This window comes from Thermopolyspora flexuosa (genome assembly GCF_006716785.1).
Lineage (GTDB): Bacteria > Actinomycetota > Actinomycetes > Streptosporangiales > Streptosporangiaceae > Thermopolyspora > Thermopolyspora flexuosa.
The window spans coordinates 458,327-504,922 of record NZ_VFPQ01000002.1 but is presented as its reverse complement, the minus strand read 5'-3'; the positions used below and the strand labels follow the sequence as shown (position 1 = coordinate 504,922).

Genomic DNA, 46,596 nt, shown 5'->3' with positions numbered 1-46,596 from the left:
TCTGCAGCACGTCGAGCAGCCGGGGCACGACGCCGGAGAACAGCTTGCGCAGCCGGGTGGTGAGCAGGCGGCGCAGCGGCGGTACGGCGAGCACGACGAGGATGAGCACCGCCACCGACAGCAGGGTGAACACCAGGCCCCGGGACGGGGTGAGCGTCGGCGCGGCCTGGCTGCCGGTGATGTAGCCGAACAGCAGCAGCAGCGAGATGTGCGAGACGAGGCCGATGAGCTGGGAGGCGCCCACGCTCGCCACCGCCGGACCCGGCGGTATGCCGCGTTTCTGCAGGTAGCGGGTGTTGATGGCGACCGCGCCGACCGCCGCCGGGGCGACGAGCTTGACGAACGACCCGGCGAACTGGACCATCACCGTCCGCCCGAACGGCAGCTTCTCCGGCACGAAGCCCATGAGCACCACCGCCGCGGCCACGTAGCTGAGCACGGCCGCCGCGACCGCGACCGCGGCCCAGCCCCACTGCGCGCTGCCCAGCAGGTCGCCCACGTTCACCTGGCTGAGCTGGGAGAGCAGGACGTACGCGGCGAACGCCCCGGCGATCGTGGTGACCAGGGTGCGCGGGCGGAACCGCTCGAGCCGTACCTCCTCCTCCACGGGGTGCTGCGGCCTGAGCGCGAGGATCTGCTCGCGCAGGCTCGGCAGCAGCTCCTTGGTGCGTGCGACCGCGGCCCGGGTGCCCCGGACCAGCGCGATGCGCTGCAGCAGCGGCAGCGCGCTCGCGATCGCGTCCGGCCCGAGCACGGCCACGCCGGAGGCGACCGAGCGTTCCGGCCCGACCCGCAAGCCCAGGTAGGCGAGGAGCTGGGCGATGTCGAGCCGGAGCAGCAGGTCACCGGCGGCGATCTCCCCGCTGCGGGTGTCGAGCAGCAGGATGCGGCCGTCGTTGGCGAGGTGGATGCTCTCCCCGGTCAGGTGCCGGTGCGCCAGCCGGTGGTCGTGGAAGATCCGCACCTGCTCCCAGATGCGGCGCAGCACGTCGTCGTCGAGCTCCTCGTCCGGCACCTCCTCCAGCGGACGGCTCTCGATGTGCTCGTAGGCGAGCAGCGCCGCGTCGGTGCCGATCTCCGCGGTGCCGAGCAGCCGGGGGATGTTCGCCCCGGCGGCGTGCGCCGCGTACGCCATGAGCGCCTCACGCTCCAGCTCGGCCCGCAGCGACCGGATCGCGCGGTGGCGGCTCTCGGTGTGCAGGCGGAGCCGCCGCCAGATGCGGTAGACCAGCCCGGCGACCTGCCGGTCCCGGTCGAGCACGGTGACGTCGAGGCGGCGGCCGTCGCGCAGGCCCACCACGTACCGGCGGCTGCCGAGCGTGTCGTCCTCGATCCGGCGGGCGCCCGCGGGCGCGAAGCCGAGCCGCCGCAGCGCGGCGACCACGGCGCTGCCCGGCGGCCGGGTGTTCGGGCTGCCGATGCCGTACAGGGTGGCGAAGCCGACCGCCGTGCCCACCAGCACGGAGACGATCACCCCGAGCACGGTGGCGGCGACGCCGGTGAACAGCGCGAACACGTCGATCGCCACGGCCGTCCACATCAGGGTCCGCCAGGTGGGCCTGCGGTTGATGCGCACCGCCGTGGCGTACGCGATCACCGAGGTGAGCAGCGTGTTGAGCGGCTCGACGTTGCTGCGGTTGCCGGTGAACAGCTGGTGGAGGTCGTCGGGCCCGTACGTGACGAGCCACTCGCCGAGCCCGAAGGAGACCACCATGCCGGCGATCGCGGCGATCAGCCCCTCGGCGACCCGCAGGCCGTCCCGGTGGAACACCCGCTCGACCGCGAACCCGGCCGGTACGGCGAGCACGGCGGCGCCGCCGATGAACCCGGCGAGCCCGGCGAGGAAGCCGGGCGCCCGCGCCGTGCCCTCGGTGACGTCGGACTCCAGGCCCTTGAGGGTCTCCTGGGCGATGAGCGCGAGCAGGATGACGACGGCGAGCGCGATCAGCGCGGCGAAGAAGCGCAGCGCGTCCGACGGGCGCCGCAGCCGCTGCGGGAGCAACGGCTCCACGACGAGCACGACGTCGGAGGCGGGCCGCGACTCATCCACGGGGGACCCGTTGTCCTCCGTGTGCTGCTCAGCGTCGCGTCCCTTGATGTCCGTCACCGCCAGCGGTCGTGCCCTTCCGGTGGATTTCGCCGTGCCTGGTAGTCGATCAGACGGCCCACCGTTCTCACAAGATTCACACCGATCCTCGTCCGCCGCGCCACCCCCGCCGCGCGGCGTTCCGGTCGGCCCGCCGGCCACCTCGCGGGTGCGTACGGCCCGGCCGTCACGGCCGTCCAGGTCCGCCGGGCCGGCGTCCGGCGTGGTCTCCGGCACGCGCACCGGCCGTGCGGCCACCTGCTCGCCCCCGCGGGCCGGCGCGCCGCCCGTCGTCTGCGGGTCGCCCGTCGCGATCGCCCCCCGTGATCACCAGTTCGTCACCGACTCCGTCGTCGGCCCACCCCCGAGCCGCCGCTCTCCCGGCGTCCCTCCTCCCGTTCCGCCCGGCCGGCACGGACAATCGGAGACATGCGCATCTCAGTGGCCTCCGACAGTCTCGACGGCGTGGCGTCCCAGGTCATCACCGAACTGGAGCGGCGGGGCCATACGGTCACACTCTACGGAGCATTGGCGGAGAACGACCCGCCCGATTGGGCCTGGTGCTGTTCGGCCGCGGCGCGGGACGTCGCCGAGGGCAAGGCGGACCAGGCGGTCGTGTGCTGCTGGACCGGCACCGGCGCGTCGATCGCCGCGAACAAGGTGCCGGGGGTGCGGGCCGCGCTGTGCGTGGACGCGCAGACCGCGGAGGGCGCGCGCAAGTGGAACGACGCGAACGTGCTCGCGCTGAGCCTGCGGCTGACCAGCCCGCAGCTGCTCGTGGAGATCCTCGACGCCTGGTTCGCGACCGCGCCGAGCAGCGACCCGACCGACCAGAGGAACATCGCGCACATCGCCGAGCTGGAGCGGTGACGCGGCCGTCCCGGGCGACGGCCCCGGGGCGGCCGGGTTACGGACATCCGGGGCGCACGAAATTTCATGTCCTTTCCCGTCCCGATCGGTGTCGGTGGCGACGGTTAGCCTGAGGGCCATGACGTCGGAACTCACGGTCCTCGGTGCGTGCCCGCTCGACTGCCCGGACACCTGCTCGTGGGTGGTCACGGTCCGGGACGGCGAGGCGGTCGGGCTGCGCGGCAACCCCGGGCATCCGTACACGCGCGGCGCGCTGTGCGTGAAGGTCAACCGGTACCTGGAGCAGACCCGGGCCGCCGACCGCATCCTCCACCCGATGCGCCGCGTCGGCCCCAAGGGGTCGGGGCGGTTCGAGCGCATCACCTGGGACGAGGCGCTCGCCGAGATCGCGACCCGGCTGCGCCGGATCATCGACGAGTACGGTGGCGAGGCGATCTGGCCGTACCAGGGCACGGGGTCGCTCGGCTACCTGCAGGGCGAGGAGGGCGGCGCCGGGCAGCGGCTGTGGAACGTGCTCGGGGCCTCCCGGCACGACCTCAACATCTGCTCCAAGGCGGGCGGGGTCGGGCTGCGGATGGTGAACGGCACCCCGGCGGGCATGGACCCGGAGTCGCTTGCGCTGTCCCGGCTGATCCTGCTGTGGGGCACGAACCCGCTGACCAGCGGCCACCACGTGTGGAAGTACGTCCAGCAGGCCCGGGCGAACGGCGCGTACGTGGTCGCGATCGACCCGGTGCGGACCCGGACCGCCGACCAGGCCGACGAGCATCTGCCGATCCGGCCGGGCACCGACGCCGCGCTCGCGTTCGGGCTGATCAACGTGGTGGTGTCCGAGGGCGCGGAGGACCGCGAGTTCCTTGCGGCGCACACGCTCGGCTGGGAGGAGTTCCGCGAGGAGGTCGCGAAGTTCCCGCCGGAGCGGGTCGCGGAGATCACCGGCCTGCCGGAGGCGTCGATCCGCGCGCTCGGGCTGCGGCTCGCGCACACCCGGCCCACCGGCATCCGCGCCACGATGGGGGTGCAGCGCCACTCCGGCGGCGGCGCGGCGATGCGCGCGATCGCCTGCATCCCGGGCGTGACCGGCGACTGGCGGTACCCCGGCGGGGGCGTCGCCTACTCGACGAGCGGCCACTTCCCGCTGCGCCTCGACACCCGCGAGGACCTGCTCCCCCACCCGGTGCGCACGCTGCCGATGACCCGCCTCGCCGAGGCGCTGGAGATCCCCGACCCGGTGGACGGCCTCGGCGAGACCCCGGTCAAGTGCCTGTGGGTGTACGCGGCGAACCCGCTGGCGAGCACCTCCGACCAGAACCGGGTGCGCCGCGGTCTCGCCCGCGAGGACCTGTTCACGGTGGTGATGGAGCAGTTCCCCACCGACACCGTGGACTACGCCGACATCGTGCTCCCGGCCACGATGCAGCCCGAGCACATGGACCTGCACGCCGGGTACGGCCACCTCTACCTGCTGTGGAACGAGCCCGCCGTACCCCCGGCCGGTGAGTGCGCGTCCACCACCGAGACGTTCCGCCGGGTGGCGCGGGCGATGGGCCGCACCGAGCCCTCGCTCTACGACTCCGACCTCGAGCTCGCCGAGCAGCTGCTCTCCGTCGACCACCCCGCGCTCGCCGGGATCACGCTCGACCGGCTGCGCAAGGAGGGCTGGGTACGGCTCAGCGTCCCCGACCCGTTCCTGCCGTTCGCCGAGGGCTTCCCCACGCCGTCCGGCAGGCTCGAGTTCGCCTCGTCCCGGGCCGAGGCCCTCGGGCTGGGCCGCCTGCCCCGGTACGTGCCGCCGCACTCGGCCGCCGAGGACGAGCGGTACCCGCTGACGCTGGTCACCCCGGCGCCGCACGAGTTCCTCAACAGCACGTTCGGCAACAACCCGGAGCTGCGGCGGCGGGCCAAGGACCCGCGCGTGCTGGTGAACCCGGCCGACGCGGCGGCGCGCGGCCTGCGCGACGGCGTGCGGGCGCGGGTGTTCAACCGGCACGGCGAGTTCCTCGCCGTCGTGGAGGTCAGCGACCGGGTACGGCCCGGCGTGGTCGCCTCGTTCAAGGGCCACTGGCCGAAGCTCTCGCCCGGCGGGGCGAACGTCAACGCGGTGGTCGAGGAGCGCGACGCGGACATGGGCCGCGGCCCGGTCTACCACGACAACCGGGTCGAGATCACCGCGGCCGAGGCGGAGACGGAGGAGGTCGCCTGAGGGGCCGCGGGCTCAGCCGCGGACCAGCAGGGCGATCGCGAGGCAGGCGAAGGCGGCCAGGCAGAGCAGGGTGCGCCAGGCGTGCCGGCGCACCCAGCGGGCCTCGAACGCGGCCCGCGCCGCGGCCGCCCGCGCCGGGTCGGTGCGGATCGCCGGGTCGGCGACGGCGGCGTCGAGCGCGTCGTTGAGCGGCACGTTCCCGCCGAAGGTGATCACGAGCGTGGCGCCGTACAGCAGGAACGCGGCGGCGATCCACGGCAGCGCCGGGCCGCCCGCGTGCGGCACGGCGGCGAGCCCGGTGAGCACCGCCGCGCCGGCGAACGCGGCCGCGAACCACCCGTTGCGGATCGCCCGGTTGATCTGGTGCATGGCGTCGGCGAACGCGAGATCGCCGATCCGGGCGAGGCCCGGCATCACCGCGATGGCGAACGCGGCGTAGAGCCCGGCCATGACCCCGGTGGCGATCAGCGCGCCGACGAGCGCGGCGGCCCCGAGCACGGCGGTCATGCCCACGCCCCGCTCTCCGTGGCCCGCCGGGCGTACGCGGCGCAGCCGGTGGCGGGCCTGCCGGGCGCCGCGGGCCGGGTGCGCGGGTCGTGCCGGTCGAACGGCGGCGTCCCGGCCCGGGAGCCCAGCCGTACCGCACGGCCGCGGGCGTGGAGCCGTCCGGCCACGCGGCGCCCGGTCTCGCCGGTGCCGCCCGTCACGAGCGTCAGCGTGTCGCCTGTCATGGCTCCAGTGAACGGCCGGGCGGTACGGCACGGCCATGCGTGGGACGCGCGGCCGCATATGCGTTCGTCGCACCGTTCCCGCCGTGCGTACGGTGCGTTCGTTCGCTGCGTACGCCCGTTCCGTTCGTCCGTGTTCGCACGGAGCCGCAGGAGATCACGCACGTAGACTCGGGGCATGGACGCGCTCGTTGCGCTGCTCGAGGGGCCGAGGGCGCGCGGGGCGTTCCTGGTGCGCGCGCTGGTCGATCCGCCCTGGTCGCTGCGGGTGATGGACGGGGCGCCGCTCACCCTGGTCGCGGTCGGGCGCGGGTCCGCCTGGCTGATGCGGGAGGGGGCGCCGCCGGAGCGGCTCGGCGCCGAGGACGTGGTGATCGTGCGCGGCCCCGACCCGTACGTGCTCGCCGACGACCCGGCGACCCCGCCCCAGGCGGTGATCCACCCCGGCGGCTGCGCGCGCTCACCGGCCGGCGAGGACCTGTGCGACGCGATGGACCTGGGGGTGCGCACCTGGGGGTGGTCGCGGTCGGCGGAGACGATGCTGCTCGTCGGCACCTACCGGATGCGCGACGAGGTCACCCGGCGGCTGCTGGAGGCGTTGCCGCCCGCGCTGGTGCTGCGCCGGGACGCCTGGGACCGGCGGCCGCTCGCGCTGCTGCACGACGAGATCGCCCGGGACGGCCCGGGCCAGGAGGTGCTGCTCGACCGGCTGCTCGACCTGCTGCTCGTCGCGACGCTGCGGGCGTGGTTCGCGCGGCGGGCCGACGCGGCCCCGGCGTGGTTCCGGGCGCACGCCGACCCGGTGGTGGGCACGGCGCTGCGGCTGCTGCACGAGAACCCGGCCCACCCCTGGACGGTGGCCGCGCTCGCCGCCCGGCTCGGGGTGTCGCGGGCCGCGTTCGCCCGCCGGTTCACCCGGCTCGTCGGCGAGCCGCCGATGACGTACCTCACCAACCGCCGCCTCGACCTCGCCGCCGAGCTGCTGCGCGACCCCGAGACCACGCTGGAGACGGTCGCCCGCAAGGTCGGGTACGGCACCGCGTTCGCGCTCAGCGCCGCGTTCAAGCGGGTGCGCGGGGTGAGCCCGCGGGAGCACCGCCAGGGGGCGCGTCCGGGCAGCCCCACCCCGCGACCCTGAGACGAACGCCGGGGAAGAACCAGGGTCGGTCCCCGATCCGCCGCGGCCCGGCCGGGATGCACTGTGGGGGCATGAACGAACTGACGCGACGCGACGAGATGGCCCTGTCGGGGGCGGCACTGCGGGGGGCGCCGTGGAAGGCGGCGGGCATCACCGGCGCGCTGGTCGCCGGGGTGGACGTGCTCTTCGATCTGATCGGCGGGGACGTCGACCTGAGCTGGTCGGTGGGGATGGGGATCGGTCTGTTCACGCTGATCGCGGCGATCGGGGCGGTGGCCCGGCCGGACCGGGGCGACCGGGTGACCCAGAAGGCGCGCGCCTGGTCGCTGCGGCACCCGTGGCGGTTCTCGCTCTACCCGGCGGCGGGCACGGCGATCCTGCTCTACCCGGTGCAGCTCGTGCTCGACGGCGAGGGCGTGTTCGGCGCGGCCTGGGACGCGGTCTGGGGCGGCGCGCTCGTGTACCTGATCACCGGCCTGCTCACCCTGGTCGTCCGCGGACGCACACCGTCCCCGCGCTGACCCGGCCGATGGTCAACGCGGAGACGGCACCCCACAGGCCATCCTCATCGGCCCGGCCGTGGCGGACCACGGTGAGGGCGTTTCACCCGGCGCGTCACCTGCCGCGCCGGACGCACGTCCGGCACCGCAGGCACGGGTGACGGCGATGCCGGCCCGCCGCGCCGGTCACGACGCCGGTTCGGCGGCCGCGCGCTCGGCGGGGCTGCGGCAGACGCAGAACTCGTTGCCCTCGGGGTCGAGCAGGACCATCCAGCCCGAGCCGTCCGGCCTGCGGTGATCCTCGTACGGCTTGGCGCCGAGCGCGATCAGCCGGTCGACCTCCTCGTCCCGGGTACGGCCGTCGGTGGGGACGACGTCGAGGTGGACCCGGTTCTTGGCCGTCTTGCCCTCGGGCACCCTGAGGAACAGCAGCGGCGGCTGGTGCGGCCGGTCGGGCGGCGGGTCGAGCTGGACCGCGTCGTCGCCGGGCTCGGAGTCGACCAGGGGCCATCCGGTGGCCCGGCTCCACCACTCGGCGAGGCCGTACGGGTCGGCGCAGTCGAAGGTCACGGTCAGAACCTGAATCATGAGCGCCAGTGAACTCCAACACCATCAAACTGGTCAAGGTGGTTACGGAAAACCGGACAGAAGCCCGCCGAGGACGTGCGATCGGGAACGTCAGGCGGGCACGTCCCACCAGAGGGTGACCCAGCGGGTGGGCTCGAGCGGCCACACCCCGAGCTCCTCGGCGACCCTGGCCACCTCGTCCGCCCGGGCCGGATCGAGGCAGAGCCGGCGACACGCCGACGCGGCCATCTCCTCGATCGACGCGTACAGCCGGTCGGGCGCGCGGTGGTGCTCCACCGCCACGCCGTACCCCAGCGCGCGGGCGAGCGCGACCGCGTCCGCGTAGGTGGGGGTGGCCGGCCGGCGCAGGCCGTGGAAGTGCTCCCAGAGCGGGTTGAGCCAGCTCGTGGGGTGCCGCTCGGGCATCTCCACGACCACCCGGCGGCGGGCGTGCGCGGTGAGCGCGGTGAAGAACTCCGCCAGGTCCGGCACGTTGAAGACCACGTGCGCGCACACCGCGACGTCGGCGACCGGCGTACGCCCGGCCACGTCCGGCCAGCGCCCCTCGATCACCCGCACCGGCACCCCGAGCCCTTCGGCCCGGCGGGTGAGCTCGGCCAGCATCGCGGCGGACTCGTCGACCGCGATCAGTTCCCGGGGCCGCAGCGGCAGGCTCGCCGCGCCCGTGCCCGCGCCCACGTCGAGCAGTGAACCGGGAAAACGCGTGGCGGCGGCCGCGTCCGTGGTGCCATCCTGCAGCGCCTCGCGGACGCGCCGCGCGGTGGGCCCGACCGGCCGGGCGATCGCCTGGTCGGTACGGCGGGCGAACCGGGCGACGTTGTGCCCCCACGGGCTCTCCGGCGCCGCGGCGATGATCTCGTCGGGGATCGCCCAGGCGGCGAGCTCCCTCCGCCAGCGTTCGGCCACCTCGGCCGGATCCGCATCCCGATGCCCGGCGCCGCGTGTTGCGTCCATGCCCCGGATACTAGGCTCCCCGCGCCCGCCATCCCGGCCTGCCGCGACGATCACCCGCATGTGAGCTTTGTCATCATTCATCCCGTTATCGGCGACTTGAGCGCGGAGTCAAAAGAATCTAGTTTTCCCCCGGTTACCAGCGGGTAGCATCGTCGGTACAGTTACTGACCAGTACGTAACTTAGCCGTCCCCTGCAGGCGTCCGAGGAGTCCGTCATGGGCCACTACAAGAGCAATCTCCGTGACATCGAGTTCAACCTCTTCGAGCTCTTCAAGCGGGGCGAGATCCTCGGCACCGGCCCGTTCGCCGACATCGACGAGGAGACCGCCCGGAACATCCTCGAAGAGGTGGAACGCCTCGCCACCGGCCCGCTCGCCGAGTCCTTCGTGGACGGGGACCGCAACCCGCCGGTCTTCGACCCCGAGACCCACAGCGTGACCATGCCGGAGAGCTTCAAGCGCTCCTACGAGGCGTGGATGGACGCCGAATGGTGGCGGATCGAGCTTCCCCCGGAGCTCGGCGGCACGCTCGGCCCGCGCAGCCTGGTCTGGGCGATGTCCGAGCTCGTGCTCGGTTCCAACCCGGCGATCTGGATGTACGGCGCCGGCCCCGGGTTCGCCCGCATCCTCTACGAGATCGGCACCCCGGAGCAGAAGCGGTTCGCCCAGCTCGCGGTCGAGCGGCGGTGGGGCGCCACGATGGTGCTCACCGAGCCCGACGCCGGGTCCGACGTGGGGGCCGGCCGTACCCGGGCGATCCCGCAGCCGGACGGCACCTGGCACATCGAGGGCGTGAAGCGCTTCATCACCAGCGCCGAGCACGACATGGCCGAGAACATCTACCACCTCGTGCTCGCCCGCCCCGAGGGCGCGGGCCCCGGCACGAAGGGCCTGTCGATGTTCCTCGTGCCGAAGTACCTGGTGGACCTGGAGACCGGTGAGCTCGGCGAGCGCAACGGCGTCTACGTCACCAACGTCGAGAAGAAGATGGGCCTGAAGGTCTCCACGACCTGCGAGCTCACCTTCGGCGCCAAGCACCCGGCGATCGGCTACCTCGTCGGCGGCGTGCACGACGGCATCCGGCAGATGTTCCTCATCATCGAGATGGCGCGGATGATGGTCGGCACCAAGGCGATCGCCACGCTGTCCACCGGCTACCTCAACGCGCTCGAGTTCGCCCGCAACCGCGTGCAGGGCGCGGACATGACCCGCATGACGGACAAGACCGCGCCGCGGGTCACCATCACCCACCACCCGGACGTGCGGCGCGAGCTCATGCTGCAGAAGGCGTACGCCGAGGGCATGCGGGCCCTGGTGTTCTACACGGCCTCCTTCCAGGACGCCGCCCAGATCGCCCGGCTCCGCGGCGAGCGGGACGAGAACGCCGAGGCGCTCAACGACCTGCTGCTGCCGCTGGTGAAGGGCGTCGGCTCGGAGCGCTCGTACGAGATGCTCGCCCGCTCGCTGCAGACCCTCGGCGGCTCCGGCTTCCTGCAGGACTACCCGATCGAGCAGTACATCCGGGACGCGAAGATCGACTCGCTCTACGAGGGCACGACCGCGATCCAGGGCCTCGACCTGTTCTTCCGCAAGATCATCCGTAACCAGGGCGCGGCCCTCGGCACGCTGCTCGGCGAGATCAACGCGTTCGCCGCGTCGGAGGCGGGCAACGGACGGCTGAAGGAGGAGCGGGAGCTGCTCGCCGAGGCCGCCGCCGAGGTGAAGGCGATGGCCGACACCATGGCCGGCTGGGCGCTCGCCTCGCTGGAGCAGCCCAAGGAGATCTACAAGGTCGGGCTCAACACCACCCGGTTCCTGCTCGCGCTCGGCGACCTGGTGATCGGCTGGCTGCTGCTCCGCCAGGCCGAGCTGGCCCTGGAGAAGCTCGCCGCCTCCGACCAGGACCGGGACTTCTACACCGGCAAGGTCGCGGCCGCGTCGTTCTTCGCCAAGACCGTGCTGCCGCGCATCGCCGCCGAGCGCCGGGTCGTCGAGACCACCGGCAACGACCTCATGGAGATGCCCGAGGAGGCGTTCTGACCCGATTCGCATAGGCCGCCCGGCGCCCCCTCGGGGGCGGTGCCGGAGCACGGCGGGGAGAGATGGTGAAAAGGGGCCGCGGAGCCGCCCCGACCCGGCGTACCGCCGGGTGGGGCGCACTCTCGCGGCCCCGCCGTTCACCGACGCAACGGCCCGTGTCCCTTTACCGGCGCGATCGGTGGCCCCGGCGGGGCCGACCGCTTGCCGGGCGGCGGCGGGCTACCGCCCGGCGTCGCGCCCATCATGATCCGGGCCGCTTGGCGATCACTTGCGAACCGGTATCGGCCGAGCTCAGCTCCAGGCAAGGAGGCGCAGCGGGTCCTCCAGCATGGCGCCGACCTCGCGCAGTACGGCCGAGCCGAGCTCGCCGTCGATGATCCGGTGGTCGAACGACAGGGCGAGCGTGCACACCTTGCGCGGCACGATCGCGCCGTCGACCACCCACGGCATGTCGCGGATCCGGCCGAACGCGAGGATCGCGGCCTCCCCCGGGTTGATGATCGGCGTCCCCGCGTCCACGCCGAACACCCCGACGTTGGTGATGGTGATCGTGCCGCCGGTCATCTCGGCCGGTTGGCTGCGGCCCTCCCGCGCCCGGGCGGTGAGCTCGTTGAGCGCCTTGGCGAGGCCGGGCAGGGACAGCTCCTGCGCGTCCTTGATGTTCGGCACCACGAGCCCGCGCTCGGTCGCCACGGCGATGCCGAGGTTGACGTAGTGCTTCACCACCACCTCGTCGCCGGCCCACGACGAGTTGATCAGCGGGTGCCGCCGCGCCGCCGTGATCAGCGCCCGGGCGACGAGCAGCAGCGGGGAGACCTTCACCTCGGCGAAGTCCGGCATCGCCCGCAGCCGGGCCACCGCGTCCACCGTGGCCGTCACGTCCACCTGGAGGAACTCGGTGACGTGCGGCACCGAGAACGCCGAGGCGACCATCGCCGAGGCCATCGCCTTCATCACGCCCTTGACCGGGATGCGCTCCTCGCGGCCGGCCGGCGCCGCCTGCGGCGCGGCGGGCGTGACCGGTACGGCGGGCACGGTCGCGGCGGGCACGGTCGCGGCGGCCGCGCGGCGCACGTCCTCCCGGGTGATGGTGCCGTTCGGCCCGGTCCCGGTCACCGTGGCGAGGTCGACGCCGAGGTCCTTGGCGAGCTTGCGCACCGGCGGCTTGGCGAGCGTGATGGCCCGCGCGCCGCCCGCCGCCGGCCCGCCACCGGCCACCGGAGGTACGGCCGGCGACGGCGCGGCCGGCGCCGCGGGGGCGGCGCCCGCCGAGGCGCCGGGGAGCGACGGCGCGGCCGGTGCCGTACCGGCCGGTCCGCGGCCCGGCCCCGGCCGCCGCGGGCGGCGGCGCGTCGCGCCCGCCTTCACCCCGTAGCCCACGAGCACGGGACGGCGGCCGCCCGCCTCGCCCTCGGCCGCACCGGCCACGGCCTCGGCGGCGGGACGCGGCTCCTCGGCCGCCGCCGCGGGTTGCGCCTCCCCGGCGGGCGCCGGGGCGCCGTCCGGCTCGGTCTCCACCTGGATGATCGGCCTGCCCACCTCGACGGTGTCGCCCTCGGCGGCGAGCAGCCCGGCCACCACGCCCTCGAACGGGCAGGGCAGCTCCACCACCGCCTTCGCCGTCTCGATCTCGACGATCGTCTGGTTCACCCGGACCTGGTCGCCGGGCGCCACGTGCCACCGTACGATCTCGGCCTCGGTGAGGCCCTCGCCCACGTCGGGCAGCTTGAACTCGCGAAGCACCGGTCCCTCTCCCGTCAGTAGGCGAACGTGCGGTCGACGGCGTCGAGCACCCGGTCGAGGTCCGGCAGGTAGTGGTCCTCGAGCCGGGACGGCGGGTAGGGCGTGGAGAAGCCGCCCACCCGCAGCACCGGGGCCTCCAGGTGGTAGAAGCACTGCTCGGTGATCCGCGCGGCGAGCTCGGCGCCGTACCCGCTGAACACGGGGGCCTCGTGCACCACCACGCACCGCCCGGTGCGCCGTACCGACTCGACGACCAGCTCGGTGTCGAGCGGGGAGAGCGACCGCAGGTCGATCACCTCCAGGGAGCGGCCGTCCTCCTCGGCGGCGACCGCGGCCTCCAGGCAGGTGCGCACCATCGGGCCGTAGGCGAGCAGCGTGACGTCGGTGCCGGGCCGTACCACCCGGCCCTTGTCGAGCGGCAGGTCGGGGTCGGCGTCGAGGTCGACCGGCGCCTTGTCCCAGTAGCGGCGCTTCGGCTCGAAGAAGATCACCGGGTCCTCGCAGCGGATCGCCTGGCGGATCATGTGGTAGCCGTCGGCGGGGTTGCTGCAGGCGACCACGCGCAGGCCGCCGGTGTGGGTGAAGTGCACCTCGGGCGACTCGCTGTGGTGCTCGACCGCGCCGATGCCGCCGCCGAACGGGATGCGCACCACGACCGGCAGCCGCAGCGCGCCGAGCGAGCGCATCCGCATCTTGGCGAGCTGGGTGATGATCTGGTCGGCCGCCGGGAACACGAACCCGTCGAACTGGATCTCGCAGACCGGCCGGTAGCCGCGCAGCGCGAGCCCGATCGCGGTGCCGATGATGCCGGACTCGGCGAGCGGGGTGTCGATGACCCGGTCCTCGCCGAAGTCCTTCTGCAGCCCGTCGGTGACCCGGAACACGCCGCCGAGCTTGCCGACGTCCTCGCCCATGACGAGGACCTTCGGGTCCTCCTCCATGGCCCGGCGCAGCCCTTCGTTGATCGCGCGGACCAGGGTGAGCGTGGCCGCTCCCCCGCTCCGGCCGCCCGCGGTACGGCTCGCGCCCGTGGTCATCGTGGTCATCACGCCACCCCCTCGAAGGACGCGAGGTAGGCGGCGAACTGCTCGCGCTCCTCCTGCAGCAGCGCGTGCGGCTCGGCGTAGACGTTCTCGAAGATGGCGAGCGGATCCGGGTCGGGCAGCTCCAGGCAGCGCCGCCGCAGGTCCTTGCCGAGCTCGTCGGCCTCGAGGTCGATCGCCTCGAAGAACTCCTGGTCGGCGAGCTCGTTCTTGAACAGGTACGCCTTGACCCGCTCGATCGGGTCCTTGAGCTTCCACGCCTCCAGCTCGCTCTCCACCCGGTAGCGGGTGGGGTCGTCGGAGGTGGTGTGCGCGCCCATCCGGTAGGTGTACGCCTCGATCAGCGTGGGGCCCTGGCCCTCGCGGGCGTTGCGCAGCGCCTCCCGGGTGACCGCCAGGCAGGCGAACACGTCGTTGCCGTCGACCCGGATGCCGGGGAAGCCGAACCCGGAGGCCCGGCGGTAGAGCGGGATGCGCGACTGCTTCTCCAGCGGCTCGGAAATCGCCCACTGGTTGTTCTGGCAGAAGAAAACGACCGGGGCGTTGTTCACCGCCGCCCAGATGAACGATTCGTTGACGTCGCCTTGCGAAGTCGCGCCGTCCCCGAAATACACGATCGCCGCGGCCTCGGCGCCGTCCCGCTGAATGCCCATCGCATATCCAACGGCGTGCAAAGTCTGGCTGCCGATGACGATCGTGTAGAGGTGGAAGTTGTGCTCGGCCGGATCCCAGCCGCCGTGGCTCACGCCGCGGAACAGGCCGAGCAGCTTGATCGGGTCGACGTTGCGGCACCAGGCCACCCCGTGCTCCCGGTAGGTGGGGAACACCATGTCCTGGTCGGACAGGGCGCGGCCGGACCCGATCTGGGCGGCCTCCTGCCCGAGCAACGACGCCCAGATGCCGAGCTCACCCTGCCGCTGCAGGGCGACGGCCTCCAGGTCGATCCGGCGGACCAGCACCAGGTCGCGGTAGAGCGAGCGCACCTGCTCGGGGGTGAGGTCGATGTCGTAGTCGGGATGCTCGACGCGCTCGCCCTCGGGGGTGAGGAGCTGGACGAGTTCGGGGGGTGCGGCGGCGCCGTACGTCTCGGCGCCGACGGGGGCGTTCGTGTTCACTGCCACTCCCGTTCTCCGGGGCCCGGCCGATGGGGTCGCCATCCGCGGGGGCCGTCCACGTGAGGGGACCGGTCCGATTGGTGGGGAACAGTCCCGTTTATCGCCATATGACACTCCGCAGCACGCCGCGCGCAAGACCCGAAACATCGCCGGTTGCGCCGCGACACCGATCCCCCCTGCACACCCGTGTCCATGCGGTCGTCCACACCCTCCCATTTCCCACCCGGCACACCGCCACACCCGGGGTGCCCACGCCCTGGTCACGGCGGCGGCCGGGACCCGCGCCGCCGGGACCGGCCCGCAACCCCACGGGTCGGATCCGAGCGGCGTCGGGGCAGGCCTTAGGCTGGGCACCCGGGCCCAGGCACAGGTCTCACCACACCGGTCCGGGACGAAACGGGCCGGCGGCATCGGACCAGGAGGGGAACGTGGCGCGCGTCATCGTCGATGTCATGCTCAAACCCGAGATTCTCGACCCGCAGGGCCAGGCCATCGCCCGCGCCCTGCCCCGGCTCGGCTTCTCCGGGGTGACCTCGGTACGGCAGGGCAAGCGGTTCGAGCTGGAACTCGACGGCCCGGCGGACGAGGCCGCGCTCGCGGAGGTCCGCAAAATGGCCGAGACACTCCTGGCGAATACCGTCATCGAGGACTTCACGGTACGGGTCGAGTGATACTTCGCACCGGGGTCGCCATCCGCCGATTCACCACAACAGATCGGCCGGCCCCGGTTCGCCCACGCTTTTGAACGACGTTAATTCGGCGAACGGTTGACGGCGGCGAGGGCGTCTTGTCGGGGATTACCCGGACGAGCCAACCGGGCGCAATAACAACTGTCGAATTCGACGATTAGGCGGCTGCCTTCGGGGAACCAAGCCCAAGGTGATGTCGCCGTGCCGGGAGGAGTCCGGTGGAAATTGAGTTCTCGCTGGCACTGCCACGGGATGCGTTCGGCATCCCGATGGTCCGCCGGGTGCTGGGAAACGCCCTGCGGACCATCGGCGTGGCCGAGGACTGCGTGTCCGACATCCTCCTCGCCGCCTCCGAGGCGTGTGCCAACGCGGTACGGCACGGCGGTCCGGCCAAGCGCTACCAGGTGACGGCCGCGATCCGCGACGGCCGGTGCGAGCTGCGCGTGGTCGACCGCGGCCCCGGCCTGCCCGCGATCCCCGAGCGGTTCCCGCCGGGCGACACCGAGCACGGCCGCGGCATCCTGATCATGCAGTCGGTGGTGGACGAGATCTCCTTCGACATCACGCCCGGCCAGGGCACCACGGTACGGCTGCGCAAGCGGCTCGCCTGGGACGAAGAGGCCGCCCGGTGGCGGGAGGCTGGGGAGCGGGCCGCCCAGCCGGGCGACCAGGCGCGCCCGGACCGCGACGACCTGCTCGCCGCCGTGTGACCGGGGCGGCCCCGATCCCGTTACGCGGAACCGGCCTACCGGACCATCGACGTCAACCGGATAGCCTGAGGCGTACCTCCTGTGACCTGCGTGAGGGGAAACAGCGCGATGAGTGGTGCCCGGGTGGGCGTGGTCACGTTTCCAGGGACTCTTGACGATCAGGACGCCGCGCGGGCGGTGCGGCACGCCGGTGCGACGGCGGTGCCGCTGTGGCATGCGGACCGCGATCTGAAGGGGGTGGACGCGGTCTTCCTCCCCGGCGGCTTCTCCTACGGCGACTACCTGCGCTGCGGCGCGATCTCCCGGTTCTCGCCGGTGATGGAGGAGCTGATCCCGGCGGCCAGGAAGGGGCTGCCGGTGCTCGGCACCTGTAACGGCTTCCAGATCCTGTGCGAGGCCCACCTGCTGCCGGGCGCGCTCACCCGCAACGCCGGCCTCCGCTACGTCTGCCGCGACCAGCGGCTGCGGGTGGAGAACACGTCCACCGCGTGGACGGGCGCGTACGAGCCCGGGCAGGAGATCGTGCTGCCGATCAAGCACGGCGAGGGCCGGTACGTCGCGGACCCCGAGACGATCGCCGAGCTCGAGGCGAACAACCGGGTCGTCTTCCGCTACCTGGGCAACCCGAACGGCTCGCTGAACGACATCGCGGGCATCACCAACGAGACCGGCTCGATCGTCGGGCTCATGCCGCACCCGGAGCACGCGATCGAGGAGCTCACCGGCGCCCCGAGCCTCGACGGACGCGGCATCTTCACCTCCATCCTCAAGCACCTGGTGAACGCATGAACGCGCGGACGGGCACCGACATGGACTCCACACAGCCGACCACGGACGGGCAGGTGAGCACGCAGGTGAGCGCCGACAGCAGGGCCGGCGGGTTCGTCGACACGGTCGAGCGGGCGGCGCGCACGCCGGACGAGCCGCAGCCGTACGCCGAGCTCGGCATGAAGGACGACGAGTACCAGCGGGTCCGGGAGATCCTCGGCCGCCGGCCGACCTCGTCCGAGCTGGCGATCTACAGCGTGATGTGGAGCGAGCACTGCTCCTACAAGTCCTCCAAGGTCCACCTGCGCCAGTTCGCCGCCAAGGCCCCCAAGTCGGACGCGCTGCTCGTCGGCATGGGCGAGAACGCGGGCGTGGTCGACATCGGCGACGGCTGGGCCGCCACCTTCAAGATCGAGTCGCACAACCACCCGTCGTACGTCGAGCCGCACCAGGGCGCGGCCACCGGCGTCGGCGGCATCGTGCGGGACATCCTCTCCATGGGCGCCCGCCCGGTCGCGGTGATGGACTCGCTGCGGTTCGGCCCGATCGACGCGCCGGACACCGGCCGGGTGCTGCCCGGCGTGGTCGAGGGCATCTCCTCGTACGGCAACTGCCTCGGCCTGCCGAACATCGGCGGCGAGGTCGCCTTCGACCCCTGCTACGCCGGGAACCCGCTGGTCAACGCGCTCTGCGTGGGCCTGCTGCGCAAGGACCGGATCAAGCTCGCCACCGCGCCCGGCCCGGGCAACAAGGTCGTGCTGTTCGGCGCGCGCACCGGCCCGGACGGCATCGGCGGCGCCTCGGTGCTCGCCTCGGCCACGTTCGAGGAGGAGTCCCAGGCGAAGCGGCCGTCGGTGCAGGTCGGCGACCCGTTCATGGAGAAGCTGCTGGTCGAGTGCTGCCTGGAGCTGTTCGAGGCCGACCTGGTGGTCGGCATCCAGGACCTCGGCGCGGCCGGCATCTCCTGCGCCACCACCGAGCTCGCCGCCAAGGGCACCGGCGGCATGCGCATCGACCTCGATCTCGTCCCGCTGCGCGACCCGTCGCTGCGGCCGGAGGAGATCCTCATGAGCGAGTCGCAGGAACGCATGATGGCGATCGTCACCCCGGAGGACGTGCCCGCGTTCCTCGAGGTCTGCGCGAAGTGGGACGTGCCCGCCACGGTGATCGGCGAGGTCACCGACACCGGGCGGCTGGTGATGACCTGGCGCGGCGAGACGATCGTCGACATCCCGCCGGGCACCGCCGCGAACGACGGCCCGGTCTACGAGCGGCCGTACCACGAGCCCGCCGGGCAGGCCGCGCTCAACGCCGACAGCCCGCGCCGCCTGCCCCGGCCGGCCGACCTGCGGGCCACGCTGCTGGAGCTGCTCGCCTCCCCGAACATCGCCTCCAAGGAGTGGGTGACCTCGCAGTACGACCGGTACGTGCGGGGCAACACCGTGCTGGCGATGCCCGCCGACGCCGGGGTGCTGCGGGTCGGCGACGTGGTGCCGGGCGTCGCCCCCGAGGCCGCCGAGACGAACCGGGGCATCGCGCTCGCCACCGACGGCAACGGCCGCTACGCCAGGCTCGACCCGTACGCCGGGGCGCAGCTCGCGCTCGCCGAGGCGTACCGGAACGTCGCGGTGACCGGGGCGCGGCCGCTCGCGGTGACGAACTGCCTCAACTTCGGCTCGCCGGAGGACCCGGAGGTGATGTGGCAGTTCGCCGAGGCGACGCGCGGCCTCGCGGACGCCTGCCGCACCCTCGGGGTGCCGGTGACCGGCGGCAACGTGTCGTTCTACAACCAGACCGGGTCGGTGGCGATCCACCCCACGCCGATCGTCGGCGTGCTCGGCGTGATCGACGACGTGGCCAGGCGGATCACGCCGGGCTTCCCCGAGGCCGGGCTGCGCGTGGTGCTGCTCGGCGAGACCTTCGAGGAGTTCGGCGGCTCGGAGTGGGCCTGGGTGGCGCACGGCCACCTGGGCGGGCTGCCGCCGCGGGCCCGGCTCGACGCCGAGCGCGCGCTCGCCGAGGTGCTGGTGACCGGCGCGGCGCGCGGGCTGATCGCGGGGGCGCACGACCTGTCCCACGGCGGGCTCGCCGTGGCGCTCGCCGAGTCGTGCCTGCTGCACGGCGTCGGCTGCACCGTGGCCACGCCGGGGGACGACGCGTTCACCGACCTGTTCAGCGAGACCACCGCGCGGGCGGTGGTGGCGGTGCGGCCCGAGCACTTCGACGCGCTCGTCAAGCTGTGCGCCACGAACGACGTGCCGTTCCAGACCCTCGGCACCACGGGCGGGTCGTCGCTCACCGTCGAGGGCGTGCTGGAGATCCCGCTGCCGGAGCTGCGGACGGCGTACGAGGGCACGCTGCCCGCCGTCTTCGGGGACTGATCAAGAGACGGCGAAGGCCGGTACGGCAGTGCCGTACCGGCCTTTTCCCTTTCCATGCGCTTACGTCACCCGGGACGGCCGGGCGATGGGATTCCCAGGGGATCCCATCGCCTCTCGCGTCGTTCCGGGAGGTGTGTCCGCTCAGACGCAGATCACGTACACGGTGCCGCTGGCGTTCTTGCCGGACACCTGCCAGCCGCTCGGCTTGCTGCCGCTGACGACGGGCGCGGAGGCGTAGATCTGGGCGCTCGCGGAGCCGCTGGTGATGGTGTAGCCGCCGCCGGTGGCGGACTTGCCCGCGTCACAGCTGACGCTCCTGCTTCCGGTCGAGCCGCCGAAGGAGAAGGACATGCTCTTCACGGTCGGCTCCACGGAGCCCGGGTCACCCTTCTCGCCCTTCGGGCCCTGGGGACCGGCAGGACCCTGGGGACCCTGCGGACCCGGGTCGCCCTTCTCGCCCTTCGGGCCCTGGGGACCAGCAGGACCCTGAGGACCGCGCGGACCCTGGGGGCCCTGGGGGCCTCGGTCGCCCTTCTCACCCTTCGGACCCTGGGGGCCCTGAGGACCGCGAGGACCCTGCGGACCCTGGGGGCCCTTGTCACCCTTCTCGCCCTTCGGGCCCTGAGGACCCTGGGGGCCGGTGTCGCCCTTGTCGCCCTTCTCACCCTTGGGACCCTGCGGACCGCGCGGCCCCTGAGGGCCACGCGGACCCTGCGGGCCCTGGGGACCCTGGTCGCCCTTCTCACCCTTCGGTCCGGTGGCACCGATCGGGCCCGTGGTGCCGGGCGGACCGGCCGGACCGGCGGGCCCCTGCTGGTTCCACCAGATCTTGGTCTCGGTCGTCTTGCACTTGCCGGTGGCGTTCACGATGCGCGCCAGCCGGGTGTTCTTGTCGACACACGCGTAGATGCGCTTGGGCGCGGCGCTCGTCTCACCGGCGGCGTAGGCGAGACCGCCCGCAGCCACCGAGCCGACCAGCACCCCAGCGCTCATGACGGCGAGCAGTCGTCCGCCGGGAAGTTTGAGAGCCACTGCGATTCCTCCGGGACTTGCCGGTTGGTTCCGGCATCTGGCCGCGCAATCCTATTGGAACGGTTCACCTATGCCACATATGTAACAGGCGTCGGTTTCATCACATTTGGCACACCAGCCTGTCGCAACTCATGGGTAACATCGGCCCCGAAACCACCGCGCGATGCGGCCCGCGGAGGGTGCCCCGTACCCGCCGACGTGGTCTTTTGCCTGGTGCGACCCCGTCGGCCGGAGAGATGGTCGCGATCGCTGAAGTGCCCGCCCGGAACTGCGCGGCGGCGCGGGCCGCCTCCCCGGTGCTCCGCGGCCGCGCGGCCGGACGGGCGGCCCCGCACGCCGACGCCGGGGAGGCCGAGCCGTACCCGCTGCCGGTGCCATGCCCGGGGACGACGCGTTCGGCGAGTGAGCCGGGCGCGCCCGCCGGCACGGGCGGGCACGATGACATGAAGGGTTTTCGTGATGTGGTGGCCCACCGGGGTCGCACCATCGTCGTTTGCCGCGGCGTGCGGAACACCCGGGACCTGACGCGGTCCCGGGCGTTCCGGTCTCCCTTCGACGCCGAGAAAGGAAGGGACGGACGGCCACCACGAAATGGCCGTGGATTCTTATACCAATGCCGCGGGTTTACCGGCCACCTTTCGCGGGATTTCGGGAATCGCGTGTTCCAAGAAAGCCGCACTTTACGCATCAAACGTTCATTTAGCATTTATGCCGCAATTGCCACTTCGAGATGTCGGTGGCGATACGCCCGGCCGGATGATCGGCGACCGTAAACCGGTACGGCCGGGCCGACCCGGGGCACGGCCCCCGGCGGCGGCAGGGGCCGAGCCGCGGCCACACCGCGATCGGGTCCCCGCGGCGGCGCCGCCGTACCGGACGGCCGCGTTCCGCTCAACGGGACAACCCGGACAGAATTCACAAAACCGGGTGCGTCACACTGAAGGGCGTGGTCGCGATCCCCCAGGAACTCCCCGGCACCCCGGAACACGACGCCCGAATGCGCTACGCCTGGCGGGTGGTCTCGGTCACCAGCATCGGGATCACGCTGATCGGGCTCAGCGTCAGCACCCTCAACGTGGCCCTGCCGGTGATGGTGCGGCACTTCCAGGCCGGGCCGCTCGCCTCCTCCTGGGTACTGCTGTCCTATCTGCTCGTCAGCACCTCGACGCTGGTCTTCTTCGGGCGGATCGGCGACCTCGTCGGGCGGCGGGAGATCTACCTGCTCGGGTTCGGCCTGTTCACCGTGGCGTCGCTGCTCGCCGGGTTCGCGCCGAACGTCGGGCTGGTGATCGCGCTGCGCGCGCTCCAGGGGATCGGCGGCGGGATGCTGCTGGCGAACGGCACCGTGCTCATCGCCGACGCCTTCCCGCCCGGGCGGCTCGGCCGGGGCATGGGCGTCTACCTCGCCACGTTCTCGATCGCGCAGTTCGTCGGCCCCACGGTCGGCGGCGTGATCGCCGACATCGCGGGCTGGCGGTGGATCTTCTGGGTGAACGTGCCGTTCGGCCTCGCCGGGCTGGTCTGGGGCGCGCTGACGCTGCGCCGTACCCCGCGCGGGCCGCGGGCCTCCCTCGACCTCGCCGGGAACGTGCTCATCTTCGTCGTCATCGCGGCCGCGCTCGTCTCGCTCTCCGAGATGGGCGGCGGCGACCTCTCCCCCGGCGTGCTGCTCGTCGGCGCGCTCGCCGTCGTGCTACTTCCGGTGCTGGTCGCGGTGGAGCGGCGGGCCGCCAACCCGGCGCTCGACCTGCGGCTGTTCGGGGAGCGCAGGCTCGCGATGGCGAACACGGCCTCGTTCTGGAACGCTCTCGCCCGCGCCGCGCTGATCGTGGTCAGCGCGCTCTACTTCCAGGCGGCGCTGGGCATGGACACCCTCACCGCGGGGCTCGCCGTGCTGCCCGCGCCGATCGGCATGACGCTCGCCTCGCCGCTCACCGGCTTTCTCGAGCGCCGCGTCTCGCCGTACGCCGCCTCGGTCCTCGGCGCGGCGATCGGGTGCGCCGGGCTGCTCATCCTCGCGCTCTCGGCCGACCCGGCCACGCCGTACGCGGTGATCGCGGCGGGCCTGTTCCTTGCCGGGGCGGGGAACGGGATGTTCCTCACCGGCAACACCACCTACGTGATGAACCTGCTGCCGCCGGGCTCCCGCGGGGTGGTGAACGGCCTCCGCCTGATGATCATGAACGTGGGGATCGTGCTCAGCGTCGGCACCGCGCTCGGCGTGCTCACCGGGCCGGTCTCGCCGGAGCTGCGGGCCCAGGTCTACCAGGGCACCCTGTCCCGGCTGTCCCCGGTCGCGGTCGACCAGCTCATGACCGGCTTCGTCCGCGCCTACGCGTTCCTGTGCGCGGTCACCCTGCTCAGCATCGCCTTCGCCGCGGCCGCGCGGCGCCGCGCCTGACCCCGCGGGCCTCGCCAGGTCCTCCTCGGGTACGGCGAGCGCGCACCAGACCACCTTGCCGCCGGGCACCGGCCAGCGGTACCCCCACTTCTCCGCGAACACGTCGACGAGCATGAGCCCGCGGCCGCCCTCCTCGTCGAGCGAGGCGTTCTTCAGCGTGGGCGGCACCCGGCTCGGGTCCCACACCTCGAGCACGACGAGCGCCCCGGTGCGGTACACGTCGAGCCCGATCCGGTGGTTCGGCGACCCCGCCCGCCGCCCGGCCGCCGCCGCAGGCGCCGGGTCCGCCAGGATGTCCCCGGCGGGCGCCGCGCCGCCCCCGGCGTACCCGCAGGGCGCGTCCGCCTCGGGGCCGCCCCCGGCGGCCTTCACCGCGTTCGTCACCAGCTCGCTGACGACCAGCTCGGCGGTCTCCCGCAGTCCGTCGAGCCCCCACCGCGACAGCGTCTCGCGCACGTGCCGGCGCGCCTGCGAGGCGGCGCTGGGATGGACGGGAAGATCCAGATGATGCCTGTCGCCGGCGTCAGCCATGCCTTGTCTCCGGGGGGTTCGAAAAGGCCGCACAGGCGGGCGGGCGCAGGTCCTCCGATCGCGCGGTGTGGGCGCGGCCCTCGGCTCCGCCTGGCTCGTTCACGCACGTGGTCGGTTACGCACGGTAGCGAGGTAATCGCATGGGTGAAGCGCCCCCTGTGCACGCAAAGAGAGTTACCGGTATCCCGGATCATCGGATACCGGCGAGACGATCATAGAGCGAGTGTGATCAATATCGCGCACGAGAGCGCAAGAACGGGCACGAGGGGTGGCGCACACCACCCCGCGCGGGCCCGGAATGCCGGGATCGCGGGCCTTCGGCGCTAGGCGCGACGGCGGCGCAGCAGCCGGTGGGCGGCGGCGTGCACCCCGGGCACCACCGGGAGGAACGCGAGCGCGGCGAGTACGGCCGCGCGGTCGTCGTCGCGGATGCCCGCCTTGGCGAGCTCGCGGCGCGCCCACAGCCAGAACGGGATCACCACGGTGGGGGCGGTGGCGACCCCGGTGACGTAGCGGCGTGCGGCGAGGGCCATCGCGATGTGCGTGAAGCCGTGCACGCCGAAGCCGAGCAGCGCGCCGCGGAACAGCGGCGAGCGGCAGCCGGAGCGCACCCCGGCCGCGGACGCCGTGGCGATCGCCACGCCCATGAGCGTGACCGCCAGGTTGATCTGGCGCTGCGAGAGGCCCTCCCGGCGCAGCTCCTCGGGGATCGGCACCCACGCGGGCAGGTTCGGGAGGATCCCGGCCGCGCTGCGCCGCATGGTGAGCACTTCCTCGAGGTCGTGGACCGCCCAGGCGGCCAGCAGTCCGGCCGCGATCCTCGTCGTGGGCCGCATCGTCCCTCTCGCCCCCGTCCCGGCCGGTCCCGGCGACCGGCCCGCTCGATCGCCGCCCCACCGGGCGGCCGCCCCCCAGCGTACGGCCCGGCCCACGCAGGTGCGCGCGGTTTTCCGCGCAGACGCGGCCAGGCCGTACCGGGCGCGGGGTGCCGGTCAGGAGCCGATCTTCTTGCCGCGCCGGTGCCAGACCACGGCGACCGAGGGGCGCGGCTGGTCGCCGTCGGGCCAGCGGCTCGCCGGCGAGTCGGGGGTCGCGCCGCTGATCTCGCCGGGGTGCTGGACCGCGACGAACACGCTGAGCCCATCCTCGGTGATGAGCGGGCCGCAGGTCTCCGCGCCGCGGGGCACGGTGAGGAACTGGCGGACCCGGCCCCGCTCGGGGCCGCTCACCGGCATCGCGAACAGGCCGTCGTTGGAGCCGAGGGCGTTGCCGTCGGTGGCGATCCACAGGTTGCCGTCGCCGTCGAAGGCGAGGTTGTCCGGGCAGGAGATCGGCGACACCTTCGACTTGTCGTAGCCGGCGAAGTAGGTCGACGGGTCGGCCGGGTCGCCGCACACCAGCGGTACCGACCAGCGGAACCGGGTCGCGCCCGCGTCGTTGCCCTGCTCGACGATCTCCAGCACGTGGCCGTGCTTGTTGTACGCCCGCGGGTTCGCCTCGTCCGCCTGGGCCGGGGTGCGGTTGGAGTTGTTGGTGAGCGCCGCGTACACCGCGCCGGTGACCGGGTTGCGCTCGATGTCCTCGGGCCGGTCCATCTTCGTCGCGCCGACCTTGTCCGCGGCGAGCCGGGTGAACACGAGCACCTCGGCCGCGCTCATCCCGGGCACGAACGACCGGTCGCCGCTCACCAGCGGGATCCACTCGCCGTGCCCGTCGAAGGCGCCGTCCCGGGGCAGCCGGCCGGACCCGTCGATCTCGCCCTTCGGGCTGTCGCCGGTGAACCTCGCCACGTACAGGGTGCCCTCCTCCAGCAACCTGCGGTTGTGGCGGTCGTCGCCGCGGCGGAAGCGGCCCTTGGAGACGAACTTGTAGATGTACTCGAACCGGCCGTCGTCGCCGGAGTAGACGACCACCCGGCCGTCCTTGGCGAGCGTCGTGGTGGCGCCCTCGTGCGCGAACCGGCCGAGCGCGGTGTGCTTCACCGGCACGGAGTCGGGGTCGAACGGGTCGATCTCCACCACCCAGCCGAAGCGGTTGATCTCGTTGGGGTGCTTCGACAGGTCGAACCGCTCGTCCACCCGGTCGAACCGCCGGTTGCCGCTCGGCACCGCCTGGGTGGTGCTCACGCCGTACCGGTTGAGAGCGGGCTTGTTCGCCTCGGGCACGCCGTTGCCGCCGACGAAGTACTGGTTGAAGTTCTCCTCGCAGGTGAGCACGGTGCCCCACGGGGTGACGCCGCCCGCGCAGTTGTTGAGCATGCCGCGCACCCGGCGGCCGGTCGGGTCGGCGGCGGTCTTGAGCAGGTCGCTGCCCGCGGCCGGGCCGGTGAAGCGCATCTCGGTCTCGGCGGTGATGCGCCGGTTGTAGCGGCGGCGCCCGGTGGTGACGAGCTCCCAGCGGCCGGACCGGCCCACCCGGCGCAGCTCCACGATCGAGCCGCCGTGCGCGGCGAGCGCGATCTTGATCTGCTCCTCGGTCGCGCTCTCGCCGTCGGTGTACCCGCGGAACATGAGGTTCTCGTCGGTGTACTCGTGGTTCACCCAGAGCAGCGCGCGGTCCCGGCCCAGCGGGAAGAGGCTGACGAAGTCGCAGTTGTAGCCGAACTGCTTCGCCTGGGCCTCGGCCGTCTGGTTGTCGAAGTCGAACGCCGGGGCGTCGGGCAGCACCGGGTCGCCCCAGCGCACCACCACCGCCGACTCGTAGCCCTCGGGCACGACGAGCGCGTCCTTGGTGTTCGGCCCGACCGGGGTGAAGCCCAGCCTGCCGTGCGCGTGTCCTTTGCCGTGCCCCGGCCCGTGGCCGCCCCCGGGGCCCTTGTGCCCGGGGTCGGCGGCCTGCGCGGCGGCCGGGGTCGCGAGGGCCGTGGCGCCGAACGAGACGACCATGCCGCCGAGCACGCCCGCGCGCAGCGCGCCGCGGCGGGAGAGGGCGGCGGTCAGGATGTCACCGAAGTACGGATTGTCGCTGGTGTTGGCGATCTCGTGAGCGCAGTTGTTGCCGCACCGGAACCGGCATGTCATCGGATCCCGTACGCCCGTGCGCGGCACGGACAGCAACGGCAGCGAACGACGGGGCGACGGATTCGCCACTGGATCCTCCAATTTCTGGCGCTTGTCCCGGCGGGACGCTACGACCGCCGTTCGAACCGGGGATGAACGACGGCCGCCCGGACGATGAACCGTCGCCGCATGGCCGGTTCATCTTCCTCCCCTACCCCGCGATCCGGTGGCGCCGGGCGACGTAGCGGCCCGGCGGGACCGGCGGGTACGGCGGAGCGCCCGGGCATCGCGGCCCCTGTGCGGACGGCGCGGTGCGGACGGCGAGAATGGACGGGTGCCACCCCGCAGACCCGACCCCAGGGTGCGCGAGGCGCTCGACGCGCAGCTCCTCGCGCTCGGCGAGCCCGCCTTCGACGGCCCCGACTCCGCGGTCCCGGCCGCGTGCGTGGCCGCGGTGCTGCGCGCGTACGACCGCGGCCTGAAGCCGGAGCGGCAGGCCGCCCGCGCCGCGGTACGGCACCTGCTCGACGTGCTCGCCGCCAGGGCACCGGGCCGCTCGGTCGAGGTGCGCGTGCCGCCGTACGCGGCCGTGCAGTGCGTCGAGGGGCCGCGCCACACCCGCGGCACGCCGCCGAACCTGGTGGAGCTCGACCCGCGGACCTGGCTGGAGCTCGCCACCGGCCGCCTCGGCTGGGCCGACGCGGTCGCCTCCGGGCGGGTGCTGGCGAGCGGCGTGCGGGCCGACCTGTCCGCGTTCCTCCCGCTCGGGCCCTCCTGACCCCGGGTACGGCACGCCCGGCCCAGGGCTAGTAGCCGGACGGGGCCGGGATGCCGAGGCGCTCGGCGACGCACGCCTCGGCGTCGGCACGGGTCGGATACAGGTGCTCGTCGAGGCAGCGGGCCACCCCGGTGGAGGCGAGCCAGGCGGCCGCCGCGACCACGATGGCGAGGGTGAGCGCGCTCAGCAGCAGCCCGGCCACGGCCCGGCCGCGGGCCGCGCCCCGGGCCACCCCGACCACGCCGGTCACCAGCCCGGCCACGGCGACGAGCGCGCCCACGCCGCAGAGCGGCAGCGACAGCAGGCTCGCCACGCCGAGCACGAGCGCGGCGGTGGCGGCGCGGGCGCCCTTGCGGCGACGCGGCGGCCACGGCCGCGCGCCACCGGCCCGGTGGGACGGGCCCGGCCACGGCTCCCAGTTCGCGGGACGGTCGGCGTCGTCCGGCCCGGACGCGCCCTGCTCGTCGGGCCAGGCGAACGGCGGCGGGGCCGTACCGGGGCCGCGGTCCGCGGCGCGGCGCGGCGGCGCCGCGGCGGTGGCCCCGGCCGGGGTGCCCGGCGCGGGCGCCGACGGGTGGCGCGGCTCGGGCTCCGGCAGCGGCGGGAAGAGATCGGGCGAGTCGGCCGAGTACGCCGTCGCCCCGGCGGGGCCGCTCGCCACGCGGGTGCCCCACTCCGTGGCCGGTGGGGTGAGGCGGGGCAGGGCGACGGTGGGCTCGTCGGGGCCACCGGTCCGCGCATGCCGGCCCGGTGCCCAGGGGCGGCCCGTGGCGCCCTCCCGCCGGTCGGGCCGATATGGATCGCCAGATCTCGTCACGGTACTACTCCCGGCACTTCTCCCGGCCGTTCCCGACCTCGCGGCCGTACAGGACGCCTCCAAGCCTCCACCGCGGCCCGGGGTGGCGGCGAGGCGACATGGCCAAGGGCCGGCGAGGATTCGGTGAAGGCTTGGCAAGACCGGTTTCGGACCGGCGCCGGGCCGCCTCCCACCGGCGGCCGGGACGTCGCGGCAGGCAGGGGCGCATTTGGAGCAGCCCGGAGCGCCAAATTAGACTCAAGCACGTGCTTAAAGGCGACGGCCGGCTCGGCCATGACCTTGACCCCCTCGACCACGCCCCGAAGGACGCCTGTGGCGTCTTCGGCGTCTGGGCCCCGGGGGAGGACGTCTCCAAACTCACCTACTTCGGCCTCTACGCCCTCCAGCACCGTGGCCAGGAATCGGCGGGCATGGCGGTCAGCGAGGGCAGCCGGATCCTCGTCTACAAGGACATGGGCCTGGTCGCGCAGGTGTTCGACGAGTCCGTGCTGCGTACCCTGCGCGGTCACCTGGCGATCGGCCACTGCCGTTACTCCACCACGGGCTCCAGCGTCTGGGAGAACGCCCAGCCCACGCTGAGCTCGACCGAGGCCGGCGGCCTCGCCATGGCGCACAACGGCAACCTCATCAACACGCCCGAGCTCGCCGCGCGGCTCCCCGCCGACAGCATCCGGGCGACCACCGACACCGAGGTGCTCACCGCGCTGCTGTCCCGGCACGGCGGCGCTGGCCTGGAGGACGCCGCGGCCGCGCTGCTGCCGCAGGTGAAGGGCGCCTACAGCCTCGTCTTCATGGACGAGAGGACCCTGTACGCGGCGCGCGACCCGCAGGGCATCCGGCCGCTCGTGCTGGGCCGCCTGGAGAAGGGCTGGGTGGTCGCCTCGGAGACCGCCGCGCTCGACATCGTCGGCGCCGCGTTCGTCCGGGAGGTCGAGCCCGGCGAGCTGATCACGATCGACGAGCGCGGGGTGCGGTCGCGCCGGTTCGCGCTCGCCGACCCCAAGGGCTGCCTGTTCGAGTACGTCTACCTCGCCCGGCCGGACACCACGATCGCCGGGCGCGGGGTGCAGGTCACCCGGGTCGAGGTGGGCCGTACCCTCGCCCGCGAGCACCCGGTCGAGGCCGACCTGGTCATCCCCACGCCCGAGTCCGGTACCCCGGCCGCGATCGGCTACGCGGCCGAGAGCGGCATCCCGTACGGCCAGGGCCTGGTGAAGAACTCCTACGTCGGCCGCACGTTCATCCAGCCGTCGCAGACCATCCGGCAGCTCGGCATCCGGCTCAAGCTCAACCCGCTCAAGGAGGTCGTGGCGGGCAAGCGCCTCGTCGTCGTGGACGACTCGATCGTGCGCGGCAACACGCAGCGGGCGATCGTGCGCATGCTGCGCGAGGCCGGGGCGACCGAGGTGCACGTGCGGATCTCCTCCCCGCCGGTGGCCTGGCCGTGCTTCTACGGCATCGACTTCGCCACCCGGGCCGAGCTGATCGCCGGGTCGCTCTCGGTCGAGGAGATCTGCGAGTCGATCGGCGCCGACAGCCTCGGCTACATCTCGCTCGAGGGCCTGATCAAGGCCACCACGCTCCCGGCCGAGCGGCTGTGCCGGGCCTGCTTCGACGGCACCTATCCGATCCCGATCGACCGCGACAACGTCGGCAAGTACGTCCTGGAGGCCGCCGGGCAGTGACCGGCCCGGCCGCCCGTCCGGGGACGACGATCCCGTGAACGACCGTTTCCGCGCGCCGTCGTGCGCGCCGATCTCGAGAGTGATGTGCGCATGAGCGATGAGGTGGGCGGCGTCTCGTACGCCGCGGCCGGGGTGGACATCGCGGCCGGGGAGCGGGCCGTCGAGCTGATGAAGGCGAAGGTGGCCCGGTCGCGCCGGCCCGAGGTGGTGGACGAGGCGAGCGGGTTCGCCGGGCTGTTCGACGCCTCGGCGCTGACCCGGTACGAGCGGCCGCTGCTCGCCACCTCCACCGACGGGGTCGGCACGAAGGTGATGATCGCGCAGGCGCTCGACCGGCACGACACGATCGGGCTCGACCTCGTCGCGATGGTCGTCGACGACCTCGTGGTGTGCGGCGCCGAGCCGCTGTTCCTGACCGACTACATCGCCTGCGGCAAGGTGGTGCCGGAGCGCATCGCCGCGATCGTGGGCGGCGTGGCCGAGGGCTGCCGTATCGCCGGGTGCGCGCTGCTCGGCGGCGAGACCGCGGAGCACCCGGGCGCGATGGGCCCGGACGAGTACGACCTGGCGGGCGCGGGCACCGGCGTGGTCGAGGCGTCCCGGCTGCTCGGCCCGGACCGGGTACGGCCCGGCGACGTGGTGCTCGGCCTCGCCTCCTCCGGGCTGCACTCGAACGGCTACTCGCTGGTGCGGCACATCGTGAAGGCCGCGGGCCTGTCGCTGGCGGACGAGATCCCCGAGCTGGGGCGGACGCTCGGCGAGGAGCTGCTCGAGCCCACCCGGATCTACGCGCGGGACTGCCTCGCGCTCGCCGACGCGGTGGAGGTGCACGCGTTCGCGCACATCACCGGCGGCGGGCTCGCCGCGAACCTCGCCCGCTCGCTGCCGCCCACGGTGGACGCGGTGCTCGACCGCGGCTCCTGGACGCCGCCGCCGATCTTCGAGGTGCTCGCCGGACACGGCAAGGTGCCGCAGGCCGAGATGGACAAGACCTTCAACATGGGCGTGGGCATGTGCGCGATCGTCGCCGCGGACGCCGCGGACGCCGCGCTCGCCGTACTGCGGGAGCGGGGCGTGCCCGCCTGGGTGCTCGGCGAGATCGTCGCCGGGACCGGGCAGGCGCGCCTCTGAGGCCGTGCCCGGCAGCGCCCCTTCCGGTGGCCGCCCCGGCAGCGCCGCCGGGCGTACGCCGGAGGGTGCCCGTGCCGCCGCGACGTCCCGCGCCGGCGGTCCGGCCGCCGTGGGCGCGCACCGGATCACCGGCAGGCGGGGTCATCCGGTCGCCCGGCCGTACCGCGTCGCGGTGACGGAGATCACGCCCGTGCCCGGCCGGGTACGGCGGGCCGTCCGACCGGCCGGACGCCTGTGGCCCGGCACGGATGTGATCAAGATCACAGTAACGGAGCCGACGTGCGCGCCCGGCCGACTGTCGCCTCGACCGGCCCGGGCGGCCGCATGCGGGCATGCCAAAGGCGCCCGTGGCCGTCCCCTCCGGTCCGGCGCCGGGCAAGGCGCGTCCTCCCGACCGGGTCCCGCCGGCCGTCGCCGCCGCGACCGGGTCACGTCGGCGACGGCCGGCACGGGACGCCGAACCGCCCGTGCCGTGCGGAGCCGCGCACGGCGGCCCGCAGGCCGGGACCTGCCCCACGCCCCGCCGCGGACGGCGCCGCGTGGGGCTCAGGGCACGACGATGAGCGCTCCGGCAGGCCGAAGCGCTCAGTCGGGCTGCTTGCCAAGGCTTCGGCACCCGCCCGGGTGGGCGGATGCCTCGCCCTCACCAAGCAGATCCGCTACTTGCGAGCGGGACGCTCGTCTTCGTCGCGGTCGTCCCGGGATTCCTCGTACTCCCTGGCGTAGTCGGCGTACCGATCCACCAGCTCCTCGTACGGATCCGCGTAGTCACGGTTGTGAGTGGAATCGCCGCGGCCAACCCCCAGTTCCTCACGAAGACGATCAAGATCAGTGCCCACGCTGTTGTACTTCAGGCGCCGGGCAACCTTCACCTGCTTGGCCTTGGCTCGGCCGCGCCCCATTGGCTCGACCCCCTCATGCGGGGTCGTAGTGGCCGACCCCTCGTCGCTAACGCATCACGCACTGACGCCACCTGACTTCCCGGCGTCAGCCTCTCGTTCCGCTATTACCGTACCTGTTTTGCGCGCTACTCGGTACGTCGGATGGGTGCCGACGCCTACCGGTGTAGCCAAATGCCCCTAAGTCTCCCGACTTCCGACATTCTGCGCTCTGCCAGCCTATCCGCTGCCACGCCCGGCGGGACGCCCTCTTCACCGGCGATGGCGAAGATTTTGAGGGTGGTGTCGAAGATCCGCTCCGCGCGGGCTCGGGCACGTTCCATGCTGAACCCCTCGATCTCGTCGGCCACCTGGATGACGCCGCCGGCGTTGACGACGTAGTCCGGTGCGTAGAGCACGCCCCGCTCCGCCAGCCGCTTCTCCACGCCGGGATGGGCGAGCTGGTTGTTGGCGGCGCCACAGACGATTTTCGCTTCCAGCTTAGAGACGCGATCGTCGTCGAGGACGCCCCCGAGGGCGCACGGGGCGTAGACGTCGATGTCGCTCGCGATGAGCGCGTCGGTGTCGGCCACCACCTCCACCTGGGGGTGGCGCTCCCGCAGCCGGGCCACCGCCCGCTCGTCGACGTCGCACACCACCACCTCGGCGCCGTCCTCGAGCAGGTGATCGGCGAGCTTCGCCCCGACCTTGCCGACGCCCTCGATGCCCACCCGCCTGCCGCGCAGCGACGGCGTGCCGTACACGTGCTGGGCCGAGGCCCGCATGCCCTGGAAGACCCCGAAGGCGGTGAGGATGGACGAGTCGCCGGCGCCGCCGTGGGCGACCGTGCGGCCGGTCACGTAGTCGCACTCGCGGGCCACGACGTCCATGTCCTCGCTGTAGGTGCCGACGTCGCAGGCGGTGATGTAGCGCCCGCCGAGGGACTGCACGAACCGGCCGTAGGCGCGCAGCAGCGCCTCGTTCTTGTCCTTGGCCGGATCCCCGATGATCACGGCCTTGCCGCCGCCGAGGTCGAGCCCGGCGAGGGCGTTCTTGTACGACATCGCCCGGGAGAGCCTGAGCACGTCGGCGAGCGCCTCGTTCTCGTCGGCGTACGGGTAGAACCGCGTGCCGCCGAGGCTCGGGCCGAGCGCGGTGCTGTGGATCGCGATGATCGCGTACAGCCCGCTGCGCTCGTCCGAGCAGAACACCACCTGCTCATGTCCGCCGGTGCGCGCGAATGCCTTGCCGTCCTTGTGGGACAGGCCGAAGACTGCGGTCATGCGGCCTCCTTCGGGTTCCACACGACCCGGGCGCCGGCTCGCTCGACGCCGCTGATCCGCTCGGTCACGGTGGTGACCTCCGATCACTCCGTCCGCCGCCCCATTGCGGCGGTACCACGCCTTCAGGGTAATCCCGGACACCCTGTTGATCTTGATCTGCGCGCCGCGAAGGCGCGGCGTGTTCGCGTCCGAGCGGGCCCTCGTGCGGCAAACCGGCGATCGGCGTGGCACGATTCGTGTTGTGCTGCCCTATGCCGCGTACCTCCGCGTGTACGAGCCGCTCGCCGCGTTCCCCGAGCCGGCCCGCTCACAGTGGGCGCGCTACGTGGACCTGCCGGACCGCCCGCGCCGGGCCCACGCCCTCGAGGCCGAGCACGCCGAGGCGATCCGCCGCCTGCTCGGCGTGCCCCCGATCCCGGTGCCGGAGCACGAGAGCCGGGACGCCTACCTGCGGCGCGTCGACGACACGCTGTACGTGTGCCCGTGGGAGACGCGGCTGCGGTCCTGGCTCGCGTTCGGGCGCTTCCGGGGCAGCATCCCGGCGAAGCTCGCCAACCGGTTCGTGCCGGCCGCGATCGCCGAGCAGACCGCCGACGACTTCGACCGGTACCGGCGGCAGGTGGGGGCCGAGGGGCTGCGGCCGCATATCCGCACCAGCACCTGGCACGTGCCGACGGCCTGGTTCGTGCCGTTCGACTCGGCCGAGCGGTGGCTGGTGCTGGGGACCAGGGAGCAGACCTCGGGCGAGCCGTCCGCGGCGACCACCACCACGCCCGCCCGCAACCTGCTGTACGTCACCTCGATGGCGCAGGCGCGCCGCCGGGTGGCGCGGGCGCTCGCGGTCCTGCGCCGCCACGTGGGCCGCCGGATGGGCGACGTGTCCGCGATCCACCAGGTGGAGGACGTCGGCCGGTGGCTCGAGGAGTTCCACCCGCACTCGCTGGTGGAGCTCGACTACGGTGGGCTCGTCCACCTGATGGACGACGAGACCCTGCGGTCCGACCAGTCCGTCGCCGAGCTGGCGGCCGCGCTGACCGGTTTGGACACCGGTCAGGAAGAACTTGCCTACGCGATGTACCAGCGCGTCATCCTCCGCTGGCGGTCGATCCAAGCCCTCGAATCGGCCAACTGACCACCAAACTCGGGCACCGACCTGCAAAGTTGGGTCAGCTATCGGCAGGCCTCCATTCTGCGAACTGAGTAGTTTGCCGTTTTCACTGCGATACCACGAATCGTGTCGCTAGAATCACCGAGCGTGACTTCAACACGTGGACGAGATGTTGTGCCCAGAGGGCTCGCCAATCGCTCTTCGTGGCTGTATGGTCACACCGGGTGATGCCGCAAATGGTTCCGGAAACCGCACGTGCAGGGGCCATTGAGGGACATCCGTGACAAGCGCCAAGGAAAGTCGCAAGGATCGCGTCGCCGGTCCACACGGAGGAGAGGCCGCACAAATGTCAGCTCGTACACCCGAGGCCGAGCCACTGCTCACCCCGGCGGAGGTCGCAACCATGTTCCGCGTCGACCCGAAGACCGTTACCAGGTGGGCGAAAGCGGGCAAGTTGACGTCCATCCGCACCCTCGGCGGTCATCGCCGCTACCGCGAGACCGAGGTCCGGGCGTTGCTCGCGGGCATCCCGCAGCAGCGGTCGGAGTGAAGTCGCCGATCAAGGGGGGAACTCACGGCGCGCTCTCATCCTCGATGTGAGCGCGTCGGCCGACAACCCGTGACCGCGAGGGCCACGGGGCCGAGTGAAGCGGTGCCGCCCGCCCGGCACCGCTACTCGCGGTGACCCCCGGTCCGACTGACGGCCAGGAGCCGGACGGCGGAGCCGTGTGCGGCGGCCAGGTCCGGCAGCGCGACCATCTGGTCGATCAGGAGGGCCATCCCCGTGGGCGCCACGCCCGCGGCCGTGCCGGTCGCGTCGTCGCGCCCGCCGTTCCCCCTGGCACGCCCCACCCCACACCCATGGTCGGGGCGGCGACTCCCCCGTTCCGCCCGAGCGGGCCGCCGGGCACCCCGGACGGTTCGGCACGCCACCGCGCCGTCACCCCACCGGCGGCCGACCATGCCGCCGCTTTCCGCCGATCCCGGTACGGCACGGCCCGCGTCGCGGCACACCGCTCGCCGTGCCCGCCTTCACCGGCGAGGGCGCGGCCTGCCCACGAGTCCGACCACCGTACGCCGACCGCTGCGCTCCCCCGCGGCCACATGGGTGGCGCGGCGCAGGGCGCGTCGGCCCGCAAGCCCGCCACATGCCCGCATGCCGGGAACCGTCGTCCGTGCCTCGGCCGTGTCCTCGCGGCACCCGTGGCCGATCGCGGCACGGCATGCGTGAGACCGTTTCAACCGCGGTACGCCGTTCACCGACGTGCCCCGCGCAGCACCCCCTCCAGCGGCCGGGCACCGGGTGTGGCGACGGCCGCCGCCTCGTCGCCTGGAACGCTTCGCCGCCGGCGCCCACCGCCGGCCGTCCCCTGCCCGGACGACCACGGCTCCGCCGTACCCGCCCTCGCGTGTCGGCGCCGGAGGGTGTGGAGCGGTCCCGTGGCGCCCGGAGCGCGCGTCCGGAACGCCGCCGCGCCGTGTCCCGAAATCCGGTCGGTACGGGCGCCGGACGTCCACGGCGACGCGAAATCTCCTCGCGTTCGCCCGCGGAAGGCCGGTGGGAACGATCCACCGCCCGCCCGGCCGCCGCCGCGTGTCGTGCACCCGGGGCCGACGACCGCGAAAACGTCACGAACCGTGACTGCGGGTAGATGCGACGATCACACCCGTACCCTTCCCGCCACTGGATCGTTTGGTCTGACAGGTGCACATCCTCTAGCCATGGGGGAGACGTGGGGAGAACCGTGTCAGGACCGTATACGCAGACCTCTACCCGCAGGCGTGCGGGTACGGCGACGCCGGCACCCGGACTGCCTGACGGTTTCGGACCACCACTCAGACCTCGACCGACGATCCGCAACGTGGCGGAGCGGGCCGGCGTCTCGAAATCACTGGTGTCGCTGGTACTCCGCGGCTCTCCCCACGTGAGTGAACACCGGCGGGAGGCCGTGCTCCAGGCGGCACGCGAGCTGGGCTACCGGCCCAACGCCGTCGCCCGCAGCCTTGTCGAGGGCCGTACCCACCTGGTGGGCGCGCTCGTCGCCGACCTGCACAACCCGTTCTACGCCGAGTTCCTCGACGGCCTCCAGGAGAGCCTGCACGGCGAGGGGCTGCGCCTGCTGATCGGCAGCGGGCGGTTCGACCCGGCGTTCGAGGACGAGGCGGTGGAGGCGTTCCTCGAGCTGCGCGTCGACGGCCTCGTGCTGCTCGGCGTGGCGCCCTCCAGCGACACCCTCGCCGAGGCGGCCGCGTACACGCCCACCGTCGTGGTCGGCGAACGCGACGTCGAGCTCGACGGGGTCGACATCGTGGTCGACGACGACCAGCTCGGCGCCCGGCTCGCCATCGACCACCTGGTGCAGCACGGCCACCGCCGCATCGCGCACATCGAGGGCTCCCCGTCCTCCGCGGCGCGCTACCGCTGCGAGGGCTACCTCGTCGCGATGCGCCGCCACGGGCTCGCGCCGTACATCATGGTCGAGCAGGGCGAGTCCAGCGAGGAGGGCGGCAAGAAGGCCGCGCTGGCGCTGCTCCGCCGCGACCCGCGCCCGACCGCGATCTTCGCCACCAACGACATCGTCGCGCTCGGTGTGCTCGCCGCCGCGAAGGAGCTGGGCCTGCGGGTGCCCGAGGACCTGTCGATCGTCGGCTACGACAACACCCACCTGGCCGCGCTCAACCAGATCTCGCTGACGAGCGTCGACCAACCGCGCCGGGCCATGGGCCGGTCCGCGGCGGCGCTGCTCAGCGACCGCATCTCCGGGCCCGGCAAGCCGTCCCGGATGCGTGAGGTGAGCCCGAGCCTGGTCGTCCGCAACAGCACCGGCCCCGCTCCCGCGTGACCGCCGGTCCGGCCTGGCGCGTTCCCACGAAGGGCCAGCGGGGCACCCAGGAACGACCAAAGCTCGGTCAAGGCACGCCACGGTTGGTGGCATCCGGTGTTAACTCGGGGCCGTGACGCCGACCCCCACGGGGACGCAGACCGGCGGTCGGCGTTGGCGCACAACGCGACCACGAGCAAAGACGGGGGTTTTCATGCGTGATCCAGAGCTGGTGTCCTGCGCGCAACGGGCGGCCACCGCACTCGAGCGCGCCTGGGCGGGCTGGCGGAGCGCGCGGGGGCGGAACACGGACGGCCACGCGGAGTCCGTCGCGGGCTACGTGGCCCACTCGATCGACCACCCGTGGGGCCGTGCCCGGGTCGTGCTCGGCCTCGACGCCGAGGACGCCCACGAGCTCGCCGCCCTGCTCGAGGCCCAGGAGGAGCGCACCTCACCGGCGCTGAACCGGGGCTAGGCCCGGTCCGGCCACGTCCGGACACGCGCCGGCGCCCCGGCCTCCCGTCCCCGGCCCGAACCCGTGCCCTCCCCGAGCAACGGCGCTCCCCTCCCCCGCGATGCGGGGGAGGCCGCAGCGGCACCGTCAGGCCGCGCGTAAGTTGGAGGGACGGAAGGGCGTCACCGGGGTGCTCCGCGACACCGGTGCGGAACACCGAGCGCGAGCGAGGAGGGCGAGCCCGGTGGGGGTCAGGTACCGCCGGACCCGCCCGGCACGGGAGGTCCTGTGAGAGGTCGGACGCTGGTCGCGACGATGGTCACGCTGTACGGGCTCGGGGCCGTGGCGGCGTGCGGAGGCGCGCAGGGGGCGGCGGAGTCGGCTTCGCCGGCGAAGGCGGGTTCGCCGGCGGAGTCGAGTCCGCCGCTCGACGCGGCGTCCTCCGCGGCGCGGTCGACGGCCCCGGCACGGTCGTCCGTCGCCCTGGACGACTCGGCCCGCGACGCGTCGGCGGACAAGCCGCTGAAGGGGAAGGTCGTGGTGATCGACCCCGGCCACAACGGCCACAACTACCGGCGGCCCGACATCATCAACAAGCCCGTCGACGTGCACACGCACAAGAAGCCCTGCGACACGACCGGCACCCAGACCAACGACGGGTACACCGAGGCCGCGTTCAACTGGGACGTGGCCGTCCGGGCGGCGAAGGCGCTGCGCAAGGCCGGGGCCACGGTCAAGCTCACCCGGCCGAACAACACCGGCGTGGGGCCGTGCATCGACGTCCGGGCCGCGATCGGCAACAAGGCCAAGGCCGACGCGGCGATCTCGATCCACGCGGACGGCGCGGGCCCCTCGGCCCACGGCTTCCACGTGATCATGCCGAAGAAGATCAACGGCCCGGTGGACCCGGTGGTGGGCGAGTCGCGGCGCCTCGGCATCGCGATCCGCGACGCGATCCGGGCCGGGACCGACCTGCCGTACTCCACCTACATCGGCAAGCAGGGCCTGAACTTCCGCAACGATCTCGGCGGGCTCAACCTGTCCACGGTGCCGAAGGTGTTCCTCGAGTGCGGGAACATGCGCAACGCCTCGGACGCCGCCAAGTTCAAGAACCCGAAGTTCCGCCAGCGCCTCGGCGACGCCATCGCCAAGGGCATCGAGAACTACCTCACCTAGCGCCCCGACCAGGTACGGCCCGGCGCCGTACCGAGGCAACGCCCTCGCCTCGGCGCGACCGGCCACGGGATCCCGGCGGCGACCGCGAAGGCACGCCGGTGAGGGCGTCCACGGCCTGATCCGGGGCGGCATCCGGGCGCCCCGGCGCGCGAGGTTCCCGGTCCCGGGTGGCCGAGGCCGGACGGCCGGCGTGTGCCCCGCCGTCCGGGCCGGCCGGCCTCCGCTGCGATGCCGGCCCCGTCCGGGATCCTCCGCGTCGCCGCAGCCCGAGGGCCGATCGGTCACGGCGTACGCCGGTACGGCTCGGCCGCGCGGCGGCGCCACCCGGCCGAGCGCGTCGGGCGTACGTCAGGCGTCGCGGCCGGTCCGGGCCGGCGCGGTCTTGCCGATGACCTCCTGGATCGAGGAGTGGCCGTGCAGGCGGAGGCGGCGGGACAGGGCGCGGTTGATCCGCGCGGCCCACAGCGGGCCCTCGTAGACCATCGCGGTGTAGCCCTGCACCAGGGTGGCCCCGGCGAGCAGCCGCTCCCACACGTCGTCGACGTCCTCCACCCCGCCGACCGAGACGAGGGTGAGCCGGTCCCCGACCCGGGCGTACAGCCGCCGCAGCACCTCCAGCGAGCGCTCCTTGAGCGGACGGCCGGACAGCCCGCCGGCCTCCGTGCTCGGCACCCCGTCGCGGCGGATCGTGGTGTTCGTGGCGATGATCCCGTCGAGGCCGAGCTCCACCGCGAGGTCGGCGACCGCGTCCACGTCCTCGTCCGCCAGGTCGGGCGCGATCTTCACCAGCAGCGGGGTACGGCGCGGCAGGCTTTCGGTGACCTCGCGGACCGCGGTGAGCAGCGGCCGCAGCCGTTCGACCGCCTGCAGGTCGCGCAGCCCGGGCGTGTTCGGCGAGCTGACGTTCACCACGAGGTAGTCGGCGCGGTCGGCGAGCGCGCGGGCGCTCGCGACGTAGTCGGCGACGGCCCGGGACTCCGGCACGACCTTCGTCTTGCCGATGTTCACCCCGACGACCACCGGCACCCCGCGCACCCGGGCGAGGCGGCGCGCGACCTTGGCGGCGCCGTCGTTGTTGAAGCCCATCCGGTTGATGACCGCCCGCTGCGCGGGCAGCCGGAACAGCCGCGGCCGGGCGTTCCCCGGCTGGGCGTGCGCGGTGACCGTGCCCACCTCGACGTGGCCGAAGCCGAACGCGGCGAGCGCCTCGAAGCAGACGGCGTTCTTGTCGAACCCGGCGGCGAGCCCGAACGGCGACGGGAAGTGCACCCCGAACGCGCTCACCCGCAACGCGGGGTCGTGCGGCGCGAGCCTCCGGTGGATGGCCCGGTTGAGCGGGCGCACCCGGGAGATCGCCGCGAGCGCCCGGACGGTCGCCCGGTGCGCGTCCTCGGCGTCGAGCCGCTGCAGGACCTGGCTGAAGACAACGCGATACATCACGGGCAACCCTAGCCCGAGACAACCCCTGCACCATGCGACACCCTGCCCGTCCACGCCGGTCCGGCCGGCACCGTGCCGTTCCCGGCGCCTCCGCAGGGCGGCACGCGTCGGCGACCCCGGCCGTCCAGGGCGTCCGCGGGCGCCGCCGGGCCGGTCGCCGTGCCGTACCGGGTCTCAGCAGGCGAGGCGGTACCCGGTCTCGTCGATCAGTTGCCGGACGATGGGCTGCAGCTCGGGGCGCTCCTCGAGGAGCGTCTGCAGGTACACCCGCCAGAGGCTCATCTCCGCGTACGGATCGTCGCGGTGGCGCAGCCGTGCCCGGGTCTCCGCGAGGTAGAGCTCGAACATGAGGCCGAGGTAGCGGCCGACCATCTCGCTGAGCCACCAGTACACGTCGCAGCCCGCCGCCGTGACGAAGGTGCGGGCGCCCTCCCAGGCGACGCGCGGTGGATGCACGACGTTCATTACTGGAACGTACTTCCGGTCGGTCGCCCCGGCAATGCCGCGGATCGGCGCCGACGTGCGCGCCCACCCGCTCGCACGCCCCGCCGAGGCCGACCGGCGGGCGGTTTCGCCTACCGGCCTCCGGCCGGAGGTGTCGCGTACCGGCCTCCGGCCGGAGGTGTCGCGTACCGGCCGCCGGCCGGAGGCGTGGTCGTGGGGACGCCTCCGGCCGGCGGCGGAAGCCCGTGGGTCAGGCCGCTTCCCGCTTGCGCTGGCAGGTGATGCAGTAGCGGGCCAGCGGCCGGATCTTCAGCCGCTCGAACGGGATGTCGGCGTTGCACTGCTCGCACCGGCCGTAGGTGCCGTTGTCGAGCATCTCCAGGCAACGCCGGGTCTCGGCGATGGCGCGGTCGGTGGCCGCCATCGCCACCTCGACGTCCTGCCAGCTCATCTCGGCGGCGGTACCGCCCTCCGCCGAGGCCTTCAGGCTCTCCATCTGGCTCAGCCGCTGCTGGAGCTGCTCCTCCAGCTGCTGCCGCAGGGCCTGGATCTGAACGCTGCTGAGTCCGGTCGAGGTCATGGTTCAGACACTTCCTTTCATGATGTCGATGGGCTCGGACGCGGTCACCCGCTCGGCGAGCTCGGGCACGAGGCAGAGCCGGGTGAGACCGCGGATGGTCGCGTGGGCGGGCCGGGCGGCGGGATGAACGGTGAGCCGGAGTCCGGCGCCGAGCCGGCCCGCGAGGTCCGGCTGGGCGGCGCCACCGCCGGTGAGCAGCAGCCCACCGGCGCGCACGCCGAGCCGCTGGTGTGGCGGAAGCCTGCGCACGAGGTCGGCGACGAGGTCGGTGACCGCCTCCACGGCGTGGCCGGGCAGCCCGGCCGACGCGGTGCAGCTCACCTGGAGCGCGCCCGCCTCGGCGACCGCCGCGTCGGTGATCACGACGGCCTCGATGATCCCGGCGCCCACGTCGAGCAGGAGCCGGGGGCGGGAGGCGGTGACGTCCACGCCGCACCCGATGGCGGCCGCGAGCGGCTCCTCGACGAGCACGATCGGGCAGTCCACCGCCCGCCCGACCGCGGCCCGTACGGCACGGCGCTCGGTGGCCGTGGCCGCGACCGGCACCCCGACGAGCACGCGGGCCACGCGCCCGAGGGGGTCGCCGTCACCGGCCGGGTCCGCCGACACGCCGGCGGCCTGGTCGAGCGCCTCCCGCAACACGGTCCGGGCCAGCCGGTGGCAGGCCGCCATGCTGGCGACCATCCCGTGCCGGATCGGCCAGACCGGCTCGGCCGTACCGTCCGCCGAGGGCACGCACGACGGCCGGTCGAGGATGGCGCTCCCGCCGGGCACCACGGTCCTGGTGCGGGCGGTGCCAAGGTCGAGGGCGAGGGCGACGCCGCGGCCCGCCCACGCCCGGGCGGGGCCGTCCGGCGGGTTCATACCGCCGCCCGCCGCGGGCCCGCCCGCCGCTCGCTCGCGCGGCGGCACTCGGCGCATTCCTGGTCTTGCGGAGCGTGCAGCAGCACGCTCATCTCGATGAACGCGCCGCAGCCACGGCAGATTCCGTACAGGCCGCGCTCCATGCGGTCGAGCGCGGCCTCGAGCTCGCCGATGCGCCGCCGCGCCGGGTGGGTACGGCGGAGCGCCGCGGGCGCCTGCGCGAGCTCGGCCCGGGCGGCGGCGAGCCGCTCGGTCAGCAGGTCGCGCAGGGTGTCCAGTTGGGCCTCATGGCGGTCATGGGCGCGCATGAGGGCGTGGACAGATCTGATGTCGGCCATGGCGACATCACTCCTTGGGTGGGGTGAACACGACCCCGTCACGTGCCGGCAACGGCGTGTGCGGGCGTGACGGTATGCCGGAGGCGGCGGTGGCCGTAGGTCGCCGCCGCCGTGCGGTGATGAAGGCATGGAAGCCACCCGGACGACGTGTGCCGCCGCCGGGACGTACCGAAGATCAGATCAGCGGCGGGCTGCGGGAGTCGGCGCAGCGGAACGCGAACTGCTGCGGGCTGCGTATCGCCTCCGCCTCCGCGTCGGGTAGCGGAAGCGGCAGTTCCGGGGAGCGGGCCACGTGCCGGGTCGGCAGGCAGGGTGCCGGCGGGTCCTCCCGGGGCGCGGCGTAGGCGAGGGGCACGCCGCTCGACTGGCTGATCCAGGGCCCTGCGGGAGCCGGGTCGGCAGGGTCATGGGCACGGGCGCCGAGGACGGATGTGGACACGGCGAGCAGCGCGACCAGCAGGGCCCACCCTGCCGTGATCGCGCTCACCGCGCCTATCCGGCGGAAAATCCGCCAATATCCGCCCATATTGCCTCACCATAGCCCAGGCCACGCAGAAAAGCATGGGGTAAAAACCCCGGGTCTCCTGCGCCCGGATCGCGTGCGCGTCCCGGTTAACCCTTTCTTCCCATCGGTAAGCGCGCGGCAAACCGGCGAGGATGGACGGACTCGTACACCGTCCGGTCACGGTACCGTTGGCGCAACGGGACGCGAGGAGGGAGCATGCGCAGCAGGGTCACCGCGGTGCTGCTGCTTCTGCTGTGCCTGCTCACCGGTACCGGACGGAACGCCGACGAGGCCGCGCGGGCGGTCACCGCCACGCAGCAGCCGCCCGGCACCCAGGACCCGGCGCTCGGCCAGGCCCCGTACGGCGCGGCGCTGCTCGCCCTGCAGGTGGCCAAGGGCGCCCCGACCGTCGGCGGCACCCTCGCCCTGCTGCCGCGCGGCGACGTACCGGCCCGGCCGCGCACGAGCGGGCCGGTGGAGAGCGCAGGCCCCGCCGCCGTCCCCGTGCTCACCCGCTCCGTCGCCCCGCCCCGGGCCCCGCCCGGCGCCTCCACACGCTGACGTTTCCCGATCCGTTTCTCCGTTCAGCCTGTGGAGGCTTTCATGTCACGTGCGCCGATCTGGCGCGCGGTGGTCGCGTTCGTCATCATCGCGGCCTCCGCCGTACTCGCCTACACCATCCCGCCGCGGTTAGGGCTCGACCTGCGCGGCGGCACCCAGCTCGTCTTCGAGGCCAAGGACGCGCCCAACGTCAAGGCCGACAAGGAGGCGACCGAGCGGGCGCTCAACGTGCTCCGGCGCCGCGCCGACGCGCTCGGCGTCGTCGACCCCAACCTGTACGTCACCGGTGAGCGCCGGATCACCGTCGAGCTGCCCGGCGTGCTCGACCCGCGCAAGGCCGCCGAGGTGATCGGCCAGACCGCGCAGCTCACCTTCCACCCGGTCGAGGGCATCGCCGAGGAGAACGACAAGGACGCGCTGCCCGACGAGTCCGGGCAGAAGCTCAAGCTCGGCAAGGCCGCGATCACCGGTGAAGGGGTCGAGGACGCCGCCGCCGGTTCCGACTTCCAGCAGGGCATCGGCCACTTCGTCACGGTCGACTTCCGCGACGCGAAGGCCTGGCAGCAGCTCACCGGCAAGGCCGCCTGCGCGGACCCCGGCGACCCCAAGCGCCGGGTCGCGATCGTGCTCGACAACAAGATCATCTCGTCGCCGCAGGTCGACCCGTCGATCGTCTGCAACGCGGGCATCACCGGCGGCAGCACCCAGATCACCGGCAACTTCACCCAGGAGGAGGCGCAGAACCTCGCCATCCTGATCAAGGGTGGTGCGCTGCCGGTGCCGCTGGAGCTGATCGAGCAGCGCACCCTCGGCCCGACGCTCGGCGCCGAGGCGATCGAGGCGAGCGCCAAGGCCGCCGTGGCCGGCGTGATCATGACGACGCTGTTCATCCTCGTGATCTACCGCCTCGTCGGCCTCGCCGCCGCGGTCGCGCTCGCCGCCTACGGCCTCATCTCGTACGCGGCGCTGGTCGCCCTCGGGGCGACGCTCACCCTGCCCGGCCTCGCCGGTTTCGTGCTCGCCATCGGTATGGCGGTCGACGCGAACGTGCTCGTGTTCGAGCGGGCGCGGGAGGAGTACGGCCAGAGCCCCAAGCGCGGCCTGCGGGCGGCGCTCGACCGCGGCTTCAAGAACGCCTGGAGCGCGATCGCCGACTCCAACATCACCACGCTGCTCGCCGCGGCGCTGCTGTTCTGGCTCGCCAGCGGCCCGGTGAAGGGCTTCGGCGTGACGCTCGCCATCGGTGTGCTCGCCTCGCTGATCTCCGCGATGGTGGTCTCCCGGGCGGTCGCCGGGCTGTTCATCAACCGGATCGGGCCCAAGGTCTCCGGTCTGGGCAGCGTGGGCCGGGTCCGCACCTGGGTGACCAAGCGGAACCCGAACCTCATGGGCAAGGGCCGGCTGTGGCTGGTCATCGGCGCGCTGATCGTCGTCGCGGCGGCCGCCGGCATCGCCACCCGCGGGCTCAACTTCGGCGTCGAGTTCACCGGCGGCCGGGTGGTCGAGTTCGCCACCTCCAAGTCGGTCGACGCCGACACCGCGCGGCGGATCGTGGCCGACGCCGGCTACCCGAACGCCGTGGTCCAGTCGTCCGGCGACACCATCTCGGTGCGCACCGGGCAGATCACCGCCGACGAGGTGGTGAAGATCGAGCAGGCGCTCGACCAGGGGATCGGCGACGTCACCAAGGAGCGTGACGAGCTGATCGGGCCGAGCCTCGGCGCGGAGCTGAGCCGCAACGCACTGATCGCGCTGCTGGTCGCGCTCGCCGCGCAGCTCCTCTACCTCGCGTTCCGGTTCCGCTGGACCTTCGGCACCGCGGCGGTGATCGCGCTCGTGGTCGACGTGGCCGCGGTCGTCGGCGCGTTCGTCTGGCTGAACAAGCCGATCGACGGCGTCTTCCTCGCCTCGATGCTCACCATCATCGGTTACTCGGTGAACGACAAGGTCGTGGTGTTCGACCGGGTGCGCGAGCTGTGGGGCATGCAGCGCCGCACGCCGTTCCCGCAGGTGGTGAACACCGCGATCCTGCAGACCGTGCCGCGTACCGTGAACACCGGTCTCGGCGCGCTGTTCATCCTCGCCGCACTGGCGTTCTTCGGCGGGGACTCGCTGCAGGACTTCGCCATCGCGCTGATCATCGGCATCGTGGCCGGCACGGCCTCGTCCTCGTTCATCGCCGGGCCGACCTCGATCGAGCTCGAGCGGTTCAGCAAGCAGCCGCCGCCCGAGCCGCAGAAGCGCAAGGCGCCCAAGGTCCGGGACAGCTCGGGCGCGGTCCTCTAAGGCGCCCATCGGACGGCCGGACGGCTCGCCGTACCCTCGCGCGGGGCGGCGAGGCGTCCGGCCGTGCCGTACCCGGCGGGGGTGGGCGGGCCCTGCGGTAGCCTCGGGGCCGTGGGGAGGACCGCGTCGGCGCCGCCGGAGCTGCTGGGTGAGCTACCGCTGTTCACCGGGCTCACCCCGGAGCAGATGGAGATCATCCGGGCGGGCTCGCACGTCATCGGGCTCGACAAGGGGGAGATCCTCTTCCACCAGGGGGACCCGGTCCGCGGGTTCTACTACGTGCTGCGCGGCCAGATGCAGCTTTCGGTCTCCACCGCGGACGGGGCCGAGAAGGTCGTGGAGATCGTCACCCTGCGGGAGAGCTTCGGCGAGGCCGTGGTGTTCGACGGCCAGCGGTACCCGGTCACCGCGACCGCGCTCGTCGCCACCACCCTGCTCGCGGTCTCCAGCACCGCCGTGCTCGACCTGATCGACCGGGACCCGTCGTTCGCCCGCCGCCTGCTCGCCAACATGGCGGTACGGCTGCGCCGCCTCATCCGCGACGTCGAGGCGTACTCGCTGCGCTCGAGCATCCAGCGGGTCGTGGGCTTCCTGCTCAGCCAGGAGCCCGGCGAGGACGCCGCGGAGGCGGACGCCGGCGAGGCCACGCCCGGGGAGCGGGTGGTGGTGCTGCCCACCCGCAAGCAGGTGCTCGCCTCCCGGCTCAACATCGCCCCCGAGACCCTCTCCCGGGTGCTGCGCGACCTGACCGCGGACGGGCTGATCAGCGTGCGGGGGCGGCGCATCACCCTGCACGACGTCGACCGGCTTGAGCAGGTCGTGAGTTCCGCCACAGTATGGCCGCTGACGCCGTCGAGTTGACGCGCGTCAAGGAAACCACGTCGTCCCCCCGGCAGGATCGCGGCGGTAACCGCCAGTACTCACGGGA

At 73.2% G+C, this 46,596-nt stretch carries 41 protein-coding genes and 1 pseudogene; 21 read left to right on the top strand and 21 right to left on the bottom strand.

All coding sequences use genetic code 11. From position 1 onward, the window contains the following. Positions 1-2,050, bottom strand: a 2,050-nt coding sequence (locus FHX40_RS24680) for a lysylphosphatidylglycerol synthase domain-containing protein (protein WP_142262343.1), incomplete at its 3' end; no start/stop codon positions are given. A gap of 465 nt (positions 2,051-2,515) precedes the next feature. Between FHX40_RS24680 and FHX40_RS24675 the strand changes: the two genes are divergently transcribed. Both FHX40_RS24675 and FHX40_RS24670 read left to right on the top strand, forming a co-directional pair. Beyond that, the gene (locus FHX40_RS24675; protein ID WP_142262342.1) at positions 2,516-2,956 is read left to right on the top strand and encodes an RpiB/LacA/LacB family sugar-phosphate isomerase; all 441 of its coding nucleotides are present in this window, start codon (positions 2,516-2,518) and stop codon (positions 2,954-2,956) included. 118 nt (positions 2,957-3,074) lie between these two features. Then, complete coding sequence (locus FHX40_RS24670) at positions 3,075-5,159, top strand: molybdopterin-containing oxidoreductase family protein (RefSeq protein ID WP_142262341.1); 2,085 nt, start codon at positions 3,075-3,077, stop codon at positions 5,157-5,159. Between the two features lie 12 nt (positions 5,160-5,171). Here the strand turns inward: FHX40_RS24670 and FHX40_RS24665 are convergent, their stop codons facing one another. Both FHX40_RS24665 and FHX40_RS26180 read right to left on the bottom strand, forming a co-directional pair. Then, positions 5,172-5,666 (bottom strand): anthrone oxygenase family protein, encoded by a 495-nt coding sequence (locus FHX40_RS24665; protein WP_142262385.1) that lies wholly within the window; start codon positions 5,664-5,666, stop codon positions 5,172-5,174. Further along, positions 5,663-5,890 (bottom strand): hypothetical protein, encoded by a 228-nt coding sequence (locus FHX40_RS26180; protein WP_306465725.1) that lies wholly within the window; start codon positions 5,888-5,890, stop codon positions 5,663-5,665. The genes FHX40_RS24665 and FHX40_RS26180 overlap by 4 nt, the downstream gene beginning before the upstream one ends. Positions 5,891-6,065: 175 nt before the next feature. Between FHX40_RS26180 and FHX40_RS24655 the strand changes: the two genes are divergently transcribed. Further along, positions 6,066-7,025, top strand: coding sequence for an AraC family transcriptional regulator (locus tag FHX40_RS24655; RefSeq protein ID WP_142262340.1), 960 nt, complete (start codon positions 6,066-6,068; stop codon positions 7,023-7,025). A gap of 71 nt (positions 7,026-7,096) precedes the next feature. Continuing rightward, the gene (locus tag FHX40_RS24650; protein WP_142262339.1) at positions 7,097-7,546 is read left to right on the top strand and encodes a hypothetical protein; all 450 of its coding nucleotides are present in this window, start codon (positions 7,097-7,099) and stop codon (positions 7,544-7,546) included. Positions 7,547-7,711: 165 nt separating this feature from the next. Here FHX40_RS24650 and FHX40_RS25345 read toward each other — a convergent pair whose 3' ends face one another. Both FHX40_RS25345 and FHX40_RS24640 read right to left on the bottom strand, forming a co-directional pair. Further along, complete coding sequence (locus FHX40_RS25345; protein WP_170198988.1) at positions 7,712-8,113, bottom strand: VOC family protein; 402 nt, start codon at positions 8,111-8,113, stop codon at positions 7,712-7,714. Positions 8,114-8,203: 90 nt separating this feature from the next. Then, positions 8,204-9,067 (bottom strand): class I SAM-dependent methyltransferase, encoded by an 864-nt coding sequence (locus tag FHX40_RS24640; RefSeq protein WP_229789179.1) that lies wholly within the window; start codon positions 9,065-9,067, stop codon positions 8,204-8,206. A 215-nt stretch (positions 9,068-9,282) separates the two neighbouring features. Between FHX40_RS24640 and FHX40_RS24635 the strand changes: the two genes are divergently transcribed. Further along, positions 9,283-11,106 carry an acyl-CoA dehydrogenase gene (locus FHX40_RS24635; protein ID WP_142262338.1) on the top strand — a complete coding sequence of 608 codons (1,824 nt, stop codon included), beginning with the start codon at positions 9,283-9,285 and terminating at the stop codon, positions 11,104-11,106. Positions 11,107-11,397: 291 nt separating this feature from the next. Here FHX40_RS24635 and FHX40_RS24630 read toward each other — a convergent pair whose 3' ends face one another. The 3 genes from FHX40_RS24630 to pdhA are packed head-to-tail and all read right to left on the bottom strand — an operon-like array spanning position 11,398 to position 15,013. After that, entirely contained in the window at positions 11,398-12,849 is a 1,452-nt protein-coding gene (locus FHX40_RS24630) for a dihydrolipoamide acetyltransferase family protein (RefSeq protein ID WP_142262337.1), read from the bottom strand. A gap of 14 nt (positions 12,850-12,863) precedes the next feature. Further along, a complete protein-coding gene (locus FHX40_RS24625; protein ID WP_211350512.1) occupies positions 12,864-13,886 on the bottom strand; it encodes an alpha-ketoacid dehydrogenase subunit beta in 1,023 nt (340 codons plus the stop codon). Positions 13,887-13,894: 8 nt separating this feature from the next. Further along, complete coding sequence (pdhA, locus tag FHX40_RS24620; RefSeq protein WP_425329293.1) at positions 13,895-15,013, bottom strand: pyruvate dehydrogenase (acetyl-transferring) E1 component subunit alpha; 1,119 nt, start codon at positions 15,011-15,013, stop codon at positions 13,895-13,897. Positions 15,014-15,435: 422 nt separating this feature from the next. Here pdhA and purS point away from each other — a divergent pair, with 422 nt between their 5' ends. From purS to purL, 4 genes are all read left to right on the top strand, one after another. Continuing rightward, complete coding sequence (purS, locus tag FHX40_RS24615; protein ID WP_142262334.1) at positions 15,436-15,678, top strand: phosphoribosylformylglycinamidine synthase subunit PurS; 243 nt, start codon at positions 15,436-15,438, stop codon at positions 15,676-15,678. Positions 15,679-15,914: 236 nt separating this feature from the next. Further along, positions 15,915-16,406, top strand: a complete 492-nt coding sequence (locus FHX40_RS24610) for an ATP-binding protein (RefSeq protein ID WP_142262333.1) — start codon at positions 15,915-15,917, stop codon at positions 16,404-16,406. 108 nt (positions 16,407-16,514) lie between these two features. Further along, complete coding sequence (gene purQ, locus FHX40_RS24605; RefSeq protein WP_142262332.1) at positions 16,515-17,195, top strand: phosphoribosylformylglycinamidine synthase subunit PurQ; 681 nt, start codon at positions 16,515-16,517, stop codon at positions 17,193-17,195. 20 nt (positions 17,196-17,215) lie between these two features. Further along, on the top strand, positions 17,216-19,555 hold the full coding sequence (gene purL / locus FHX40_RS24600) for a phosphoribosylformylglycinamidine synthase subunit PurL (protein ID WP_142262383.1): 2,340 nt from the start codon (positions 17,216-17,218) through the stop codon (positions 19,553-19,555). 141 nt (positions 19,556-19,696) lie between these two features. On the opposite strand, the gene FHX40_RS26135 is transcribed toward purL, so the two are convergent. Then, positions 19,697-20,548, bottom strand: a complete 852-nt coding sequence (locus tag FHX40_RS26135; RefSeq protein WP_142262331.1) for a collagen-like domain-containing protein — start codon at positions 20,546-20,548, stop codon at positions 19,697-19,699. 985 nt (positions 20,549-21,533) lie between these two features. Here FHX40_RS26135 and FHX40_RS24590 point away from each other — a divergent pair. Next, positions 21,534-22,988 carry an MFS transporter gene (locus FHX40_RS24590; protein ID WP_142262330.1) on the top strand — a complete coding sequence of 485 codons (1,455 nt, stop codon included), beginning with the start codon at positions 21,534-21,536 and terminating at the stop codon, positions 22,986-22,988. A gap of 105 nt (positions 22,989-23,093) precedes the next feature. On the opposite strand, the pseudogene FHX40_RS26345 reads toward FHX40_RS24590, so the two are convergent. From FHX40_RS26345 to FHX40_RS24575, 3 genes and pseudogenes are all read right to left on the bottom strand, one after another. Continuing rightward, positions 23,094-23,519, bottom strand: a pseudogene (locus tag FHX40_RS26345) (ATP-binding protein); the annotation flags it as partial. A 323-nt stretch (positions 23,520-23,842) separates the two neighbouring features. Next, on the bottom strand, positions 23,843-24,355 hold the full coding sequence (locus FHX40_RS24580) for an HXXEE domain-containing protein (RefSeq protein WP_211350499.1): 513 nt from the start codon (positions 24,353-24,355) through the stop codon (positions 23,843-23,845). A gap of 156 nt (positions 24,356-24,511) precedes the next feature. Continuing rightward, on the bottom strand, positions 24,512-26,539 hold the full coding sequence (locus FHX40_RS24575) for a PhoX family protein (protein ID WP_142262329.1): 2,028 nt from the start codon (positions 26,537-26,539) through the stop codon (positions 24,512-24,514). A 313-nt stretch (positions 26,540-26,852) separates the two neighbouring features. Here FHX40_RS24575 and FHX40_RS24570 point away from each other — a divergent pair, with 313 nt between their 5' ends. Continuing rightward, positions 26,853-27,296 carry a sterol carrier family protein gene (locus tag FHX40_RS24570; protein WP_142262328.1) on the top strand — a complete coding sequence of 148 codons (444 nt, stop codon included), beginning with the start codon at positions 26,853-26,855 and terminating at the stop codon, positions 27,294-27,296. Between the two features lie 28 nt (positions 27,297-27,324). Here the strand turns inward: FHX40_RS24570 and FHX40_RS24565 are convergent, their stop codons facing one another. Further along, the gene (locus FHX40_RS24565) at positions 27,325-28,113 is read right to left on the bottom strand and encodes a DUF4190 domain-containing protein (protein ID WP_142262327.1); all 789 of its coding nucleotides are present in this window, start codon (positions 28,111-28,113) and stop codon (positions 27,325-27,327) included. 245 nt (positions 28,114-28,358) lie between these two features. Here FHX40_RS24565 and purF point away from each other — a divergent pair, with 245 nt between their 5' ends. Next, a complete protein-coding gene (gene purF / locus FHX40_RS24560) occupies positions 28,359-29,798 on the top strand; it encodes an amidophosphoribosyltransferase (RefSeq protein WP_211350498.1) in 1,440 nt (479 codons plus the stop codon). Positions 29,799-29,888: 90 nt separating this feature from the next. Continuing rightward, positions 29,889-30,929 carry a phosphoribosylformylglycinamidine cyclo-ligase gene (purM, locus tag FHX40_RS24555; RefSeq protein ID WP_142262325.1) on the top strand — a complete coding sequence of 347 codons (1,041 nt, stop codon included), beginning with the start codon at positions 29,889-29,891 and terminating at the stop codon, positions 30,927-30,929. A gap of 659 nt (positions 30,930-31,588) precedes the next feature. Here the strand turns inward: purM and FHX40_RS24550 are convergent. Beyond that, positions 31,589-31,831 (bottom strand): DUF3073 domain-containing protein, encoded by a 243-nt coding sequence (locus FHX40_RS24550; RefSeq protein ID WP_142262324.1) that lies wholly within the window; start codon positions 31,829-31,831, stop codon positions 31,589-31,591. A gap of 155 nt (positions 31,832-31,986) precedes the next feature. Then, the gene (locus FHX40_RS24545; RefSeq protein ID WP_142262323.1) at positions 31,987-33,090 is read right to left on the bottom strand and encodes a Glu/Leu/Phe/Val family dehydrogenase; all 1,104 of its coding nucleotides are present in this window, start codon (positions 33,088-33,090) and stop codon (positions 31,987-31,989) included. Between the two features lie 241 nt (positions 33,091-33,331). Between FHX40_RS24545 and FHX40_RS24540 the strand changes: the two genes are divergently transcribed. The 5 genes from FHX40_RS24540 to FHX40_RS24520 all read left to right on the top strand — a co-directional run bounded on the left by FHX40_RS24540 (position 33,332) and on the right by FHX40_RS24520 (position 38,650). Next, a complete protein-coding gene (locus FHX40_RS24540; RefSeq protein ID WP_142262322.1) occupies positions 33,332-34,222 on the top strand; it encodes a DUF8083 family protein in 891 nt (296 codons plus the stop codon). Between the two features lie 322 nt (positions 34,223-34,544). After that, entirely contained in the window at positions 34,545-34,748 is a 204-nt protein-coding gene (gene bldC, locus FHX40_RS24535) for a developmental transcriptional regulator BldC (RefSeq protein ID WP_013133571.1), read from the top strand. Between the two features lie 1,183 nt (positions 34,749-35,931). Continuing rightward, on the top strand, positions 35,932-37,041 hold the full coding sequence (locus FHX40_RS24530) for a LacI family DNA-binding transcriptional regulator (protein WP_342353874.1): 1,110 nt from the start codon (positions 35,932-35,934) through the stop codon (positions 37,039-37,041). Positions 37,042-37,234: 193 nt separating this feature from the next. Continuing rightward, positions 37,235-37,495 carry a hypothetical protein gene (locus tag FHX40_RS24525; protein ID WP_142262320.1) on the top strand — a complete coding sequence of 87 codons (261 nt, stop codon included), beginning with the start codon at positions 37,235-37,237 and terminating at the stop codon, positions 37,493-37,495. A 267-nt stretch (positions 37,496-37,762) separates the two neighbouring features. Continuing rightward, positions 37,763-38,650, top strand: a complete 888-nt coding sequence (locus tag FHX40_RS24520) for an N-acetylmuramoyl-L-alanine amidase (protein ID WP_229789180.1) — start codon at positions 37,763-37,765, stop codon at positions 38,648-38,650. Between the two features lie 348 nt (positions 38,651-38,998). Here FHX40_RS24520 and FHX40_RS24515 read toward each other — a convergent pair whose 3' ends face one another. The 6 genes from FHX40_RS24515 to FHX40_RS24490 form a co-directional block, all read right to left on the bottom strand. After that, positions 38,999-40,087 carry a quinone-dependent dihydroorotate dehydrogenase gene (locus FHX40_RS24515; protein WP_142262319.1) on the bottom strand — a complete coding sequence of 363 codons (1,089 nt, stop codon included), beginning with the start codon at positions 40,085-40,087 and terminating at the stop codon, positions 38,999-39,001. Between the two features lie 177 nt (positions 40,088-40,264). Further along, positions 40,265-40,555 (bottom strand): hypothetical protein, encoded by a 291-nt coding sequence (locus FHX40_RS24510; protein ID WP_142262318.1) that lies wholly within the window; start codon positions 40,553-40,555, stop codon positions 40,265-40,267. 229 nt (positions 40,556-40,784) lie between these two features. Beyond that, positions 40,785-41,114 carry a TraR/DksA family transcriptional regulator gene (locus FHX40_RS24505; protein ID WP_142262317.1) on the bottom strand — a complete coding sequence of 110 codons (330 nt, stop codon included), beginning with the start codon at positions 41,112-41,114 and terminating at the stop codon, positions 40,785-40,787. 3 nt (positions 41,115-41,117) lie between these two features. Beyond that, positions 41,118-41,978 (bottom strand): rod shape-determining protein, encoded by an 861-nt coding sequence (locus FHX40_RS24500; RefSeq protein ID WP_170198986.1) that lies wholly within the window; start codon positions 41,976-41,978, stop codon positions 41,118-41,120. Next, positions 41,975-42,316, bottom strand: a complete 342-nt coding sequence (locus FHX40_RS24495; protein WP_142262316.1) for a hypothetical protein — start codon at positions 42,314-42,316, stop codon at positions 41,975-41,977. The genes FHX40_RS24500 and FHX40_RS24495 overlap by 4 nt, the downstream gene beginning before the upstream one ends. A gap of 175 nt (positions 42,317-42,491) precedes the next feature. Beyond that, positions 42,492-42,803: a hypothetical protein gene (locus FHX40_RS24490; protein WP_142262315.1), complete on the bottom strand. Its 312-nt coding sequence runs from the start codon at positions 42,801-42,803 to the stop codon at positions 42,492-42,494. A gap of 234 nt (positions 42,804-43,037) precedes the next feature. Between FHX40_RS24490 and FHX40_RS24485 the strand changes: the two genes are divergently transcribed. From FHX40_RS24485 to FHX40_RS24475, 3 genes are all read left to right on the top strand, one after another. After that, positions 43,038-43,382, top strand: coding sequence for a hypothetical protein (locus tag FHX40_RS24485; RefSeq protein WP_142262314.1), 345 nt, complete (start codon positions 43,038-43,040; stop codon positions 43,380-43,382). A gap of 42 nt (positions 43,383-43,424) precedes the next feature. Further along, positions 43,425-45,668, top strand: coding sequence for a protein translocase subunit SecD (secD, locus tag FHX40_RS24480; protein WP_142262313.1), 2,244 nt, complete (start codon positions 43,425-43,427; stop codon positions 45,666-45,668). A 111-nt stretch (positions 45,669-45,779) separates the two neighbouring features. Continuing rightward, positions 45,780-46,529, top strand: coding sequence for a Crp/Fnr family transcriptional regulator (locus FHX40_RS24475; protein ID WP_229789181.1), 750 nt, complete (start codon positions 45,780-45,782; stop codon positions 46,527-46,529). The last annotated feature ends 67 nt before the right edge of the window (positions 46,530-46,596 follow it).

Bases quoted from the DNA above. Each gene is read 5' to 3' on its own strand.
- FHX40_RS24675 (WP_142262342.1), top strand. From the start codon at position 2,516: ATGCGCATCTCAGTGGCCTCCGACAGTCTCGACGGCGTGGCGTCCCAG.
- FHX40_RS24670 (WP_142262341.1), top strand. From the start codon at position 3,075: ATGACGTCGGAACTCACGGTCCTCGGTGCGTGCCCGCTCGACTGCCCG.
- FHX40_RS24665 (WP_142262385.1), bottom strand. From the start codon at position 5,666: ATGACCGCCGTGCTCGGGGCCGCCGCGCTCGTCGGCGCGCTGATCGCC.
- FHX40_RS26180 (WP_306465725.1), bottom strand. From the start codon at position 5,890: ATGACAGGCGACACGCTGACGCTCGTGACGGGCGGCACCGGCGAGACC.
- FHX40_RS24655 (WP_142262340.1), top strand. From the start codon at position 6,066: ATGGACGCGCTCGTTGCGCTGCTCGAGGGGCCGAGGGCGCGCGGGGCG.
- FHX40_RS24650 (WP_142262339.1), top strand. From the start codon at position 7,097: ATGAACGAACTGACGCGACGCGACGAGATGGCCCTGTCGGGGGCGGCA.
- FHX40_RS25345 (WP_170198988.1), bottom strand. From the start codon at position 8,113: ATGATTCAGGTTCTGACCGTGACCTTCGACTGCGCCGACCCGTACGGC.
- FHX40_RS24640 (WP_229789179.1), bottom strand. From the start codon at position 9,067: ATGGACGCAACACGCGGCGCCGGGCATCGGGATGCGGATCCGGCCGAG.
- FHX40_RS24635 (WP_142262338.1), top strand. From the start codon at position 9,283: ATGGGCCACTACAAGAGCAATCTCCGTGACATCGAGTTCAACCTCTTC.
- FHX40_RS24625 (WP_211350512.1), bottom strand. From the start codon at position 13,886: ATGACCACGGGCGCGAGCCGTACCGCGGGCGGCCGGAGCGGGGGAGCG.
- purQ (WP_142262332.1), top strand. From the start codon at position 16,515: ATGAGTGGTGCCCGGGTGGGCGTGGTCACGTTTCCAGGGACTCTTGAC.
- purL (WP_142262383.1), top strand. From the start codon at position 17,216: ATGGACTCCACACAGCCGACCACGGACGGGCAGGTGAGCACGCAGGTG.
- FHX40_RS26135 (WP_142262331.1), bottom strand. From the start codon at position 20,548: ATGAGCGCTGGGGTGCTGGTCGGCTCGGTGGCTGCGGGCGGTCTCGCC.
- FHX40_RS24580 (WP_211350499.1), bottom strand. From the start codon at position 24,355: ATGCGGCCCACGACGAGGATCGCGGCCGGACTGCTGGCCGCCTGGGCG.
- FHX40_RS24575 (WP_142262329.1), bottom strand. From the start codon at position 26,539: ATGACATGCCGGTTCCGGTGCGGCAACAACTGCGCTCACGAGATCGCC.
- purM (WP_142262325.1), top strand. From the start codon at position 29,889: ATGAGCGATGAGGTGGGCGGCGTCTCGTACGCCGCGGCCGGGGTGGAC.
- FHX40_RS24550 (WP_142262324.1), bottom strand. From the start codon at position 31,831: ATGGGGCGCGGCCGAGCCAAGGCCAAGCAGGTGAAGGTTGCCCGGCGC.
- FHX40_RS24545 (WP_142262323.1), bottom strand. From the start codon at position 33,090: ATGACCGCAGTCTTCGGCCTGTCCCACAAGGACGGCAAGGCATTCGCG.
- bldC (WP_013133571.1), top strand. From the start codon at position 34,545: ATGTCAGCTCGTACACCCGAGGCCGAGCCACTGCTCACCCCGGCGGAG.
- FHX40_RS24525 (WP_142262320.1), top strand. From the start codon at position 37,235: ATGCGTGATCCAGAGCTGGTGTCCTGCGCGCAACGGGCGGCCACCGCA.
- FHX40_RS24515 (WP_142262319.1), bottom strand. From the start codon at position 40,087: ATGTATCGCGTTGTCTTCAGCCAGGTCCTGCAGCGGCTCGACGCCGAG.
- FHX40_RS24510 (WP_142262318.1), bottom strand. From the start codon at position 40,555: ATGAACGTCGTGCATCCACCGCGCGTCGCCTGGGAGGGCGCCCGCACC.
- FHX40_RS24505 (WP_142262317.1), bottom strand. From the start codon at position 41,114: ATGACCTCGACCGGACTCAGCAGCGTTCAGATCCAGGCCCTGCGGCAG.
- FHX40_RS24500 (WP_170198986.1), bottom strand. From the start codon at position 41,978: ATGAACCCGCCGGACGGCCCCGCCCGGGCGTGGGCGGGCCGCGGCGTC.
- FHX40_RS24495 (WP_142262316.1), bottom strand. From the start codon at position 42,316: ATGGCCGACATCAGATCTGTCCACGCCCTCATGCGCGCCCATGACCGC.
- FHX40_RS24485 (WP_142262314.1), top strand. From the start codon at position 43,038: ATGCGCAGCAGGGTCACCGCGGTGCTGCTGCTTCTGCTGTGCCTGCTC.
- secD (WP_142262313.1), top strand. From the start codon at position 43,425: ATGTCACGTGCGCCGATCTGGCGCGCGGTGGTCGCGTTCGTCATCATC.